Source organism: Alphaproteobacteria bacterium, assembly GCA_024244705.1.
GTDB lineage: Bacteria > Pseudomonadota > Alphaproteobacteria > JAAEOK01 > JAAEOK01 > JAAEOK01.
The window spans coordinates 1-56,061 of sequence record JAAEOK010000032.1 but is presented as its reverse complement, the minus strand read 5'-3'; the positions used below and the strand labels follow the sequence as shown (position 1 = coordinate 56,061).

The following is a 56,061-nucleotide window of genomic DNA, read 5'->3' as shown; positions in this document are numbered from 1 at the left end:
GCTCCACGCCCATCGCACGATGCTCGGCCATATGCCGGGCAACGAATTCTTCCATGAATTCTACCCCCAGCCAGGCGACCTGTTCTGGACTCCGGCCGACTGGGCGTGGATTGGCGCGCTGATGGACCTGCTCATGCCGGCGTGGTTCCACGGCGTGCCTGTTTTGGTCTTCCGGGCACCGAAGTTCGACCCCGAGCAGGCTTTCGCAATGATGGAAGCCCATAGAGTTCATAATACCTTTCTCCCGCCGACCGCCCTCAAATTGATGCGCCAGATCGAGGACCCGAAGCGCCCATTTCCGGGCAGCCTTCGCACCTGCTTCACGGGTGGCGAACCGATGGGGGAGGAATTGCTGGCGTGGGGCCGAGACGCACTTGGCTGCACCATCAACGAGGGCTATGGCCAGACGGAGTGCAATCTGGTCGTCGCCAATTGTTCGTCGCTCTATCCGGTGCGGGCGGGCTCCATGGGCCGGCCGGCGCCCGGCCATCGGCTCGCCATCATCGACGCCGAGGGCAGCGTGCTGCCGCGCGGCGAAAAGGGGCAGATTGCGGTGCGCCGTCCCGACCCGGTCATGATGCTCGAATACTGGCGCAACCCAGACGCGACCCGCGACAAATATGTCGGCGACTGGCTGATAACCGGCGATACCGGGTGGCAGGACGAGGACGACTATTTCTGGTTCGTCTGCCGCGACGATGACGTCATAACCAGCGCCGGCTATCGCATCGGGCCCGGCGAGATCGAGGACTGCCTGATGCGGCACCCGGCGGTCAGTTTGGCGGCAGTCGTCGGCGTGCCTGACAAAATACGCACCGAGGTCGTCAAGGCGTTCATCGTGGTCAAGCCGGGCATCGTTGCCGACGATGCCTTGCGGACCGCGATCCAGGCCCATGTCAAATCCCGGCTCGCGGCCCACGAATATCCCCGCCTGATCGATTTTGTCGACAGCCTGCCGATGACGACAACCGGAAAGATCAAGCGCCGGGATTTGCGGCTGGCGCCGCCAACGGCGGTCGGCAAACCGCGGAATTCTCCCGATCTTCCATGACCCGCGTCCAGTTGCGCAACAAGCGGTCGCAGATCCGGGGGAATGAGGCTGCCATCACATTGAAAATCAGGCGACCGGTAAAGCCGGATTTTGCCTGGATGCCAAAAGTCATGCTGATTCGCGTTCCCCGCTTCGTGGGCGAAAGGGTCCACTCTCCGGTCATTCGAGCGATAGGATAAGGATAGTCCGCGGCTTCGGTATGGACGCGGAAGGCGAAACCCTGGCCTTCCTCCCAGCGGGAACAGGTTTCCCGCCAACTCCGACCTGCGGTGTCGGTACATTGCCGGACCATGCCTTCGCCCTGCCCGGCTATGATTTCGGCCTTGCTGAGATTGTCCGCCACATCGGCGTAGCATTTCTGATCGCGCATGACCTGCCAAACGCGCGCCGCAGATGCCGTCGTTTCTATGCTGGCTGTGACGGTCATCCAGCCATCCTTTCGGGCGCTCACCCGAACGTCGCTCCGACCCTGATAAACCAAGGCAATGCCCGCCAGTTGCCCGAGAGCAAAGAGCAAGACGCAAAGCGCCACCACCGAAACGATCTCGAATCCGATCGGCGAGAAGGTGTCGGGGAATACCAGGAGCAGCGCGACACTATCCACGACCCACAGCAGATCGGCGAGGCAGACCAGCCGCGCCCGACCCATTGCGAGAGTCTCCTCCCGAGCGGTCACAAGGACAAAGATAGCGAAGATGAGAAGTCCGATCCCGAGCGCCAACAAGAGACCTGACGGAGAAATTCCCAGTACCGAAAACGTGTTTTCGAACAACAGCGTCGCGGCGGCTTGCGGAAAGAGAAGACATAGCAGACCGGACGAAGCCGAAGACAGCGCGTTCGCCACCAGGACGCGGCGCAACAGGGTATCGTTGGCTTGGTGAAGTTTCATCGCTCGATCCTTTGGACAAATGAACATGATGGCAGTCATAGGATGAGCACCGGGACGGCTGCAATTACCTGCCAGGTAAGTGTTCCGAACTACGCCGTCGCCACAAATTCTACGGGATGCCATATCCGGAGCGGTGGCGGGGCCCAAACATTCGACATTGAGAGGTCCAATTTCGGCCCTTGGGACCTTGAACGGGAAGCGAGAGAAACCATATACGAAACAGATGGTTGAAGCGCCTATGGTAGGGTTTTGACCGTGGTGATGAAAGGCTCTTCGGCCTTCGAATCACCCTCACACCATGTCGCTTTGAAGGAGGATATGGAGATGTTTCGAAATTTGATTCCCACTCCCCAACATACCCCAACAGGCAACCTTGCCCGCCGCGACTCAGGCGATCCCTTTGCTGCCTTTAGGCGCGAAATGGACCGTGTCTTCGACGAATTCTGGGGGACGGCCAGATTGCCGACCGATAGTGGCCGCAGCGGCTTGAATATAACCGCGACCAAAATCGACATCAGCGAAGACGACAAGCAAGTCGAAATCACCGCCGAGTTGCCGGGGCTCGAGGAGAAGGACGTCAACGTCACCTTGCATGATGGCGTTTTGACGATCGAGGGCGAGCGCAAGAATGAGACCGAGGACAAGAATGAGGCCAAACGCTATCACCTTATCGAACGGTCCTATGGCGCCTTCCGTCGGGTCATCCCGGTCGGCGACGGCATCGATGACGACAAAGTCAAGGCGATATTCAAGAACGGCGTGCTGACGATTTCGCTGCCCAAGACGGAGGCCCGTCAGGAGAAATCCAAGCAAATCGAAATCAAGACCGCATAAGGCTGGCGGGTTCCCAAAAAGACAGGGCCATCCACCTAGGGATGGCCCTCGTTTTTTTGCCGATTGGGAAGATTTATGTCGCCTTCTTGAGAACTCCGACGACGAAAAGTAGCACGACCGCGCCGATCACCGCGATGACGAGTTCGGCGACGAGGCCTGCGCCCTGGAAACCGAGCACTCCCACCACGTAGCCGCCGATAAACGCACCCAGAACGCCAACAATGAGGTTGCCGATGAGGCCGAATCCGCGCCCTTTCATGAGTTGCCCGGCAATCCATCCGGCCAATAGCCCAATAATTAGGAATAGAATAAGATTCATCACGTCCCCCTGGCGATTAGGTATTCCGCGAAACGATATAGCATAGGCTTGGGCGCACCGTAGCGCTAGGATGGCGTGTCGAAACCAGTCGTCGAGGAGCGGCGTTCGCAGTGATGTCCAAGGTGATCGATTACTATTTCTCGCTGATTTCGCCCTTTGCCTATCTGGGCGGTCAGGAGTTGGCCAGCATCGCCGCCCGTCATCAGGCATCGGTCAACGTCTACCCCATCCAATTAGCCAAAATATTCCCAGCATCGGGTGGTCTGCCGCTGCCCAAACGAGCCAAGCAACGTCGGGACTACCGCTTGCTCGAATTGGCGAGATGGCGAGATTTTCGCGGTATTCCGCTCAATATGAGCCCCAAATTCTTTCCCGCCGCCGAGGAGAGTGCTGCCCGTCTCGTTATCGCTGCCCGTGACAATGGTCAGGACACCCTCGCGCTCAGTAATGCCATCCTGCGCGCAGTCTGGGCCGAAGACCGCGACATCGCGGAGAACGACACTTTGGCCACGATCGCGAAGGAGACCGGTTTGGACGACCAATCGCTCCTGGGCGCGGCGGGCCATCCGGCGATCCCCGGCATTTACGATGCCGATACCGACAATGCGATCGAGGCCGGGGTCTTCGGATCGCCGACCTATATCGTCGACGGTGAGCTGTTCTGGGGTCAGGACCGGTTGGGTTTTGTGGAACGCAAGCTGGAAGGCTAGCCGCCGACGTGTGTATTGATCCATTTGAAGCGAGCATGGCGAGCGCGACCGACACGTGGTCGGTAACCAAGCACTGCGAATTCCGTGCGGCCATGCCCCGTGTGCCCATTACCAGGACCACTAGGAAGTCCACTTTGCGCGCGGCGAGGAAGACTTTTGGCTAGACCAATGTTCCGACGACGACGCGGCAGGCGCCGTCTGATTATTGGGCTGGTTGTCCTGGTCTGTATCGCGGCGCCCGTTACGGCGGCGCTGCTTATCCTCCACAATCTCGACCTCACCCGCTACAAGGACGAGATCGCCGGTTTCATGAAGGAAACAACCGGCCGCGAGTTTCAAATCGCGGGACACATCGATGCGTCGTTGAGCCTCAGCCCGGAGATTTCCGCCCGCGATATTACTTTCGGCAACGCGTCGTGGGGGACGGCTCCGGTCATGGTGAAGGTTGATCACCTGACTGCCGCGTTCAGCCTTTGGCCATTGATTTTCGGGACATTCCAAGTCGAACGCCTGACCCTATCCGGCGGCCAAATCAGATTGGAAACAGACGCTGAGGGGCGCGGAAATTGGGACATCAAGAATGCGGACGATGTGATCGACGAGGGCGATGAGTATATCGAACTCAGATATCAAAGCTTCGCCGCCGCCCGCATCGAAAATATGAATGTCGAGTTCCGTGACGGGGAGACCGGCGCCATAGCGTCGGGAGACGTTGAAACTTTGGAACTCTCCGCGTCGGCTCCGAATCAAGACCTTACGTTACAATTCGACGGCAAAGTCGAGGGCCAACAATGGCGCCTGGAAGCAAAGACCGGTTCTCTGAGGGAGCTGTCCCAAAGTCAGAAGGTTCGGTTCAAGGCAAATGCCGAGATCGGCAGCGCCGCGCTATCGGTTGACGGACAAGCCGAAGACCTCATCGGATTTGCCGGCGTCGACTTCAAGCTTGCCGCTTCAGGGCCGGGCATGGCCGACCTCTTCGAATTGACTGATATCGCAATGCCTGATACCGGCCCCTTCAACGCCACCGCGACCCTGATGGGCAGCAGTGGCAAGGGCTACGATGTCGACTTTGAGGTTAAGTTAACGGAAAGCGCGGCTTCGTTAACTGCCCAAGGTCGGGTTTCCGAAATTCTGACATTCCAGGATTTCGATTTGAATGTCGCCGCGGCAGCGCCGGAGTTTTCCCGCCTTGGCCCGATCCTGGGCATCAACATGTTGGAGGCCGGACCGCTCAAATTATCGACGAAGCTTGGCGGATCCAAGACCGAGCTCAATGCCAAGGCCGTTTCGGCGACTCTCGGTCAAAGTGACGCCAGCGGCTCGGTTTCATGGCGGTACGGGACCGTGCCCAGGATATCGGTCGATCTGACGTCCGCGGTCGTCGACGTCACCCCGTTCCTGCCCGAGATAGACCGCGATGTCGAGGCGCCGTCGCAAGACACGACAAAGAGCGGTCGGATTTTCTCAGATCGAGATTTACCCTTCGATGTTCTCGGCAAGGTCGACGCCGACATCAGCCTCAATGTAAACCGCCTCGTCATCCGAGACGCAAGGATAGATTTGGCTCACACCAGGATCGACCTGAACAAGGGTTCACTAAGGGTCGATCCCCTCGAAATCGACTACCTGAAATCCACGGCGACCGCGAGAATTGGGATTACGCTCGGCGAGACTCCCGAAACGAGGATCGAGCTGTTGCTGCAGGACTTCGACCTCGGACAGCTCCTCTCCGAAACCAAGGTCACCGATCTCGTGAAGGGGGAAGTCGACGTTGGTGCCGACGTCACGGGGCGAGGCCGATCGGTACAGGACATGGTCGGCGGTCTCGACGGTCATGTTGGGCTGGTCATGGGAGAGGGCGAAATCGCGAGTAAATACATTGATCTCATTGCCGTCGATCTGACCAAATTTCTTATGCCATGGCGTAAGGGCGTGGACGATGCAAAGATCAAATGCGCCTTGGCCCAGTTCGAAATCACGAAAGGCCTGGCAAAGACAACCTCCTTGCTGTTCGACACGCGCGACATGACGATGACTGGAAAAGGTTCGATAAATTTGCAGACCGAGAAGATCGACTTCTTTCTGTCGCCGCGACCCAAGGACCCAAGCCTGTTCAGCTTGGCGACCGATCTTCGGGTCGGCGGGACGCTGTCGGACCCGACGGTCGCGCCAGACGCATTGTCGGTCGTCGGTGAAGTCGCGGAGGCTGTCGTCGGCGTGCTGTTGCTTGGGCCCGCGGGCTTCTTGGTCCCGTTCGCGAGCCTCGGCGCCGGTCACCACCATCCCTGCGTCAACGATCTGCAAAAGACCTTCGGCGACAAGATCGCCAGTGAAATCAAGCAACAACCGAACTGATCTCGAAGGATCATTGCTCTCCTGCGGCAGCCACGATTCCTATAAACTGCGGCAGCTGACTTAGGGGGACCGGTACCCGTTCAATCCAAGGGAAGGAACCATGGACGCACGAAAGGTCACAAGCGCGGCGGACGCGCGCAAAATTGTCGAAGAGAAAGGCCTCACCCACGTCAAGGTCGGGATCTTTGACATGGACGGGATCATGCGGGGCAAGTTCATGGCGCGTGAGAAATTCGTCTCGGCGCTGGACAAGGGATTCGGGTTCTGCGACGTCGTCCTGGGTTGGGATTCTTACGATCAACTCTATGACAACGTCGACTACACCGGCTGGCATACCGGCTTTCCCGATGCCCCAGTGCGCATCCTCCCGGACAGCTGCCGTGAATTGCCGCTGGAAGAAGATTCGCTTCTCTTCGTGGGCGAATTTGCCGATGGCGCGGAGGCGATTTGCCCGCGCGGAGTTCTTCGTCGCGTCATCGCGAAGGCCGAGAACATGGGGTACCGTGTCAAAGCGGGCTTGGAGTATGAATTCTTTGTCTTCGATGAAACCGCCAAGTCGATCCGCGACAAGAGGTATCGCGACCTCTCACCCATGGCGCCTGGGTTCTTCGGCTATTCGGTCCTGCGTAACTCCGCATATTCAGATTTCTACCAGGGCCTGCTCAAGCTTGGCGAAAAGATGGATTTCCCGATCGAGGGTCTCCACGAAGAAACCGGCCCCGGCGTCATGGAAGCGGCGCTCCAGGTCACCGATGCCATCGAGGCGGCGGATCGGGCCGCCTTGTTCAAGACATTTGCCAAGATCTACGCACAGAAGCACGATCGCATCGCGACTTTCATGGCCAAATGGTCTCCCGATTGGCCCGGACAAAGTGGCCATATCCATATCTCTCTGACCGACAAGAAGGGCAAGTCGGCATTCCATGATTCTGCGGCGCCCGATGGCATGTCGCGAACCATGCGCCAATTCGTCGCCGGACAGCAGGATTTGATGCCGGAATTTCTGGCCATGGTCGCGCCAACGGTAAATTCCTATCGCCGCCTCATTCCCGGATTCTGGGCGCCGACAGATTCGACCTGGGGGATCGACAATAGAACCGGGGCACTTCGTGTCATTCCCGGCAGCACCAAGTCGCAACGGGTCGAGTACCGCGTCGCTGCGGCGGATGCCAACCCCTACCTGGCCCTCGCCGCCGCGATCGCTTCCGGCCTTTACGGCATAGAAAACGGTTTGGAGCCGCCGCAACCGATTCGCGGCAATGCCTATGATCAAAAATTCCCGCAACGATGGCGGTTGCCGGCGACGCTCTGGGACGCGGCGCAGCGCTTCAAGAAGTCGAAAGCGGCACGGGCGCTTTTCGACGACGCGTTCGTCGACCATTTCGCGGCTTCGCGGGAATGGGAGGAACGGGAATTCCGCAAACACATCAGCGACTGGGAAATGGAACGCTACTTTGAAGTCATTTAATCGAACGATTCGATAGAGAATGCGATCATGTCCGACACTCTGAAATGCGTCAGTCCGGTCGACGGAAATGTTTACGTCGAGCTGCCGCTTGCAACGCCCGCCGAAATCGACCACGCGGTTGCCGCCGCCAAAACCGCGCAACGCGAATGGCGTCATGTACCGGTTACGGATCGGGCAGAGATCTGCCGCCGGTTTGTCGCCGCCTTTACCTCTGAGAGCGACCGCATCGCGGAGGAACTGGCTTGGCAAATGGGGCGGCCGATTACACAGGGACCGGGAGAGGTGAGCGGAGTCGCGGAACGCGCCTCTTATATGGCGACGATCGCCGCTGGTGCGCTCACCGATATTGAAGTCGAGCCGAAACAGGGATTCTCGCGTTTCATTCGCCGGGAGCCGCTCGGCGTGGTGCTTACGATAGCGCCGTGGAACTATCCCTATCTCACCGCCGTCAATTCGATCGCGCCAGCCATTCTTTCCGGCAATTCCTTGATTCTCAAACCGTCCGCACAAACGCCCCTAACAGCCGAGCGATTTGCCGACGCCTTTGCCGCCGCGGGCCTGCCCGACGGTGTCTTTCAACACCTCTATCTCAGCCATTCGGCGACCGAACTTGTGATCGAACACCCCGACATCGATTTCGTCAATTTTACCGGCTCGGTGCCGGCCGGCCGTTCGATTCAGAGCACCGCGGCCCAACGCTTCCTAGGCGTCGGCCTCGAGCTCGGCGGCAAGGATCCGGCCTATGTCAGGGCCGATGCCGACATCGACAACGCCGTCACGAACTTGGTCGACGGTGCGTTCTTCAACAGTGGCCAATCTTGCTGTGGTATCGAGCGAATCTACGTTCATGAAGATGTCTACGATCGCTTCATCGACGGATTCGTCACCGAAGCGTCGGCATACCGACTCGGCGACCCTACCGACAGGGATACCAACCTGGGGCCCGTGGTCAAACCAAGTGCGGCGGATTTTGTTCGCGAACAGGCCGCTGAGGCCATGCGAAAAGGCGCGCGAGCACTCATAGATTCAGCTTCGTTCCCTAAGGATAGGCCCGGCTCGACATATCTAGCGCCCCAGGTCTTGGTCGATGTCGACCATTCGATGAAGGTCATGACCGAAGAAAGCTTCGGACCGATTGTCGGCATCATGCACGTACGATCCGATGACGCCGCCGTCGAGCTGATGAACGACAGCGAATTCGGCTTGACCGCGTCGGTTTGGACGGCCGATCCGGACGCCGCCATAGCAATCGGCGATCGCATTGAAACCGGCACGTTCTTCATGAACCGATGCGACTATCTCGATCCCGCCCTGGCGTGGACCGGGGTCAAGGATTCTGGGCGCGGCTGCACGCTTTCGAGGGTTGGGTTCGAGCACCTGACTCGGCCCAAATCCTATCACCTCAAAACGACGATCTAAGAGAGTGCCATCATGAGCGACAATGGCGCGGCGTTGCGCGGCAATTGGAACTACCCAACCACGATGTGGTTCGGATCGGGGCGTATTTCGGAACTTCCGGCCGCCTGCCGCGCGACCGGCATGACCCGTGCGCTTCTGGTCACCGACCCCGGTCTCGCGCGACTTCCCATGATCGCGGACGCGGTGGCGAATAACGATGCCGCCGGTCTGCCCACGGCCGTTTTCTCCGATCTCCGCCCGAACCCGATTGGACGAAATGTCTCCGACGGCGCCGCGACGTTCAGATCCGGCGAACATGATGGCGTTATCGCCTTCGGCGGTGGCAGCGCTCTCGATACCGGCAAGACAATCGCCCTGATGGCCCGGCAGACACGACCGATCTGGGACTTCGAAGACATCGGCGATTACTGGACGCGTGCAAACGCGGACGCCATTGTCCCGGTCGTGGCCGTTCCAACGACCGCCGGCACCGGCTCGGAAGTAGGCCGAGCTACGGTAATCGTGGACGAAGACAACCATCGAAAGGTGATTGTTTTCCATCCTCTGATGCTGCCCAAAATCGTGATCGCAGACCCGGAGCTTACGATCGGCCTACCACCGCATATCACCGCGGCCACCGGCATGGATGCGCTTGCGCACAACCTCGAGGCGCTTTGCGCACCCGGCTTTCACCCGATGGCGGACGGGATTGCCGTCGAAGGCACGCGTTTGGTCAAGGACTGGCTGGATTTGGCCGTCGAGGACGGCGGGAACCTGACCGCGAGGGCCAATATGATGGCGGCGGCGAGCATGGGCGCCACGGCATTCCAAAAGGGCCTCGGCCCGATACACGCGCTAAGCCACCCGGTCGGCGCCCTCTACGATACCCACCACGGCCTGACCAATGCGGTTTTCATGCCCTATGTCCTGTCCGCCAACCGACCGGCGATCGAAGAGCGCATGGTTCGCCTCGCCGGGTATCTTGGATTGCCGAATACTTCGTTCGACGCCGTGCTGGAATGGATCCTCGATCTCCGCGCTAAGATTGGAATTCCCCACACGCTTCGCGACCTCGGGGTTGGAGACGACCGGGTCGATGAAATATCGGCGATGGCCGAACGCGACCCGTCGGCGGCCAGCAATCCGACGCCGGTTACGGCGACAGAGTTAAAAACCATGTTGGTCGATGCACTTGACGGGAATCTGCCCTGAAGAAGCGGGTATCATTGTTTCATCGTGGAATTGCCGGTGGTTTCATTCATTCAATTGGAACCGAGCCAAGCACCGGTTGTTGTTATTTTCTGTGCCACCACGAATGGCGATTGAAATGACGGCACCGGAGCCGGAAATATAGGATATACGAGACTGGCGCCTTAGAGTTTCCAACGGAATCCTCTAATGTCTACATTCAGTTCTGATCACTTTGAAAACCACGAACAGGTCGTATTCTGCTGCGATCATGAGAGTGGTCTGCGTGCAATAATCGCGATCCACAATACGAACCGGGGCCCTTCCCTCGGCGGCTGCCGAATGTGGCCCTACGAAAGCGAAGAGCATGCGATCGCAGATGTGCTTCGGCTTTCCCGTGGAATGACCTACAAATCGGCGATCGCCAATCTTCCCCTCGGAGGCGGCAAGTCGGTCATCATCGGCGATCCGCAGAAGCACAAGTCGCGCCAGCTGTTTGAAGCCATGGGACGTTTCGTCGACAGTCTCGGCGGTCGCTATATTGTCGCTGAGGACGTCGGGATCAGCGTCGAGGATATCGACATCATTCGCTCCCAGACCCGTTACGCCGCCGGCCACAGCGGCGGCTCCGGCAATCCAAGCCCGTCCACCGCCTATGGAGTTTTTCTCGGCATCCGCGCGGCCCTCGCCTTCAGACATCATCGCAGCAGTTTCAAGGGACTCAAGGTCGCGGTACAAGGGTTGGGAAGCGTCGGTTACGCGCTTTGCGAATATCTCGCCGCTGAAGGCGCCGAACTTTTTGTCACCGATATCAAGGAGGAATCGATCGCGCGCGCAGTGCAAGAGCTCGGCGCCACCGCCGTCGCGCCGGAAGATATCTATGGTCTCGACGTCGATATCTATGCACCCTGCGCCCTGGGAGCGGTGATCAATGACGATACCCTCCACAATATCAAAGCTAAAATCATCGCCGGAGCGGCGAACAATCAACTTGCCGCGGATCGGCATGGACAAGCACTGGCGGATCTCGGCATCCTTTATGCTCCCGACTATGTGTTGAACGCCGGCGGCGTCATATCGGTGGCGAGCGAGGGACCGAGGGTCGACAAATCCGATGTGCCAGACCTCATCGAAGGGATCTACGATACGCTCATGGAGATCTTTGCGCGTGCCGAGGCCGAGGGGCGGCCAACAAATGTAATCGCCGACCGCCTCGCCGAGGAGCGTTTCGCGAAAGTCTGAGATGCCGGTTCTTCGGCATCGCCCGCGCCAAAAAAAATCGCTTGCGCTCCAAATTCGAAACGATCATATTGAAAATGCTAATGAGAACTATTCTCAATATGAATTGCAGCTAACGGAAGGCTTTTGGCAACGATGTCGATCTCTAAAACCTGCTTGATTCTGAAATTTCCCCGTCATAAAGCGGCTCTTTTTTCAATGGTTGTCGCATTGACGGGCTTCGGCCCTATTCAAAGCGCCCATGCCGCCGAAGAGGTCAACGTCTATTCATATCGCCAGGAAGTCTTGCTGCGTCCGCTCCTCGAGGCCTTCACAGAGGAAACCGGAATCGAGGTGAATTTGGTCAGCGGGAAAGCCGACGCGCTCCTCGAACGCCTCAAGAATGAGGGTCAAAATAGCCCGGCTGACATATTGCTAACCGTAGATGCCGGCCGATTACATCGCGCCGAACAAGCCGGCCTGCTGCAACCGGTTACGACCCCACAATTGCGATCAACGGTGCCGCCCCAGTACCAACATCCGGACGGCTATTGGTATGGCTTGTCGGTCCGCGCGCGGCCGATCTTCTACGCCAGGGACCGCGTCAGTCCGGAAGAATTGTCGACCTACGAAGCGTTGACCGACGAAAAGTGGAAGGAACGCATTTGCGTCCGCTCCTCGAATAACATCTACAACCAATCCCTCCTGGCCAGCTTGATCGCACACGATGGCGCCGAAGCGACCGAGGCGTGGACGAAGGGATTCGTCGCAAATCTTGCTCGAAAACCGCAAGGCGGCGATCGTGACCAGCTGCATGCGGTTGCCGCTGGACAGTGTGACCTGGCTCTGGCGAACACATACTATCTCGGTCAGCTGATGCAATCCGGCAAAGCAAACGATCGAGCGGCGGCGGATAAAGTCGCGGTGTTTTGGCCCAATCAGGACGACCGCGGTGTCCACGTGAATATCAGCGGGGCGGGCGTAACCAAGAGCGCCGAGAACAGGGACAACGCAATCCGTTTCCTGGAGTTCCTGGTTAGTGACCGGGCACAGAAGATCTACACGGAGAGCATCAACGAGTATCCCGTCAAAGACGATGTACCGTGGTCCGAGCTGGTAGCATCTTGGGGCCAATTCAAGGCCGATCACCTTAATCTGTCGACCCTTGGTGAAAACAACGCCGAGGCGGTGAGGATTGCCGACCGAGCCGGTTGGCGATAACGGGTCGGCCGTACCTAGTGACCGAGGCGGCCGGTCTCTCCAAAATCGTACTTGCGGCCCGGCTCTGTCCGGGCCGCTTTTTGCAGCGCGCGGCCGGTCGTCTTATAAGAGACCCAAGTCCCGCAACTCGGCCATGAGTGCGGCTGGCATATCATCGTCGGCGGCCGAAGCCACTGGCCGGTCAATCGGCGCGTCGCTGGATTCGAGGTAGCGCCACCCTTGCTGAGGCCGTCGCGCTTGAAGCACCGTCGGGACGTGGGTCGGGTCAAGCTCGATCGCACAAAATCCGCGGCCCTCGTTGTCGGTACGCCGCTCGATGCCGAGGATACGTTGGCGCACACGTACATAGCCTCGGATGATGAGATAGACAGAGCCGCCATCGAGGAGTTCGGCGGCGCGACGCGGCGTGTTGCGCGTGAAAATGTGAAGCCGGCCGTCCTCGCTGGTTTGCATTCGGCTCTTTTGAAATCGGCGCAAGTGCTCCACATCGTCTATGCCGACTGCCATTCTGAGCAAATGGATTGTCATTTCCCCGATACCATCGCTGCCATGACGCTTCGTTATCCAGCATCCTGCGCCGTTCATCGGCCGAGACTGCTGGCGACATAGGCCGCCTTGCCTTTAAGCGCAAGCGAAACGCGCGAAACCGGATCTCGGCCAAGAAAATCAGAAATGAACCAGCCCGTCTCAACCAACTTGGCCAAATCCACCCCAGTAACGATCCCGAGGCCGTCCAACATGTAGAGAACGTCCTCGGTCGCGACGTTGCCCGACGCTCCCTCGGCGTAAGGGCACCCGCCTAGCCCAGCAATCGAACTATCGACAACGGCGATGCCCACTTCCAGCGAGGCAAGCAGGTTGGCCAAGGCTTGGCCGTAGGTATCATGATAATGCACGGCCAATTGATCGAGGGGTACGCTTTCGGCGACGGCCCCAATCATCGCGCGGGCTTTCCCCGGCGTGCCCACACCGATTGTGTCACCGAGCGACACCTCGTAACAGCCCATGTCGAACAGGGCCGCGGCGACACGCGCCACGGCTGCGGGCGCGATCGATCCCTCATAGGGACAACCGAGCACACAGGAAACATATCCCCGCACCCGAATATTGCGCTCCGCCGCTGCCGCGGCCACCGGCCGAAAACGGTCGAGGCTTTCCGCAATCGAACAGTTGATATTCTTCTGCGAGAAGGATTCAGACGCGGCACCGAAAATCGCAATTTCGCCGGCGCCGGCGGCGACCGCATCGTCGAAACCGCGCATATTCGGCGTCAGCACCGGATATGAAACGCCAGGACGACGGTCGATCAGTCCCATAACATCCTTCGTATCCGCCATTTGCGGGACCCATTTGGGAGATACGAAGCTACCCACTTCGATCGTCGTCAATCCCGCATCTGCCAGCCGAGCTATAAGCTCGACTTTGATCGCGGTAGGAACCGTTTGGGATTCGTTTTGAAGTCCGTCACGCGGACCGACCTCGACAATTTTCACCTGCACCGGAAGCGACATTGGACTACCTCAAACCGGCTATTGTCTGGCGACGATCACTGAAACGCCGAACCGCGAAATAGGTGGCACCCCCTATAAATGGCAACAGCCTGCCGTGTCTAGGACGGCTCGCCGACGGCAAAAACGATCAATTCTGCACCTTCCGGGACCTGTTCGCCGACTCCGAATTTTATCGCATCCACAGTGCCGTCGGCGGGCGCCGAAATCGTATGTTCCATCTTCATCGCCTCCAGAATAACGAGCGGCGTTCCGCGCTTAACCTGTTGTCCGGTCCGCGCGAGAACATCGATAATCTTGCCGGGCATCGGCGCAGTCAGCCCCCCGCCTGCTATTTGCTCATCGGCGATATCCGCCATCGGATCGACAAGAACCAACTGATGGCGGACGTCTTGCGTAATGACAGTGAGCGTCCGGTCTTGACGGAAGACCTTGGCGCGAACGCGGAGCCCGTCCAAATCCGCATACAGCGCACCCGACGTCTCCATTCTTCCATCGACTTGCACCCGTCCGGACGGCAGGTCCATCGCAAAGCCCGAAGGGCGATAATGAACCATCACCGAAACCTCGCGGTCACCATCCTGAAATGCGAGCACTTGGTGATTGTCGTCGTTCAAACGCCAACCATCTGTCCGGTGCCAGGGGGAGTACGGGTCGCTCGATCGTGCCGCCGCGGTCATTGCGGCTTCGGCACGTTCCAAGAGTAGGAAAAGCGACGCAAGGGCCAATATTCCATCGGGTGCTGGTTCGGTCGGACGAATAAGAGTGTCGATATTGGCCGCGATAAAACCGGTATCAAAATCGCCGGCGACGAAATTTGGGTGCGCCGCCACAGCGGAGACCAATTCGATATTGGTGGACAACCCGACCACCACTGTTTGGTCCAAGCCCCGACGCAAGGTTCGAAGCGCCGAATTCCGATCTCGATCGTAAGCGATGATCTTCGCGATCATCGCGTCATAGTGGATCGAAATTTCGTCGCCCTGGCGAAAGCCCCGATCGACCCGTAGCCCTTCTGATTCCAGCGGAAAATCCGCATGCGCGAGGCGACCGGTCTGAGGCAAAAAATCGCGCTTGGGATCTTCGGCGTAGATTCGCGCCTCCACCGCATGGCCAACGATCTCTAAGTCGTCCTGGCGGCACGGCAGCGCCTCGCCAAATGCCACCCGCAACTGCCATTCGACCAGGTCATGACCGGTTATCATCTCGGTAACGGGATGCTCGACCTGCAGCCGGGTATTCATTTCCATGAAAAAGAATGCACCGCTCTGATCGACAATGAACTCGACCGTGCCCGCGCCGACATAGCCGATGGCCTGGGCCGCGGCGATCGCCGCTGCGCCCATTTCGCCCCTTCGCGCCTCGTCCATACCCGGCGCCGGGGCCTCTTCAATCACCTTCTGATGACGGCGTTGCACGGAACAATCGCGTTCGAATAGGTGCACCGCGTCGCCGTGCCCGTCGGCGAACACCTGAAACTCGATGTGGCGGGGTCGGGTGATGTATTTCTCGATCAGGATCCGATCGTCACCAAAGGCGTTCATCGATTCGCGCCGCGCGCTCTCCAAGGCCGCTGCGAGGTCGACCTCGCGTTCAACGATTCGCATGCCGCGCCCGCCGCCCCCGGCGGATGCCTTGATCAGAACGGGATAACCTGCCTTCCGGGCCTCGGCCTCCAGTAGGCGCACGTCCTGATTGTCGCCGTGATACCCCGGCACCAGGGGAACTCCGGCTTCGGACATTATGGCCTTTGCCGCGCTCTTCGATCCCATCGCCCGGATCGCCTGTACGGGCGGACCGATAAACACAATTTCCGCCTGCCCGCATGCCTCGGCGAAATCCGCGTTCTCGCTAAGGAAGCCGTACCCCGGATGAATCGCCTGGGCGCCGGTTTGTTGGGCCGCGTCGATAATCGCTGAGGCGTTCAAATAGCTTTCGCGGGCCGGCGCCGGTCCGATCAACACGGCCTCGTCGGCCATCTCGACATGCATCGCATCGCGATCCACGGTCGAAAACACGGCCACGGTGCGAATTCCCAGTCGACGCGCCGTCTTGACGACACGGCAGGCGATCTCGCCACGATTAGCGATCAATATTTTGTCGAACATGGCCTTCACTCCCGCTCCCGCAAGTCCCGCTTTCCCTGTCGGCGCGAATGACTGATTATCTCGTTGAAGCCGAACAAGAGGAGCAGAATTCCAAACACGACCTGAATCGCCACGACGACTCTCACCGCATCATTTGCCGGGACGATGTCGCCGTACCCCACGGTACTCAGACTAATGATCGAAAAGTACAAGCTGTCTGTAAACGTCATTGACTGCAAGGTGTCGTGAATCAGAAACATGTGCCTGACCGTGAAGGTATCGATGATCTGATAGATGCAGGCAAAAACGATTACGTTGAGCGAATAGAAGGTAAGAAACGCAAAGGCCGGCGCCGCCAATTGTCGGATACGGGTGATCAGGTCCTGGAACAAGGCGCCGGTATCGACGAGAAATGCCGTGACACCGGGACTCGCGGCGTAGACCAAGACCGACGTGACCGTCATCGCGACGACGAAGACGATATCCGATGCCTCGCGCCCGAGTCCCAGCCCCGGCACCAGGAACGTCGAAATCGCTATCGCTCCACTCGGTATCAACCACCGCACACTGTGGCCAAGCTTGCGTTCGTCGGGGAGTGCCCCCTCGATGATGATTCTCCGGATAGCGTCCTTCTGTCGCAACGCCCCAACGAGAAACGCGACCAACGGTAGCGCAAAGAAAATCGGATAGAGGCGATAGTCGACAAGCGGAAAGTTATTCTTGACGATAAAAATATAGACGCATGCATACACCGCAAGCGAGTTGGCCAAAGCGACGCCAAGAACCTGGCTGTGGGGAAACAGCGCATAGAAGAAGCCAACGCCGAGCGCGGCCACGCCGACAACCGCCAGATTGAACAGCGAGAACCCCTCGGCGCTGGCCACCGAGACCAGCAGAATAAGGACCAGCGTGAACACCGCCGGCCCGGCCCATTGCCGCGCTCGGCTGCTCATTGCTGTCCCCAAATCCGATAGGGAGAAGGGCCATAGATGCTTGTCAAGGGTCTCGCCGCCATGACGGTTTTCGTTTTTCGAGGAATGCCGCGATCCCTTCCTTGCCCTCGTCCGATGCCCTGACATCGGCGATCCGCCGCGCAGTCAAATTCGTCATCGCGTCGTCGATGGGCCCGGACTGAACGCTGGCAATAATGTCCTTCGAGACCGCTTGCGCGTGCGGGCCACCGGTGAGTATGACCTCAGCAGTCTTAACTCCCGCGTCTTCCAGGTCCTCTGGGGCAACGACCATGTGAACCAGCCCGAGACGTGCCGCCTCGGCGGCGTCGAAGCGCTCGGCGGTAAGGAAATATCGCCGCGCCGCGCGAGCGCCGATGGCGCGGACGACGTAGGGACTGATCACCGCCGGAATGAGGCCGAGCCGCACCTCCGAAAGACCAAAGACGGCCTGCGTGGAGGCGATCGCGATATCGCAGCAAGCGACGACGCCAACGCCGCCGCCGAGCGCGGCGCCTTGCACCAACGCGATGACTGGTTTCGGCACGTCGTTCAGCGTTCGCATCAAACCAGCCAATGCAACGGCGTCGGCCTCGTTTTCGGCTCGACCATAGCCCGACATGCGCTTCATCCAATTGAGATCGGCGCCGGCGCAAAAGCTCTTGCCCATCGCCGCGATCACGACCATGCGGACGGCCGCGTCCGCACCAACTCTCTCCAATTCCCCGGTGAGGCCGGCGATTAGTGCGTCGTCAAATGCGTTATGCACATCGGGACGATTGAGGCAAATCCTCGCAATACCCCGATCGTCCAATTTGGAGAGGTACCCCAATTCTTTCATGGCTACATCCTGAAGACGCCGAATTTCGGTTCCTGGACCGGTGCGTTGTACGCCGCCGAGAGGCCGAGGGCGAGGACCATCCGCGTGTCGGCCGGATCGATGATGCCGTCATCCCAAATTCGCGCGCTCGCATAATATGGGTGCCCCTGGTGCTCGTACTGATCCAGAATTGGCTGTTTGAACACGGCTTCGTCCTCGGCTGACCAGGTGTCTCCGCGAGCTTCGAGGTTGTCCCGCTTGACCGTGGCCAAGACACTCGCCGCCTGCTCTCCGCCCATGACCGATATGCGGGCGTTCGGCCACATCCAAAGAAATCGTGGCGAATAGGCGCGACCGCACATGCCATAGTTTCCGGCGCCGAAACTTCCGCCGATGATGATTGTGAATTTCGGCACCCGGGCAGTCGCGACCGCTGTGACCATCTTGGCCCCGTCCTTCGCGATACCGCCCGATTCGTACTTCTTGCCGACCATGAATCCGGAGATACTCTGCAGGAAGATCAGCGGAATGTCCCGCTGGCTGCACAACTCGATAAAGTGCGCGGCCTTCAGCGCCGATTCCGAGAACAGGATACCGTTGTTGGCAATAATGCCAACGGGATAGCCCCAGATATGGGCGAACCCGCAAACAAGCGTGGTACCATAGGTTTGCTTGAACTCGTCAAGCTCGCTGCCGTCGACGACGCGTGCGATCACTTCCCGAACATCGTAGGGTTGGCGGACATCATCGGGGACGACGCCGTAAATCTCCTTCGGATCGTAAAGCGGCGGACGCGGTTCGCGTAGTTTGAGCGGTACATCTTTTCGTTTGTTCAGGTTCCCGACAATTCCCCGCGCAATCGACAAGGCGTGGGTGTCGTTGAGGGCATAGTGATCGGTGACACCGGACGCCCGCGAATGGACATCCGCGCCGCCAAGTTCCTCGGCGGTGACGATTTCTCCGGTCGCCGCCTTGACCAACGGCGGGCCGCCGAGAAAAATCGTTCCCTGCTGGCGCACGATGATCGATTCATCACTCATCGCCGGAACATAGGCGCCGCCGGCGGTGCAGGAGCCCATGACCACCGCGACCTGGGGTACGCGCATCGCAGACATGTTGGCTTGGTTGTAAAAAATGCGGCCGAAATGAGTGCGATCCGGAAAAACATCATCCTGATTGGGAAGGTTCGCCCCACCGGAATCGACAAGGTAGATGCAGGGTAGTCGGTTCTCCTGCGCGACCTCCTGGGCGCGGAGATGCTTTTTCACAGTCATCGGATAGTAGGTGCCGCCCTTCACAGTGGCATCATTGCAGACGACGACACACTCGCATCCCGCGATGCGGCCAATACCAGTAATCACACCAGCAGCCGGCACCTCGTCGTCGTACATGCCATGGGCGGCAAGTTGGGAGAATTCGAGAAACGGTGATCCGACATCGAGCAACGTCCGCACCCGATCCCGCGGTAACAGCTTACCGCGCGACAAGTGTTTCTCACGCGCTCTTTCGCCACCGCCCGTCTTTATTCTGGCAACTTGATGACCGAGATCCGTGACCAGCCGACCCATCGCCTCGGTATTGTGCTGGTAAATGTCGGACCGCGTGTCCAGTGTCGAAACGATTCGCGTCATATCCGGCCTTCCCTCACCGCCCCCATCTGCGGCAGCTTATTACAGAGCAATCAATTTTCATTGAACTACAATCACATAGAGGTGAAAATCTATTTACAATATATGTTAATGTGAACATTTAGCGAATACGCCTTTCATCCAGTTTATCCGAATTGGCACCGATTCATTACCGATCCGATCCGCACCTTTCGCATCAAGCCGCGACGCGGCGGCGATAGGCCGCCAGCCAAAAAATCGAAACAAGCACCAGCACGACCGCAGGCAGCGCCAACAATCCGACCGCCGTCCAACTTATCTGATGCAGCAGACTCCCGGACAGGAACGTCGCAGTCCCCGTCACGGCGAATATCATAAGGTCGTTCACACCCTGCGCTTTGGCGCGTTCCGCGTTCGTGTAGGTTTCGGTCAGCAATGTGGTCGAGCCGACAAACAGAAAGTTCCAACCGACACCGAGCAGGAACATCGAGACCCAAAAATGGGTCAGGGTGAGGCCACTGATCGCCAATAGAATGCAAACCACGATCAACATCGCGCCGACCTGCATGACCCTTAGGGTTCCAAGGCGATGAATAAGCGATCCGGTGAAAAACGACGGCAAATACATGCCCAACACGTGCCATTGAATGACGAACGCAACGTCTTCGAAGCCCAGTCCGTGCCCCATCATGGCCAACGGCGACACCGACATCATCAACACCATGACGCTGTAGGAGACGATGCCACCAAGCAGGGCAACGCGATAAGCCGGTTGACGAGCGATCGCGACGAAAGGTCGACCGCCATGCAAATCCTCGCGCGGCGGCGGCGGTATATCGATGAACGCCACGATCAGCATGATCAGTATGGAAAACACGGCGACCGAGACGAAGGTCCCGGCGAACACCACGGGAGCCAAAAGGTCCCGCGACCACATGGCCACGTTCGGTGCGATAAAAGCGGCAAGAATTCCGCCGGCCAGTACAAAAGAGATCGCGCGGCTGCGATAGTCGTCATCGGCGACGTCGGCCGCCGCGAACCGATAGTACCAATTGCACCCAATACCAGCGCCGACAAACGGCGTGCTCAGGCAGAAAAGAACGAAGCTCTGTTGATAGACTGCGTTGACGGCCAGCGCCGCACCAATGACGATCAGTGCTGCGCCGAGAAGGAAACCTGCGCGGCGGCCATACCGCTGCATGAAGAACGACACCGGCAGCGTCGCACCGGCGGTACCCATCCATTGCAGCATGATCGGCAAGGTGGCGAAGCTCTTGTCCTCGGCAAGCATGCTGCCGGTCAGCGCCGAGATTGTCACCATCGTCATCGATACGCTGGTCGCCAGGGACCAGCAGACCACCAACAGGGGAATATTACGCTTGAAAGCGCTTGGGGCGGCCCGCAGGCTACGCACGCTATGCCCTCTATTCCGCCGCCAATGCGCGGCTGATGACCAGTCGCTGTACGTCGCTGGTGCCCTCATAGATCTGGCACACGCGAACATCCCGGTAGATGCGTTCGACCGGAAAGTCGTCCAGGTAGCCGTAGCCGCCATGGATCTGGATCGCGTCGGAACAGACGGTTTCCGCCATCTCCGAGGCAAACAGCTTGGCCATCGATGCCTCTTGCAAACAGGGCCGGCCGGCATCGCGAAGGGCGGCCGCGTGCAACAACAGTTGCCGAGCCGCCTCGATTCGGGTCGCCATGTCGGCGAGACGGAACCCAACGGCCTGGTGCTCGATGATCGGCTTTCCGAAGCTCTCCCGCTCGGTCGCGTAAACCCGCGCCGCCTCGAAAGCCGCCCTCGCCATCCCGACCGACTGAGCCGCGATCCCGATACGCCCACCTTCGAGGTTGCTGAGCGCGATGCGGTAGCCTTGGCCCTCATCGCCAAGCAAGAGATCAGGCGTTAATTTACAATCGTCGAACACGATCTGACAGGTATCGGACGCGCGCTGTCCGAGCTTGCTTTCGACCCTGGCGACTTCGTAGCCGGGCGTATCGGTCGGGACAACAAAAGCGCTGATTCCCTTGCGTCCAGCCTCCGGATCCGTAACGGCAAACACGATCGCAATATTGGCATTCCGGCCCGAAGTAATGAACTGCTTGGTGCCGGAAAGCTCGTACTGATTGCCGACCCTTTTTGCACGAGTACGAATCGCCCCGGCGTCGGAGCCGGCATGGGGCTCCGTCAGACAGAAAGCACCGAGCATTTCGCCTCGCGCCAATGGCCGGAGGAAGCGCTCTTTCTGATCGAGAGTGCCGAATCCATTGATCGCCATCGCGACAACGGAATTCTGCACCGACATGATTGTCGAGCAGGCCCCGTCGCCGGCCGCCACTTCCTCCAACGCCAAGGCATACGAAACGTGGTCGGCGCCAACACCGTCCCAGTCCTCGGGGACCAACATGCCAAGGAGCCCAAGCTCTCCCATTTCGGTAATCGCCTGACGGGGAAAGGCCGATTCACGGTCCCAATCAGCCGCGTTGGGCAAGAGCTTGTCAGTCGCAAAGCTCCGCGCCATGTCGCGGATCATTATTTGTTCTTCATTTAGAATCATTGGGTTAAGCCGCCTCTCCTGATTTTCCGGCCGGCGCGGTGAACCGCTGCTTGAAGGTAAAAGCATGAACGGTCGGACCTAGGGTTTGCAATGATCCCAGCTTTTTTTTGGCTTCCCCGAGGTTCGGAATATGCCCCGCCGGCACCCACCACAACACCATGTGGCGGTCACCGAAGCGTTCGAACCATTCCTTGCGGCGCGCCATGACGGCGGCGTGACCCGACTTGTAGACATAATCGAAAAGGGCATCGACTGAGGTCCAAACCGACATGTTGATCAACAGCCTCGGGTCGTCGAAGGCCTGTATTGTCGTTGCGTTGCCGCTGTCGTCCTGGAGGCGCCAAACGAACCCTGGTGCTTGATCGGCCAGCGCGTTGATTTTATTCAACTTGGCGACAAATTCGGCCATCACCGGATCGTCCATTGGCGCCATCGCGCGAGCGATATTGAACTGGGCAAGGTGAAAATCCGTCATCTCTCCTACCACTCCAATTCGCGCCCATCATACCTAAAGAAGCGCCCATTCATATGCGGCGTCAGGCTAGCGATCACGGCACGCATCTCGGTCACGCTCTCGTGCACCTCCAAGTCGCCTCCCGCCCCGCCCATGTCGGTCCGCACCCATCCCGGGTGGATCATCACGGTCGTGATGCCGTGCGGCGCCAATTCAACGGATACAGTCCGCATCAACGAATTAAGGGCGGCCTTGCTTGCCCGATATGCCGCCATTCCACCGGAATCGTTCATTGCCATGCTTGCCATATCACTGCTGATCGCAACGATATTGCGGGTCGTGCTCTTTGCCACGTTCGGCCACAGCGCTCCGACAATATTGAAAGGCGCGTAGGCGTTAATTGACACCACACTATCCCACATCTCCTCGTCGACAGTACCCAATCCGCCATCGCCGGCATGCAGGACGCCGGCGTTGTTGATCAGGACATCGATGGCGCGATCGGCCATCGCCGCCTGCAAGGCGGCGACCGCATCGGCGCGCGCGACGTCGAGGTCGAATATCTCGATATTCCCTCGGATAGCACGCAGAGCGGCTTCGCCGGCGTCATCACGACAAGTCGCGATGACATTCCATCCCGCACCGGCATATTGGCGCGCGAACTCCAGGCCCAAGCCACGTCCCGCGCCGGTGATCAAGACGGTGGACATCGCCATATCTTATTGGCGCCAGCTTGCCCTAGCTCACGCGCTCAACGGCGATCGCGGTCGCCTCACCGCCACCGATACAGAGCGAGGCCACGCCGCGCTTGAGGTCGTACTTTTGAAGAGCGTTGAGGAGCGACACCACGATCCGGGCGCCCGACGCTCCGATCGGATGACCAAGGGCACAGGCACCGCCGTGGATATTGACCTTGGCGTGGTCGAGGTCGAGATCCCGCATCGCGGCCATTGTCACCACCGCAAAGGCCTCATTGATCTCGAATAAATCGATGTCATCGGCCGACCAATCGACCCTTTCGAGCAGTTGACGCATGGCGAAGATCGGCGCCGTGGTGAACCATGCCGGCTCGTTGGCGTAGGTCGCGTGGCCCTTGATCACCGCAAGCGGGTTGATCCCACGCTTGTCGGCTTCGGACATGCGCATCAAGATCAATGCTGCCGCGCCATCGGATATCGAGCTCGAATTGGCCGGCGTAACCGTCCCGTTCTCGCGAAATGCCGGCTTAAGGCGCGGAATCTTATTGAGGTCGGCCGCGAGCGGCTGTTCGTCGGTTTCGACGATTTCGTCGCCCTTGCGTGATTTGACCGTTACCGGCACCACCTCAGCGGCAAATGTCCCATCTACAATCGCCTCTTTCGCCCGCGTCAGCGAGGTGATGGCGAATTCGTCCTGAGACTCGCGGGTAAACTGATAATGTTGCGCCGTATCTTCCGCGAATGTGCCCATGAGACGCCCTTTATCGTAGGCGTCCTCGAGCCCATCGAGGAACATATGGTCGGCGATCTTGCCATGGCCGAGCCGGTAACCTCCGCGCGCGCGATCAAGAATGTACGGCGCGTTGGTCATGCTCTCCATCCCGCCGGCAACCATGATCTCATTGCTTCCCGCCGCGATCAGATCGTGGGCCAGCATCGTCGCCTTCATTGCCGAGCCGCACATCTTGTTGACTGTCGTGCATCCGGCCTGCCACGGAATACCCGCACCGTGCGCCGCTTGGCGCGCGGGCGCCTGCCCCTGCCCGGCAGGCAGGACGCAGCCCATAAGGACCTCTTCGACATCCTCCGGTTTGGCCCCGGAGCCGACCAAGGCGCCGCGGACGGCAACGGCGCCGAGCTCCGGCGCGGACACGTCCTTCAACGAACCTTGCAACCCGCCCATTGGCGTCCGCGCTGCACCAGTAATTACGATCGGATCGGCGTCACTCATTGTCGTCGCTCCTTCATCCCGACAGGAATACGAAGATACCTATTTCTCATAGGGGGTCCCGTCCTTGTGGGCGAAAACTCCTCGGCCGCCGGTATGGCGATACTGCAGGTCGATGCCCGGATATTCGCAGGCATCCTTGGCGGCGCGCGTTCCGATTTCGATATAGATCGCCATCGACTCCGATTTGTTGATGAGATGATGGGCGTCCGGGTGGCCGGCTGGAAAGCCTGCCGCCATGCCGGCGGTCAGCTTGGTTTCACCGGCGTCGGTGGCCAAGATGAGCTCGCCCTCCAAAATGTAGACAAACTCATCCTCGTTGCTATGCCAGTGCCGCTGCGACGAGCCCGCGCCCGGCGGCAAATGAACCAGATTGACACCGAACTGGGTCAGGCCGAACGGGTCGCCAAGCACACGTTTTAGCCGCTCCCCTACGATCGCATCGAAGGGTGCAGGATATCCGGTTCCGCGCCGTCCCTCGAGAGCGAGCGTGTCGACCGCGACAATGGTCGGCCCCTGGGCAGCACCAGCGCCTGACATTACGCCGTCTCCTCAAACAATTCGCGGCCGATCAACATGCGGCGGACCTCGCTGGTCCCGGCGCCGATTTCGTAAAGCTTCGCATCGCGCAATAGTCGGCCGGTCGGATAATCGTTGATATAGCCATTTCCGCCCAGGCTCTGGATGGCCTCGAGCGCCATCCAGGTCGCCTTTTCCGCCGCGAACAGGATCGCCCCGGCGGCATCCTTTCGGGTTGTCTCGCCACGGTCGCAGGCTCTCGCGACGGCATAGACGTAAGCCTTCGCCGCATTCATCGTCGTGTACATATCGGCGATCTTTCCTTGCATAAGCTGAAAGGTGCCGATGGGCCGGCCGAATTGCTGGCGTTCGTGGAGATACGGGACCACCACATCCATGCAGGCTTGCATGATGCCGAGCGGTCCCGCGGCAAGGACGGTGCGCTCATAATCGAGACCGCTCATCAGAACGTGAACGCCCTTATTGACCTCGCCGAGCACGTTTTCCTCCGGCACCTCGCAATCCTCGAAAACCAGCTCACCGGTGTTCGATCCGCGCATGCCGAGTTTGTCGAGTTTCTGCGCCGTGGAAAATCCTTTGAACCCCTTTTCGACCAAGAACGCGGTTATTCCCCGGGGGCCCGCATCCGGGTCGGTCTTGGCATAAATGACCATCGTATCCGCATCCGGGCCGTTCGTGATCCACATCTTGCTGCCGTTCAGGACCCATCGGTCGCCGATCTTGTCCGCGCGGGTGCGCATCCCGACGACATCGGAACCCGCGCCGGGTTCGCTCATCGCCAGCGCACCAACGTGCTCGCCCGATACCAGCTTCGGAAGATAGCGCTGTTTCTGTTCGGCATCTCCGTTTCGGCGGATCTGATTGACGCAAAGGTTGGAGTGTGCGCCGTAACTGAGACCCACCGAGGCCGAGCCGCGGCTGACCTCTTCCATCGCCACGCAATGCTCCAGATAGCCCATACCGGCACCGCCATACTCTTCCTCCACGGTGATCCCGAGAATTCCGAGATCGCCCATTTTGCGCCAGAGATGCATCGGGAACTCGTTGCTCGAGTCGATCTCCCCGGCGAGCGGTGCGATCTCGTCGGCGGTAAAGCTCATCACCGTGTCGCGAAGCATGTCCGCGATTTCGCCGAGATCAAAGTTCAGGGATGGCAACTGGTTGGGAATCATTGAATCGTCCTTTAGCCGGCGCGCGAAAACAGCGTAATGCGACACTACCGAATTTGCGAAGAATATCAGGCGACGCGCTGGTCCGACATACCGGCCATGCGCATGATCGTGACCAGGGCGGCTCCGCACTGCGTCTCATTCCCGTCGCCGAGCGCAAAAACATCGGAACGGACAACGCTCAACCGGGAGCCCGGTTTGATCACCTGGCCGCGAGCGATCATGCTCGTGCCCCGGGCCGGCGCCAACAGGCTCAGTTTGTACTCCACGGTCAATGGACTCGAGTCGGCGTCAAATAATGTAAATGCCGCATAGCCCGCCGCATTGTCGGCAAGCGTTCCAGTCACTCCACCGTGGAAAAAACCGTGCTGCTGCCCCAACTGATCGCGGAATTCCAGTCGGATTTCAACGAATCCAGGCTCTACCCGAGTCATCTCGGCTCCCAAAAAGCCCATGAAGCCCTGGCGGCCAAAACTGTCGCGGACCCGTTCCGCAAAGTCCGGGTTACGCGTTTGAAATGTAGTGGTTTTGCTCATGCCATCGCGTCCAAGAGCGTCGCGGCCCAGTTTCCGAATGAAGCCAGCCGACCCAATTTACTTGACGTTTACGTAAACGTCAAGTAAATTGGGTAAGAATTGGCCCTAAGTCGCGCCGCCCTTGGTCACGAGGCGCGCCATACATTGCGCCTCCACGGCGTCGAGTTCGGTCAAGATCACATCGATATCCTCGCGCTGCCGCATCAACACTGCGCGTCGCTCGGCAATCTTTTCCAGGAAGTGGCGAAGCTGACCGACCTCCCCCGGCTCGGAATCGTACAAATCGATGATCTCGGCGATCTCTTTCAGCGAGAACCCGAGGCGCTTGCCGCGCAGAATAAGCTTCAATCGGACGCGGTCACGCGCCTTGTAAACCCGGGCCTGGCCCCGCCGTTCGGGGGCCAACAAACCCTCGTCCTCGTAGAATCGAATCGTCCGAGTCGTAATATCGAACTCTTTGGCCAGATCGGTGATGGAGAAGGTCTCTGTCATGGCGTCTTGATCTTGCGTCGACGGACGGCACTGTATTTGCCCTTTACGTAAACGTAAACGATAACTTTGATTGTGTTGGGCGGCCGAGCAAACACCTCCGGACCCACGGTACGCACGGCGACCACCGCGATCGTCGCGATCTAGAGAAGGATCAGCGCGGCCAGTCCAAGAAAGGCCAGAAACCCCACGACATCGGTAACCGTCGTTACGAATACACCGGACGCAATCGCCGGATCGATGCCGACCCGCCCCAAAGCAAGGGGAACCATGGTTCCGGCGACCCCGGCAACGATCAAATTGATGATCATGGCAAGCGCGATCACCAGTCCCAGCGCGACGCTGTCGAACCAGAGCCCGGCGACGACAGCGATCAGCACGGCGAACAAAACGCCATTGATCATGCCGACCACAAACTCCTTGCCGATGAAGCCGAGTTGATTGAGCGGGGTCAGCTCCCGCATCGCCAGCGCCCGCACGGCGACCGTCAGAGTCTGGGTCCCGGCATTGCCCCCCATCGACGCGACGATCGGCATGAGCACCGCCAGCGCAACGATCTGCTCGATGGTGCCTTCGAAAAAGGCAATGACGACGGACGCCAAGATGGCCGTGAGCAAGTTGACGAAGAGCCAAGAAAACCGTGCCCGCGTGGTGTCGAGAACGGCACGGTACAGATCGATCCCCGTCACACCGCCCAAACGCAGGATATCTTCTTCCGCTTCCTCATCGATAACGTCGACAATGTCGTCGATCGTAATCGTTCCCACGAGGCGACCGGTCGTGTCGACGACCGGTGCCGAGATCAAGTCCAACTGCCGAAACAGGTAGGCAACCTCTTCCTGATCGAGTTCCGCCGGAATGGGTCGCAAATATTCGGTTTCCATGATCTCACTGACAATCACCGACCGTTTCGTCCGCAGGACCCTGTTCAGCGGCAATGTGCCGACCGGCTGCTCGTCCTTGTCGACCAGGAAGATATCGTAGAAATCATTCGGCAGGTCGTCGGTCTCGCGCATGTAATCGATGGTCTCGCCGACCGTCCAATAAGACGGAATCGCCACGACCTCCCGCTGCATCATGCGGCCGGCGCTGTCCTCCGGATAGCGCAGGTTGTCCTCGACGTAAGCCCGTTCCTCGGCGGGAATGGCATCGAGGACTTCGCGCTGTTCGTGTTCGTCGAGATCTTCGATCAGGTCGACGGCGTCGTCCGAATCGAGCGCGGTCAGGGCCTTGGCGAACTCTTCCTTGCCCAACGCCTCGATGGCTTGTTCACGAGTGTCTTCATCGAGTTCGGTCAGAAATTCCGGATCGAGGACATCGCCGGCAATTTCGATCAGCCTGCGGCGACTCTCGGTATCGAGTTCCTGAACGAGGTCGCCCGTCTGACTGTAGTGCAGTGGCGCAACGAGTTCCCGCAAGCGGCCGCCATCGTTCGCCTCGATCGCGGCCGACACCTCGTCGATGAATTCCTGTGTCAGGTCGTAGTCGACGTCCGGCCCGTCGTCGGCGTCCTGAATTTCGGCCGCTTCCTCGGTCACGAGGCATCCCTGTCGTTGTCGGCCCTGGTCCGGCTCTGCGCGTCGACTACGGTCATCGCGCCCATGTTGACAATTCCACGCACGGTCACCGACGGCGTCAAGATGTGCGCGGTCATGTCCGTTCCCAATAGAATTGGTCCAACCGATAGAGCGTCACCGATCGTCTTGAGCATGTTCAAGGCGATATTGGCCGCGTCCAGGTCGGGCATGACCAAGAGATTGGCCTGACCCTTCAATTGCGAATCGGGGAAAATGCGGTTGCGAATCTCTTCGTTCAAGGCCGCGTCCGCGTGCATTTCACCGTCGGCCTCAAGATCGGGCGCCCGCTCGGTGAGGATCTGCGCGGCCTCGCGGACTTTGCGAGCCGATTGCGTATCGCGGCTGCCAAAATTCGAGTGCGATACGAGGGCGATTTTTGGCACGATACCGAAACGCTCCATATGCCGAGCCGATAATATCGCCATTTCGGCGAGTTCCTCCGCCGACGGATCGGGGGTGACATAGGTGTCGCAAATGAAATAGGTGCCCTGCGGCAAGATGATCAGCGACAGGGCCGATAAATCGCGAATTCCCGGAGCTTTCCCGATGACATCAAGGACGTCGTCGAGGTGGTCCCGGTAACGTCCAATGGTGCCGCACAAGAACCCATCGGCCTCACCGCGCCTGACCATAAGGGCCGCGATTACCGTTGTATCGGTGCGCACCACGGTGCGCGCGAAATCGGGAGAAACGCCCTTGCGTGACATGATGCCGTGATAGAGCTGCGAATAATCGGCATACCTCGGATCGTCCTCGGGGTCGCAGAGACCGACGTCGCGATCGAGACGAAAACGCAACCCCAATTTCTTGATACGGCTTTTGACCACCGACCGTCGTCCGATCAGGATCGGCTTGGCTAGTCCCTCGTCGATCAGGACCTGCACCGCGTGAAGCACGCGGTCCTCCTCGCCCTCGGCGAAGGCGATCCGCTTGGGATCGGTCTTGGCGAGCTCGAAAACCGGTTTCATGACAAGCCCGGAGCGGAATACGAACTGGTTGAGGCGCTCTTCGTAGGCGTCGAAATCCTCGATCGGGCGGGTCGCGACGCCGGTTTCCATGGCCGCTTTCGCGACCGCCGGGGCGATATTGACGATGAGCCGGGGATCGAAAGGCCGCGGGATCAGGTAATCGGGACCGAACATCAAGCTCTGACCACCATAGGCGCGGGCGGCGACATCCGATGGCTCGGCGAGAGCGAGATCGGCCAAGGCGCGAACGCAGGCGAGTTTCATTTCTTCATTGATCGTCGTTGCACCGACATCCAGCGCACCGCGAAAGATGTAGGGAAAGCAAAGCACGTTGTTGACCTGGTTCGGATAGTCCGACCGTCCGGTGGCCATGATCGCGTCCTTGCGAACCTTGGCAACCTCCTCCGGGAGAATTTCCGGCACCGGATTGGCCAGCGCGAGGATGATAGGCCTTTTGGCCATGCGCTTGGCCTGGTCCGGTTTCAGGACGTTCGGGGCGGAAAGTCCGAGGAATATATCGGCGCCATCGATGATGTCGTCGAGCGTGCGGGCATCGGTTTTCTGGGCGTATTGAGATTTACGCGGGTCCATCAGAACTTTGCGGCCCTTGTAGACCACGCCTTCGACGTCGCTTACCCATATGTTTTCAAGCTTCACGCCTTGGAGCCGCAGGAGATCGAGGCAGGCAAGCGCCGCGGCACCGGCTCCCGAGACGACCAATTTGATCGATTCGATGGGCTTCTTGACCAGGCGAAGCGCATTCAAGATCGCCGCATTGACGATGATCGCCGTACCATGCTGATCATCGTGAAACACCGGAATTCCACAGCGTTCCTTGAGTCGTCCCTCGACCTCGAAACATTCCGGCGCCTTGATATCCTCGAGGTTAATTCCACCAAAGGTCGGTTCGAGGCTGGCGATTATGTCAACGAGCTTGTCGGGGTCGCGTTCATCGACCTCGATATCGAAGACATCGATGCCGGCGAATTTCTTGAATAGGACCGCCTTTCCCTCCATCACCGGCTTGGCCGCTAGGGCTCCAATTGCGCCAAGGCCGAGCACCGCCGTGCCATTCGAAATCACTGCGACCAGATTGCCGCGTGCCGTTAACGTCGCCGCTTCACTTGGATCCTCCGCAATAGCATCGCAGGCCGCGGCGACGCCAGGCGAGTATGCAAGTGCCAAATCGCGCTGATTGGCCAGCGGCTTGGTCGCCTGGATTGCAAGCTTTCCAGCGGGTGCAGCCCGATGGTATTGCAAAGCACTTTCGCGGAGTTCGTCGGCCATGGGTGCCCCCTGTGGGTTCATTTGAATCCGCAGGATACGCGGGCCCATTGCGGGAGACAACAAAGGCCCGCCGCGTCCGCGACGGGCCGTGAACCAATGGTGCGGTCGAGAAGACTCGAACTTCCACGGGGTATTACCCCACAGCGACCTCAACGCTGCGCGTCTACCAATTCCGCCACGACCGCTGAATTCCCGGGGGGAGATAGCAAATCAGTGCAATGTTATCAAGGGTTCACGGCGTATGGCCGAAACGCTAGGGTTGCGGCATGGCCGACATCGAATGGCAGACTAGCGACGGCTTGGTCGACTACGAGGCCGCCATCGCGGCAATGGAGCGGCGCGTCGCAGGAATCCGGGCGCACCAGGAATCGGAGTTGATCTGGCTTGTCGAACACCCCCCGCTCTATACCGCGGGCACAAGCGCACGAGATACCGACCTCTTGGATCCCGATCGTTTTCCGGTCTATCGCACCGGACGCGGTGGGCAGTACACCTATCACGGCCCCGGGCAACGGGTCGTCTATGTGATGCTCGACCTGACCCGCCGCGACAATGACGTTCGCTGTTTCGTCTACGACCTTGAAGAATGGATCATTCGAACGCTGGACAAGTTTAACCTGCGGGGAGAGCGGCGAGAGGGCCGTGTCGGCATCTGGATTTCACGTGGCGGCGGGCGCGAGGATAAGATCGCGGCGATCGGCGTTCGTATCCGTCGATGGGTCACCTTCCACGGTATTGCGATCAATGTTGAGCCCGATCTCAGTCATTTCGGAGGTATCGTCCCGTGCGGGATCGATACCGAGAGGTATGGCGTCACCTCGCTCATCGACCTCGGACTTCCGGTGACCATGGCGGATCTGGATGTGGCATTGATTTCGACCTACCACTCGGTCTTTGGTGAAATTGGGCCGGACGAAATTCAACCAACCCGGCGAGCGGTATCGGCGCCCGGTCGCTAGTGGCTTCATATTTCATGGAAATCTTCTTCGACCGGCGCCTTTGCCGACTCGACGCCAACCGAATCGACTCGAGCAAATCGCGGACCCTGGTGACAGGCCCTAGTCATGTCATCAACCTGCGGTACCGGGCCGGAAAACAGAGCTTCGACCGTCCCGTCGGGCAGATTTCGAACCCAGCCGAAGAGCCCCCTCGACCGCGCCTGCTCCACCGTCCAGCCGCGAAACCATACTCCTTGGACACGTCCGCGGATAAGAACACGGACGGACTTCGCCGGCACTGCATTCATTCGAACTCGACGATCGCTTGATCGACAGCCAGGCTTTCTCCCGGCGTGGCATGGAGTTCCTTGACCACGCCATCGCGCTCGGCGCGCAGCACGTTCTCCATCTTCATCGCCTCGACGATGGCCAGCTCCTCGCCGGCTTTGACATCCTGACCCACTTCCACGGCGACGGATATGAGCAGGCCAGGCATCGGCGATAGTAGATAGTTCGATAGGTCTGCCGCTTCTTTCACAGGCATGAATTGGGAAAGCTCGGCGACACGCGGGGTGACGACCCGGGCCTCTAGCGACGCGCCGTTCCCCGTCAGTCGGTGGCCAAGCCCGACCTTGTCGACTTGGAAGCAAACTTCGTGCGAATTCAGGAGCCCCCGAAAGAGCCGCAGGCCAGGTCGCCAGATTCCATCGACAGCATATTGTGTTCCGGCAATTTCGACATTGATAGCGTCGCCATTTCGATGTGTTCGGACCGGAAATTGCCGACCCAAAGCAATGACGACCCAATCTTCCGCGACTCGAACTTCCCGGCCATCGAGCTGCCCGCCCAGGTGGGTCGCGCGTTCGGTCTCCATGCGATGCAACGCGGCCAATACGGCGATGAAACGCTGCAGATCCTCCTCGCTCAATTCGACCGCGGCAAACCCATCGGGAAATTCGTCTGCGATGAAGTTGGTCGACAAGTCGCCCTGGACGAATCGCGGGTGGGCCATGAGTGCGCTCAAGAACGGAATATTGTGCGACACGCCACGGATATAAAACGCATCCAAGGCACCCCGCATCCGTTCGATAGCCTGCTCACGATCCACCCCGTGGGTAATGACCTTGGCGATCATCGGATCGTAGTACATGCTGATCTCACCACCTTCAAAGACCCCGGTGTCGACCCGTACGCCGTCCTCGCCGGCTGGCTCCCGATAATGAGTTAGGCGCCCAATGGAAGGCAGGAAATTTCGCAGCGGATCTTCAGCGTATACGCGGGTCTCGACGGCCCATCCCGAATAGGTCACCTCATTCTGCTGCAACTCCAGCTTTTCGCCCGCGGCGACCCGTATCATTTGCTCGACGAGATCGAGTCCGGTGATGAATTCGGTTACAGGATGCTCCACCTGCAGCCGCGTATTCATTTCCAAAAAGTAGAAGTTGCGATCGCGATCGACGATAAATTCCACCGTGCCGGCGGACTGATAGTCGACGGCGCGCGCCAGAGCGACGGCCTGCGCACCCATAGCTTCGCGGGTCGCCGAGTCCAAGAATGGCGACGGCGCCTCCTCGATGACTTTTTGATGGCGTCTTTGAATGGAACACTCACGCTCACCGAGATAAATGACGTTGCCGTGGGTGTCGGCGAGTATCTGAATCTCAATATGACGCGGTTCTTCGATGAATTTTTCGACGAATATGCGGTCGTCCGCAAAGCTTGACTTAGCCTCGCTCTGGGCCGAACGAAAGCCGTCGCGGGCCTGGTCGTCTGTGTATGCGACTCGCATGCCTTTACCCCCGCCCCCAGCGGAAGCCTTGATCATTACCGGATACCCGATGTCGCGTGCGACTTCGATTGCGGCATCCGCGTCTTCGATCAAACCGGCGTGACCCGGGACCGTATTGATGTTCGCGTCCAGGGCTAGCTTCTTCGATTCGATCTTGTCGCCCATCGCGGCGATCGCACCGACATTGGGACCGATGAAGACAATTCCGGCACCCTCGAGAGCTCTGGCAAATTCTTGGTTTTCAGATAGAAAACCGTATCCCGGATGGATCGCTTCTGCGCCCGTATCCCGTGCGGCTTGGACGATACGATCGATAACGAGATAGCTTTCGGCTGACGGAGCCGGCCCGATCAATACGGCTTCATCGGCCATCTGCACGTGCAACGCGTCGCGATCGGCCTCCGAGTAAACGGCCACGGTCGCAATTCCCAGCCGCCGCGCCGTAACCATGACCCGGCACGCGATTTCACCGCGGTTGGCGATCAAGATTTTTGAAAACATGCAACCGATCCCCTTCCGCCACTGGATGCCGTTGTCCCAAAAGTTTGCCTTCCCCGCCCACTCGTTTATCAGACCGGTTTTGGGCCGTCCACTGCCTAACCTTAACAACCCGCCAGGGGCGGCGTTGACGACCTAAGACGAACGGCGGATTCTTGAGTCCGCAATCAGCGTGTACCGCGTGATCCGAGCGATAGGGTCACATCGTGTCCAGGCTATTCCGAGCCGCCGAAAAGGTTCATCGCATAGGCACAATGGACGGCAAGCGGTGCCCCCCACGCAACAATCACGAATAGTGCCCATGACAACGTACCATCAAGGACCAGATTGATCAGGACCGCAAACACGGCAATGACTCCATATATGAGGAGATGCACCCGGAAACCTCGGATTCTCCGGTTTGCCATGCTCTTGATCGATCCTTTCTAGAGCGGAAGGTTGCTATGCTTTTTCCACGGATTTTCGAGCTGCTTGTCCCGCAGCATCGCCAATGCATTGGCAACCCGTCGCCGCGTATTGCGCGGCATTATGACGTCGTCAATGAAGCCGCGAGAACCGGCCACGAAGGGATTGGCGAATTTGCGCCGATATTCCTCGGTCCGTTCCGCGATCTTGGAGTCTTCTCCGATATCGGCACGAAAAATGATTTCGACCGCGCCTTTCGGGCCCATCACCGCGATCTCCGCACTCGGCCATGCATAGTTAACGTCGCCTCGCAAATGCTTGGAACTCATGACGTCATAAGCACCGCCATAGGCCTTGCGGGTAATCACGGTGACCTTGGGAACGGTCGCCTCGGCGTAGGCGAAGAGGAGTTTGGCGCCATGCTTGATGATCCCGCCGAACTCTTGCGCGGTCCCGGGCAGAAATCCCGGCACATCGACGAAGGTCAAGATGGGAATATTGAAACAATCGCAAAACCTGACGAACCGCGCTCCTTTGATCGCAGAGGCTATGTCAAGACATCCCGCTAGGACCATCGGCTGATTGGCCACGACACCAACCGTCGAGCCTTCAATGCGGCCGAATCCGGTAACGATGTTCTTGGCATAGTTCGGCTGGGTTTCGAAGAAGTCGTCCTCATCGACGACCTTTTCGATCAACTCCTTCATGTCGTATGGCTTGTTCGGGTCGGGAGGAATAAGGGTATCGAGCGAGATTTCCGCGCGATCAATCGGGTCATCGCACATCCGTTCGGGCGGGGCTTCGCGATTCGATGCGGGAAGGAAGTCCATGAATCGGCGCAGCTCCAATAACGCCTCGATGTCGTTTTCCAAGGCCAGATCGGCGACACCCGATTTGGAGGTATGGGTTATCGCACCGCCAAGTTCTTCATGCGTCACATTTTCGTGGGTCACGGTTTTTACGACGTCGGGCCCGGTCACGAACATGTAGGACGAATCCTTGACCATGAAGATGAAGTCCGTCATCGCCGGCGAGTATACGGCCCCGCCCGCGCATGGCCCCATGATCAGCGAAATCTGCGGCACGACGCCTGAGGCGAGCACGTTCCGCTGAAATACCTCCGCATAACCGGCCAGGGATGCAACCCCCTCTTGAATACGGGCACCGCCCGAATCGTTGATGCCGATAACCGGGGCCCCCACCTTCATCGCCTGGTCCATGATCTTGCAAATCTTCTCGGCGTGGGTCTCCGAAAGCGACCCGCCGAAGACGGTAAAATCCTGGCTGAATACGAACACCATGCGCCCGTTTATGGTGCCCCAACCGGTAACCACACCGTCACCGGGCACCGTCTGATCCGCCATGCCGAAATCGGTACAGCGGTGCGTCACGAACATGTCGTATTCCTCGAAGCTATCAAAATCCAAGAGCAGTTCGATGCGCTCCCGCGCGGTCAACCTGCCCTTGCCATGCTGAGCGGCGATGCGTTTCTCGCCACCACCGGCACGGGCGCCCTTCCTCATTACTTCCAACTGATGGATGATTTCCTGCATATCTCTCCCCCGGCTAGCGGTTGCTACCGTCGATTATAAGCCCACACCGCCGCACCTTGTTAGAGCGAAAGGCGCGTAGCGGCAAATTCCGTTAGCCGCTGGTACAGAGCTCGAGAAATCGCGCGGCGGTGCCAAGGTCGGCCCGAATGCTCGCCCGGCGCTCCGCGGCCTCGTCGTCAACGCCCCATTTCTCGATCTGAAAATTTTCGTCGAGTTGCGCGGCTTCCCAGGCGGTTTCCGCATCAATTCTGCGGTCACGCAGCGCCAGCGCGATGACAACGGAGCCGCAGGCTTTGGTGGCCGCGTTCAACCCGGCAACGATGAACGGATCGGTCGTGGCTATGGCTTTGCGCAACGCGGCCAGCGATTGCTCGGGTTGCGGCACAGGGGTCACGCCGGTGGTCGGCAGGAAACGGACACCATGGTTCTGGCCGATCCAATCCAACAAGGGCTGCCACTGATGGTGCTGCCGATCGACCAGGTCCGCCGGGCTATCGGCGCGATAGCAGGTCAGGTCGGTATGGCCATAATCGATAATATCGTCGATCGCCGAATCCAGTCGGGGTGATACGTCATCGATCGCGATGCCCGCCAACCGCATCAGCGGCATGAGATAGAAGTCGATTTCCTCGTCTTGACAGCGCCATTCGTCGGCGATCGCTTCGGCGAGGGCGCGACTGGGAACAACAAATCGGTTTCGAGCCGGGCTTTGGATCGTTCGGCCGTCGAGTGCGACGGCGAACACACCGTCGTCTTCGGCCACGGTGGCGGTCTTGTAGAAACGCCTCAACCGTTCGCACCCCTATCGTTGAAAAGCCGGCCCACGGCCGGAACGATTTCGTCGAAACGATAGGCAATTTGGTCGGCGCCGCATCGATGCAGCCCGGCTACCGCGTGATAGCCCCAGTCGACACCGATGGCGCCGGCACCCGCGGCCTTGGCCATCTCCATATCGAAGGAGGTGTCACCGACCATGATGGTGTCGCTTGGTGAAACGCCCGCCTCTGCCATTGCCCGGTTGAGCATATCGGGATGCGGCTTTCCGGGACCGAAATCGCTGGTCTGGAGGGTGGCGAAATGATGACCTAACCCATGCCGGTCGAGCACGTCGTCAAGCCCACGTCGTCCTTTGCCTGTTGCGATCCCCAGCAAGAAGCCTGCCAAATTCAATTCTTCAAGACACTCGACCGCACCCGGATAAAGCGATTCTCCGTCGCCGCCCCCCGCAATCAGGTCGGAAAAGACTCGCTTGTAGCCGGCGGTCAACTCGTCCCAATGTTGCTCGGTCAGGCCGGGGAATACATTTGCTACCGCCTGACGCAGCGGCAATCCGATGACATTGCGCACGGATTCCCGATTTGGCGACGCGACGCCGACGCCTTGCGCGGCGCCGGTCATCGCCTGTTGGATCATGGCGAGACTGTCGACAAGCGTGCCGTCGAGATCGAACACCACCAATTTGAGCTCTGTCGCGGTCAAGTCTCGAACCCCAAAGCCTGCCAACTCGTAACCATGTGCGCCGGCAGCGGCGCGGTTATTTTCAGACGCCCGCCCGCCGGGTGCGGTATTTCGATCGCACGCGCATGCAAATGCAGCTTCGGTCCGATATCGTCGCGTTCGGGCACCGCACGGGAACCGCCATATTTTCGGTCGCCGACAATCGGGGTTCCGCATTGCAGGGCGTGAACCCTAAGTTGGTGTGTACGGCCAGTAATTGGCATCATCTCCAGCCACGCAAATCCATCTGCCGTATCCACCACCCGGTATCGCGTTTGTGCGTGCCGCCCGTGCTCCACGACCGCCATGAGTTCGCGGCCCGCACCGCCCCCTTTCGCGAGGGCCGATTCGACAATGCCCGTCTGAGGCTCCGGAACACCGACCACCAACGCCCAATAAGACTTGCGCGCGGACTTGTCGCGAAACGCCTCCGCCAAGCCGGCGGCGGCGTTTGCGGATCGCGCCAGCAAAAGGACGCCGCTCGTATCCTTGTCCAATCGGTGGACCAATCGAGGGCGCACGTCCTTATCGTACTTCAAGCCATTCAGAAGCGCATCGAGATGGCGAAGGGTCGCGGTCCCTCCCTGAACCGCGAGACCGGAGGGCTTGTTGAGTGCGATGACATGATCGTCGCGGTGCAAGACCAGGCCTTGAACGAAGGCCTTGTCGATGTCGGAAAGATGGCGTCGATCATCGGCTGGCGACGATCCGGGCGCCGCGGCGGCGCGTGGCGGAATACGAACCGCATCCTCGGCAGTGAGCCGATGGCCGGATTTGACCCGCCGGCCGTTGACCCGAACCTGGCCGGTCCGCAGCAGACGCTCCAATTCCCCGTGCTTCAGGTTCGGGAAATGGCGCCGAAACCAGCGATCGAGCCGCAAATCCGTCTCATCCGATGCGACCCGAATTGTTCGAACGCCCGTCACCCGACCAGCCACCGGACGATACGCATCGCGCCGACGAATGCGATGACCCCAAAGACGACCGATACCGCGATGTACAATCCCGCCTGCGCCATGTCGTGGCGCCCGGCCAGCGCCACCACGTCCATGGAAAACGTCGAGAATGTCGTAAACGCGCCCAACACGCCGACGACCAGGAAGGCACGAAGCTCCGGCGTGAGCGAAATAACCAGCGCGGAAAGTTCAACCAGCGCACCGAGAACAAAAGAGCCCAAGATGTTGACCGCAATCGTCCCGAGCGGGAAATGAGTCGTGGTCATCATGCCTACGCCGATCATGACCGCGTATCGGGCAAGCGCGCCCACCGCCCCGCCGGCCGCGACGGCAAGTACCATTTTCATGGCTCCACCTTTCCCTCCGCCATCATGCCCGATTACTGCTGCTCGACGAGTTGTTGACGCAATTTCTCCCAATATGTCAGGCGCTTGCGGATTTCACGTTCGAATCCTCGGTCCGCGGGTGCGTAGTAACTTTGGCGCGGCAGATCATCGGGGAAGTAGTTCTGACCGGAAAACCCCTCGGCCGTGTCGTGATCGTAACGATAGCCGGCACCGTAGCCGATATCCTTCATCAGCCGTGTCGGCGCATTGAGGATATGTTTGGGCGGCATCAGCGAACCCGTCTCCGTGGCCGCGTTCCTTGCCTCGCCGAATGCGCGATAGGCCGCATTGGATTTCGGCGCGGTTCCGAGATAGATGACAAGCTGGGCCAGTGCCAGGTCGCCCTCGGGTGAGCCCAACCTTTCATAGGCTTGCCAAGCCGCGATAGCCTGATTGAGGGCATTCGGGTCGGCCAAACCGATATCTTCGATGGCGAACCGGGTCAGCCGCCGTGCGATGTAGCGCGGATCCTCCCCGCCAACCAACATCCGCGCCAGCCAATACAGCGCCGCATCAGTGTCGGAGCCGCGCAAAGACTTATGCAATGCGCTAATCAGATTGTAGTGGCCCTCCTGGCTCTTGTCGTAGAGCGGTGCGCGCTGCTGGACGACCTGTACGAGATCGTTGACCTCCAAGGGCTCATCGGAACCAAGGGCGAAAAGCTCCTCGGCCAGGTTGAGCAGGTACCGGCCATCGCCGTCGGCCATCGCACGAAGCGCCGCGCGCGCGTCTGGAGAAAGCGGCAGCACTCGGCATTCGGCATTTTCGGCACGCGCCAGCAAGAGTTCCAGCGCCGCATCATCGAGCCGGTTCAAGATCAGAACCTGGCACCGGGACAACAATGCGCCGTTCAGCTCAAATGACGGGTTCTCGGTCGTCGCGCCGACCAACGTTACCGTGCCGTCCTCGACATAGGGGAGAAACCCATCTTGCTGAGCGCGGTTGAATCGATGGACCTCGTCAATGAACAGGAGCGTGCCTCGACCCTCCTCGCGCCGACGGCGGGCCGCATCGAAAATCTTTCGCAGATCCGCCACGCCGGAGAAAACCGCCGACAACGAGACGAACTCGAGCGCTGTTGCGTCGGCCAGAAGACGGGCGATTGTCGTTTTCCCGGTTCCGGGCGGCCCCCATAGAATGATCGACGAGAGACGCCCCGATTCGAGTATGCGGCCAATCGGGCCGGCGGTGCCGATTAGGTGGGCTTGCCCGACGACATCGCCCATCTCCGTCGGCCTGACCCGGTCCGCCAACGGCCGCGGAGCTTGCGATTCGAAGAGTGTGTTCACCCCTGCACCACAACGGAAATGACTTGTCCCCCCCGTTTGATCGAGATCTTCCAGGTCCGTTGCGGCTTCGAGATCAGTCGTCTCAGCCCGCGAACGTCATCGACGGACCGGCCGGCCACGCTGACAACGAAATCACCCCGACGGAAACCGAGCCGCGCAGCCTGAGTCCGGCCTTTCACGTCGAGAATAATGACGCCTTCGGCGAAGGCGTCCTCGAAACCGACTTCTTCCGCGAGCGCCGGCGAAAAGTTGGCCACCGTGGCACCGTCGAGGGGATGGCGACCCTCGAGAATCGCCGTATCGCGGGCCGGGATTTCCGGCGGCGCGATCAATACCGCAGACAATTGGTCGCGGCCAACGCCGAAAATGCCGGTGAATTTCACGGTATCGCCAATATTGGCGGTGGCAATCCGGTATTCCAGCGACTCGTTGTCGGCCACCTCGCGGCCGTCGACGGTCTGAATGATATCGCCAACCTCGATTCCGGCCATGGCCGCCGGTCCGGCGGGATGCAGCTTGTTGACCATGACGCCGACTGGCCGGTGGAGGCCCATCGAGGATGCGATCTCCGCGGTAACCTCCTGCCCCCACGCGCCGAGCCACGGGCGGGCGACTTTGCCACCGCTGAGGATGTCTCGAACCACGGCGACGACCATGTCCGACGGGATGGCGAAGCCAATGCCGATCGAACCCCCACCGCGCGTGAAGATGGCCGAATTGATCCCGATGAGGCGGCCGTCGACGGTGACCAATGCGCCGCCCGAATTGCCTGGATTGATGGCCGCGTCGGTTTGAATGAAGGATTGAAAATCGGTTATTCCGACGTTGGTCCGTGCCAGCGCCGAAATAATGCCGCTGGTCACCGTCTGCCCCACGCCAAAGGGATTTCCCACCGCAATGACCAGGTCGCCGACCTCAACATCGTCCGAATCCGAAGGATCGAGAAAGGGCATTGCTTCGCCGGCGGTATCGATAGCCAGCACCGCGAGGTCGGTCCTTTCGTCGGAGCCGACGAGTCTGGCATCGAATTCCCTGCGATCGGACAGGACGGCGGTGATCTCATCGGCGCCATCGACGACATGGTGATTGGTGACAATGATACCGTCCGCACGGATCAGGACGCCGGATCCGAGAGCGCGTTCTATCCGTTGGCGCGGAACGCCAAAGAATGGGGACTCATCGCCGAAGAAACGTCGGAAGAAAGGATCATTGAAGAACGGCGAGACATGTCTCTGCCTGACGCTTTTGCGCGCGAAGATATTGACGACGGCGGGAGCAACTTGCTTCACGACCGGCGCGAAAGAGAGGGTGATCTGCGATCGAGATTTCGGCACCGCGCGGCTGTCGGCAAACGATCCGGGACCGATTCCGCAGGCCAAAACGATGACCATGGCCGACAGCAGCGCTTTCCGCATTTCCCCGATCCCAACCATCATCCGAATGCCAAGATAAAGGCCGTCGCAAATGCAAAGGGCAGCCCATTTTGGCTGCCCTCCGATTCTGGTGCCAACCACAGCTATGTTCAAGCCTCTGCGGCGGTCTCCGCTTCTTCGTCGACGATAACCGGCCCCGAGTCCTGACCCTTTGCGTCGGGATCCCGATCGACCAGTTCGATCACCGCCATCGGCGCCGAGTCGCCGTACCGGAAGCCGGACCGCAAAACACGCGTATATCCGCCTTGCCGGTCCTTATATCGATCGGCCAATGCATCGAACAGCTTTTGGGTAATGGCTCGGTCACCGCCCAATTCCGAAAGCGCTTGCCGACGGGCATGAAGGTCGCCTCGTTTGCCCAAGGTCACCAATCGATCCACAACGCCCCGCAGGTCCTTGGCTTTGTGCAGAGTGGTCGTGATCTGTTCGTGCTTGATCAGTGCCGCCGCCATATTCGAAAACATGGCCTTACGGTGGCTGGGGCTGCGGCTGAATTTCCGGCCGCTCTTACGGTGACGCATAACTGCCTCTCTTCACACTAGCCGATTCTTCTGGGCGTCTATTGGTACGGATCTTCGAGCCGTTTGGCGAGTTCCTCGATATTTTCCGGCGGCCAATTGGGAATCTCCATGCCAAGGCTCAGGTCCATGCCCTCGAGAACCTCTTTGATCTCGTTGAGCGACTTGCGTCCAAAATTGGGAGTCCTCAGCATTTCGGCCTCGGTCTTCTGAACGAGATCGCCAATGTAAATGATATTGTCGTTCTTCAAACAATTCGCCGAGCGTACCGACAGTTCGAGTTCGTCGACCTTTCGCAGCAGGTTCTTGTTGAACGGCAGGTCGGCTTCTTCTCTGTGCTCCTCGGCGGCCTTCGGCTCTTCGAAATTGATGAACAACTGTAGCTGATCCTGAAGAATGCGCGCCGCCAGCGCGACCGCATCTTCGGGTGTCACCGCGCCATTGGTTTCGACACTCAGAATCAGCTTGTCGTAGTCGGTCACTTGCCCGACACGAGCATTTTCGACCCGGTAAGTGACCTTCTTGACCGGGCTGTAGATGGCGTCAACCGGAATCAATCCGATCGGCGCATCCTCGGCCCTGTTCTGCGCCGCAGGGACGTAACCCTTGCCCGACTCGACCGTCATTTCCATGTCGAGCTTGGCGCCGTCGTCCAATGTGCAAATGATAAGATCGGGATCCATGATCTCGATGTCGTGGCCGGTTTCAATCATTCCGGCGGTGACCTCGCCAGGACCGACCGACCGCAATGTCATGCGCTTCGGGCCCTCGCCATGCATGCGTAGACCGATCGATTTGATGTTGAGAACGATATCGGTGACATCCTCGCGCACGCCGGGAATCGAGGAGAATTCATGGAGCACGGCCTCGATCTGCACGGAGGTGACCGCCGCGCCCTGTAACGAAGACAACAGGACCCGACGGACCGCATTGCCGAGCGTCAGCCCGAAGCCACGCTCCAACGGCTCTGCGGTAATCGTCGCAACCCGCTCCGGATCATCACCCGCCTCTACTTTGAGGCCCTTGGGTTTGATCATGTCTGTCCAATTTTTCTGTAACACGCGCTGACCTCATGTCGTTATCACGGCAATTGCCGCGATCGTTTGCTCAATTTTGCTTGGCGGCGAACTATTGCGCCGCAAATTCGTCCTCGATAGCGCCTACACGCGGCGGCGTTTGGGTGGACGGCACCCGTTGTGCGGAATCGGCGTCACGTCGCGAATGGCCGTAATCGTAAATCCCACTGCTTGCAGTGCCCGTAAGGCGGATTCACGTCCCGCGCCCGGTCCCTTGACTTCGACCTCAAGCGTCTTCACGCCATGCTCCTGTGCCTTGCGTCCGGCATCCTCTGCCGCCATCTGCGCCGCATAGGGGGTCGATTTTCGCGAACCCTTGAAGCCCTGGCCGCCGGCCGAAGACCATGCAATAGCATTTCCCTGCACGTCGGTAATCGTGATCTTCGTGTTATTGAAGGTCGCGTTCACGTGGGCGATGCCGGAAGTAATGTTTTTTCGCTCGCGGCGCCGAACGCGCCCGGTTGCAGCAGGTTTCGCCATATTTTGTCCTTCGAAGTAGTGGCGCTACGCCTTCTTCTTACCAGCGATAGGCCGCGCTTTGCCCTTGCGCGTCCGCGCATTTGTGTGTGTCCGTTGCCCGCGTACCGGCAACCCTTTCCGGTGCCGCAAGCCGCGATAGCAGCCGAGGTCCATCAGTCGCTTGATATTCATCGCGACCTCGCGCCGGAGGTCGCCTTCGACACGAAAATCGCGGTCGATAAGCTCGCGAATACGGATGACCTCATCCTCGCTTAATTCGTTGACCCTGCGCTCGATTGGAATGCCGACGGAGTCGCATATTTGCTTGGCCTTTGTCCGGCCAATCCCGCGAATATAGGTCAACCCGATCTCGACCCGCTTCTGAGTCGGAATGTTCACGCCAGCAATACGCGCCACGCCAGTAACTCCTTGTATTTCCGGGGAGTGCTAAGTCGGCAACCGTCCATTCGGACACGACAATACGCCCCTGAGGGGCCACCCAAGGTGGCCGGATTATAGGCCGCGCCAGTGCGAAGTCAACCGCTCAAGCGGCCTGCATGACCCCATCGATTTGGCGCGCCACTTCATCGATATCGGCCATCCCGTCGACGACCTTGAGAATGCCCTTTTCCGCATAATAGGGCAGTATGGGAGCGGTAAGCTCGTGATAAGCCTCGAGCCGCGCCCTGACGGTTTCTTCGTTGTCGTCGTCACGACGCGTAAACTCGGTCCCGCCGCATTTGTCGCAGATACCGTCTTTCTGTGGCCGCTTAAAATCGTCGTGATAGCCGGCCCCACAGGCCGCGCAGGTATAGCGCCCGGTTATGCGGCGTACCAGTGCCCCGTCGTCGACCCGGAGCTCGATAACATAGCTGAGGGCAAGACTCTTCTCCGCCAGCATCGTGTCGAGCGCCTCCGCCTGCGCCGTCGTGCGCGGAAACCCGTCGAGGATGAATCCATTGGCGCAGTCGGGCTGATCGATTCGATCGGCGATCATGGCAATAATGATATCGTCCGAGACCAATTGCCCGGCGTCCATTACCGCCTTCGCTTTGCGCCCGATATCGCTGCCCGATGCGACCGCCGCGCGCAGCATGTCGCCGGTCGAGAGCTGAACGAGGTCGTACTTGTCCTCCAGGCGTTTGGCTTGGGTGCCCTTGCCGGCGCCCGGTGGGCCCAACAGGATCAGGTTCATCCGCGCCGGCCTCTCAACTTGGCCTTTTTGATCAGCCCGTCATACTGGTGGGACAGCAAATGGGCGTGAACCTGTCCGACCGTGTCCATCGTGACCGTAACGACGATCAGCAGACTGGTACCGCCGAAGTAGAAGGGGACCGCGAATCGGGAAATCAAAATCTCCGGCAGCAGGCACACGAGGGTCAGATAGGCCGCACCGACAAAAGTCAGGCGTGTAAGCACGTAATCCAAATATTCGGCCGTATTCTTACCCGGGCGAATACCGGGAACGAATCCGCCGTATTTCTTCAAATTGTCGGCCGTTTCTTCGGGATTGAAGACGATCGCCGTATAGAAGAAACAGAAAAAGATGATCAGGGCAGAGAACACGACGAGAAACAGCGGCGAACCGCGACCGACCAGCGCGGTCAGTTCGGACAGCCAACCAGGTCCGGTACCACCACTGAAACTGGCGACGGTCAACGGCATCAGCAACAATGAGCTAGCGAAAATTGGCGGAATAACACCGGCAGTATTGAGCTTCAGGGGCAGGAACGATGAATCGCCGCCAACCATCCGGTTGCCCTGTTGCCGCTTCGGATACTGGATGACGATCCGTCGCTGGGCGCGCTCCATGAAGACGATGAAGGCAATCACGAGAACCGACATCGCGATCAGGAAAATGATGAATAACGGCGACAGGGCGCCGGTGCGCCCAAGCTCCAGCGTGCTCGCAATCGCCGCCGGCAAATTAGCCACGATGCCGGAGAAAATGATCAACGATATGCCGTTGCCCACGCCCCGTGCGGTGATCTGTTCGCCCAGCCACATCAGGAATATCGTTCCACCGGCCAAGGTCATGGCCGTCGTCAGACGAAAGAACATGCCCGGATCGATGACCGCGGAGCCCTGCGAACCGGTCAGTCCCTCTAGCCCGGAGGCCAGCCCGTAGCCTTGGATGAAGGCGAGAAAGACAGTGCCATATCGGGTGTACTGATTGATCTTCTTGCGGCCCGTCTCGCCCTCTTTCTTGAGCTGCTCCAGGTGCGGCGAAACAGCCGTCATCAGCTGCATGATGATGGCGGCGGAGATATACGGCATGATATTGAGCGCAAATATAGTCATCCGCCCCAGCGCTCCGCCGGCGAACATGTCGAACATGCCAAGAATCCCGCCGGCGTTCTGCTGGAAAATATCTTCGAGAATTCCAGGATCTATGCCAGGCACGGGGATATAGGTGCCCAAGCGATAGATAATCAGCGCGCCCAACGTAAACCAAATACGTTTCTTGAGCTCGGTCGCCTTCGCGATCGCGCCAAAGTTGATGTTTGCCGCAAGTTGTTCGGCAGCTGAGGCCATCGGGGCTTCCGTTCTCGCCGTTAGGCGTCCACAGCATCCTTGGTCGACGAAACAGCGGATTTCTCTTCGGCCCCGGTTGTCGAGACCGCCAACAGAACCACCTTCCCACCTGCCGCCTCCACGGCCGCAATCGCGGTCTTGGATGCGCTATGCACTTCAATCGTTACTTTGGCCTTCAACTCGCCTTTTGCAAGAAGCTTAATGCCGTCCCGCGGCTTCGTGATCAAACCGGCCGATTGCAGGGCGGCAATATCGATGGTCTTTCCAGCATCGAGCTTCTTCGCGTCGATCGCTTGCTGAAGACGGCCAAGATTGACGACCTCCAGAGTGCGCCTGAAGATGTTGTTGAATCCGCGTTTCGGCAATCGGCGATAGAGGGGCATCTGACCGCCTTCAAAGCCCACAAGGCTAACACCGGAACGGGATTTTTGACCCTTCTGGCCCTTTCCGGCCGTCTTCCCGGTGCCGGACGCCATACCGCGCCCGACCCGCTTTCGCGATCGCCGAGCACCAGGATTGTCGGAAATTTGGTTTAGTCGCATCACATAGATCCTTGCGTTACCGGAGCCGCCGCGGCGTCTAGTCTTCGACCCGAACGAGATGGCTCACTTTGGCGATCATGCCGCGTACGGCCGGCGTGTCCTCGAGCTCCCGGGTACGGCCGATCTTGTTGAGGCCGAGTCCGATAAGGGTCTCACGCTGTTCTCGATATCGTCCGATCGCGCTGCCGGTTTGCGTTACCCTGACGGTCTTTTTCTCGGTTGCCATGGCAACTATTCCTTATCGCTTGCATACTCGCGGCGGCCGACGATATCGCCAACCCGTTTGCCGCGTCGGGCGGCAACTTGGCGCGGCGAATTTACCCGCTGCAACGCGTCAAAGGTCGCTTTGACCATATTGTAGGGGTTTGATGTGCCGATGGACTTCGCAACCACGTCGTGAACGCCAAGGCTCTCAAAAACAGCGCGCATCGGCCCCCCAGCTATAATGCCGGTGCCGGGTGGCGCAGCTCTCAATGTTACGTGTCCCGCTCCAAATCGGCCGTTGATGTCATGGTGAAGCGTACGCCCTTCCCGCAGCGGCACGCGGACCATGTTCCCCTTCGCCTGCTCGGTAGCCTTGCGGATGGCCTCGGGAACTTCGCGGGCCTTGCCATGGCCGTAGCCGACATGACCCTTGCCGTCGCCAACGACGACCAATGCCGCAAATCCAAATCGACGGCCGCCTTTGACCACCTTTGCCACGCGGTTGATGGCGACCAGCTTTTCGATTATGTCGCTGTCTTCGCGTGAATCCGAGCCGCGCGGTGTGTGACGAGCTGCCATCGAACGTTCCTTTAGAACTGCAATCCGCCCTCGCGGGCGGATTCGGCCAATGCTTGAATGCGGCCATGGTAAATGTAGCCGCCTCGATCGAAATACACTTCCTTGATACCGGCTTGGGTCGCGCGCTCAGCGATCACTCGCCCGACCGCCTTGGCGGCCTCGATGTCGGCGCCGGTCTTCAGTGCTTTGCGCACGTCCGCTTCTAAACTCGATGCCGACGCCAATGTCCGCCCTGCGCGGTCATCGATTATCTGGGCATAGATATGCTTGCTTGAACGAAACACGGAGAGCCTGACGCGGTCGCCGGCAACCCGCCTCATTTTGGCTCGATTACGCACTTTTCGGCGCGAGAACAGGTCAATTGACTTAGCCATTGTCTTACTTCTTCTTGCCTTCCTTGCGGAGTATGTACTCGTTTGCGTAGCGCACGCCTTTGCCCTTGTAAGGCTCGGGCTTTCGGTAGGCGCGAATCTCGGCGGCGACTTGCCCGACCCGTTGCTTGTTGGCACCCGACACCGAAATAAGGGTCGGCCGTTCACACTTGATCGTGATGCCGTCGGGGATGGTGTACCGGACGTCGTGGCTATAACCGAGTTGAAGGTTCAAAGCATCGCCTTCGACCGACGCGCGATAGCCGACGCCATGTATTTCCAAGTTCACGGTGAAGCCTTCCGAGACGCCAGTGACAATGTTGTCGACCAGGCTTCGCATGGTGCCCCACATTTGCCGCGCCCGTTTCGATTCGCCAACCGGCCGCACACGAATCTCGTTGTCCTCGATTTTGACTTCGACATTGTCGCTTAGAGGAAGCTCAAGGACTCCGAGCTTGCCCTTAGCGGTCATGGTCTGACCCACAACTTGGACGTCGACCCCATCCGGAATCGGTACCGGGTTTTTTCCAATTCGAGACATGCCGCCCCCTAGAAGACCTTACACAGGACTTCGCCGCCGACATTCTGATCCCGGGCCTCCGCATCCGATAGGACGCCTCGCGGCGTAGACAGGATGGAGATTCCGAGACCGCCATATTGTCGCGGCAGGTCCCTGATTTTCGAATAGACGCGGCGGCCCGGCTTCGAAACCCGTGAGATTTCACGTATCACCGGTTCACCGTCGAGATACTTGAGCTCGATGTTCAACTTATCCACGCCAGGCCGGTCGTTCGCATAGCTGTAGCCGCGGATATAGCCTTCTCGCTTCAGGACCTCGAGCACATTGGCGCGGAGTCTTGACGCGGGGCTTATGACGGTAATCTTGTGCGCGCGCTGTCCGTTACGAATGCGCGTCAGCAAATCACCGAGAGGATCGCTCATCGACATCTTGTCTGTCCCCCCTACCAGCTCGACTTGACCATGCCCGGAATTTGTCCGGTCGATGCAAGATCACGCAGTGCGATACGCGACATCTTGAACTTGCGGTAAAAAGAGCGCGGCCGTCCGGTCACCTCGCAGCGATTTCGAACCCGGTTGGGTGCCGAGTTTCGCGCGATCTTGGCGAGTTTCAGGCGTGCTGCAAACCGCTCTTCCGCCGGCACGTTGTCATCCCGCGCGATCGCCTTGAGAGCGTTGCGCCGGTCAGCGTATTTCATCACTAAACGCTTGCGCCGCTTGTTTTTTTCGATGGCACTCTTTTTCGCCATTGTAGCTATCTCCGCCTTCAGCGTTAGTTGGCAAACGGCATGTCGAAACCGCGCAGGAGCGCCTTCGCTTCCGCGTCGGTCTTCGCCGTTGTCACAATAACAATGTCCATTCCCCGAATATCATCGATCTTGTCGTAATCGATTTCCGGAAAAACAATCTGTTCCCGCAGGCCCAAGGCGAAGTTGCCCTGGCCATCGAAATTCTTGCCGCGGATCCCGCGAAAATCTCGAACGCGCGGCAGGGCGATCGTAACCAGCCGGTCGAGAAACTCGTACATGCGGGTCCGTCGCAGGGTGACTTTCGCACCAACCGGCATTCCCTCACGAAGCTTAAACGTCGCCACGGATCTCCTGGCTCGAATGATGATCGGTTTCTGCCCCGTGATTTGCATCAGTTCGGCCGCGGCGATGTCGATCTTCTTCGAATCCTGGACCGCCTCACCGACACCCATATTGACCACGATCTTGTCGAGGCGCGGCACTTCCATAGGGTTCTCGTACTTGAACTCCTCGCGAAGCGCCGGTTTGACGACTGAATTGTAATGTTCCTGCAATCTTGCCATTGCTCGTACGCCTATCGATCAATCACTTCGCCGGACCGCCGGGCAAAGCGCACCTTCCGTCCATCTTCGAGAAACTTGTAGCCGACGCGGGTCGGCTTTTTATCCTTCGGGTCGAGATGGGAGACATTGGATATATGGATCGACGCTTCCCGCTCGATGATTCCACCGGCATTCTGGGCAGTCGCACTCTGATGCCGCTTGATCATGTTGACGCCCTGCACGACGACGCGATTCTCGCCGCGACGCACCTCGAGAATCTCGCCTGATTTGCCTTCATCGCGACCGGTCAGAACGACGACCTGATCGCCTTTTTTGATCTTGAATTTTTCGGCCATCACAAGACCTCCGGCGCCAAGGAAATGATCTTCATGTACCCTTTCTGTCTCAGCTCACGGGTCACCGGGCCGAAAATGCGAGTACCAATCGGCTCGCCCTGCGCAGTGATCAGCACCGCAGCATTTCGATCGAACCGAATCGACGTACCATCGTCACGATGGATTTCCTTTGCCGTCCGCACGATGACCGCACGATGAATGTTGCCCTTTTTGACCCGACCACGCGGGATCGCCTCCTTGACGGAGACAACAATGACGTCGCCAACTCCCGCGGTCTTGCGCTTTGACCCGCCCAAGACCTTGATGCATTGGACTTTTCGGGCGCCGGAATTGTCGGCCACGCTGAGCCGTGTCTGCATCTGGATCATTGCTTACATTCCTACTGCGCGGCCACTTCGCCGACGTATCCCAATACTTGCCAAGTCTTGCGCTTCGAGATCGGGCGACATTCCTCGATGTGAACGACATCGCCGATCTTGTACTTGTTGTCGGCATCATGCGCCGCGAATCGATTCGAACGCGTAATGAATTTCTTGTACATCGGGTGCATGACCCGACGTTCAACTTTGACGATCACAGTCTTATCGCCTTTGTCACTGACGACCGTGCCGCGAAGGACTCGCTTCGGCATGGCTTATCCCTCCTGACCGACGGCGCGATGCCGCTCATTGATGACCGTCTTGATGCGCCCGATATCGCGTCGCACCTGGCGCACTCGCGCGGTGTTCTCGAGCTGGCCGCTGGCCCGCTGAAAGCGTAAATTGAAGGCTTCCTTCTTGAGGCCAAGAAGCTGGCTTTTCAATTCGTCGTCCGACTTGGACCTGAAATCTTCGATCTTCATTCGTTTAGTCCTCACCCAACCGGCTGACGAACTTGGTCTTTAGTGGCAATTTCGCAGCGGCCAGTTCCATCGCCCGCTTGGCGACATCTCGCGATACGCCGTCGACCTCGAACATGATCCGACCGGGATGCACGCGACAGGCCCAGAATTCCGGTGTCCCCTTGCCGCTTCCCATGCGTACTTCCGCCGGCTTGGAACTGATTGGAATATCCGGAAAAATCCGTATCCAGACACGTCCCGCGCGGCGCATGTGCCGTGTAATCGCGCGGCGCGCAGCTTCGATCTGCCGGGCTGTTACACGATTGGGCGCGATCGCCTTGAGACCGTACGCACCGAAATTCAGTGTCGTGCCACCCTTGGCCGCACCGTGAATCCGGCCTTTGTGCTGCTTGCGATATTTGGTCCGTTTCGGGGCTTGCATGACCCAAATCCTCTTTCGTCTTCTAGCGCGCCGGCTGTTGCTCGGCGGCGCGCTTATCCTGCGCCATCGGGTCCTGAGCCAAAATCTCACCCTTGAAGATCCAAACCTTGACCCCACAGGTCCCATAGGTCGTCTTGGCGGTCGCCTCACCGTAGTCGATGTCCGCGCGCAAGGTGTGAAGCGGCACGCGGCCCTCGCGGTACCACTCCATGCGCGCGATTTCCGCGCCACCCAGACGCCCGCCGCAATTGATCCTGATGCCTTCGGCCCCAAGACGCATGGCGGACTGCACGGCCCGTTTCATTGCACGCCGGAATGCGACGCGCCGTTCCAACTGTTGTGCCACGTTCTCCGCGACCAGCCGGGCTTCTATTTCCGGCTTGCGAATCTCAACGATATTGAGATGGACGTCGCTCTTGGTCATCCGCGAAAGATCGGCACGTAATTTCTCGATGTCCTGGCCCTTCTTGCCAATGACCACGCCGGGTCGCGCCGTATGAATGGTAATTCGGGCCTTTTTCGCCGGGCGCTCGATGACGATGCGGCTCACACCCGCTTGACTCAGCCGTTCGCGCAAGTATTCGCGAATCCGCAGATCGTCGTGCAGCAAGTCACCATAGTCATCTTCGGCGTACCACCGCGAATCCCAGGTACGATTGATGCCGAGGCGCAGTCCGATTGGATTGACCTTCTGGCCCATTAGGCTGTCTCCTCACGTTCCCGAACAACCACGGTAAGATTGCTGAACGGCTTTTGAATCTGTCCGACCCGGCCACGGGCCCTGGGCCGAAATCGTTTCATTACAAAGCTCTTGCCGACAAAGGCTTCCGCAACAAAGAGGCGGTCGACGTCGAGCTGATGGTTGTTTTCGGCATTGGCAATCGCCGATTCGAGCACCTTTTTGACGTCACGCGCGATACGGCGCTTCGAAAATGTCAAGGTCGCCAAAGCGGTGTCTGCCCGCTTTCCGCGAATCATCTGAGCCACGAGGTTGAGCTTCTGCGGGCTGGTGCGAATCGTACGCAAATAGGCCCGCGCCTCATTGTCTTTCAACCTGCGGTCGACCTTCGGCTTACCCATCACTAACCTCGCTTCGCCTTCTTGTCGGCGGCATGGCCGTAGAAGGTACGTGTCGGCGCAAACTCGCCAAATTTGTGCCCGACCATGTTCTCGGTCACCAGCACGGGTATGAACTTGTGGCCGTTATGAACACCGAACGTCAAACCAACAAATTGCGGCAGGATCGTCGATCTCCGCGACCATGTTCTAATCACGTCGTTGCGCCCCGAAGCGCGTGATGTCTCTGCCTTTTTGAGCAGATATCCATCAACGAATGGGCCCTTCCAAACTGAACGCGCCAAAGGACTACTCCTTCTCTACGACTTCTTGTGGCGACGGCGGATAATCAGCCGATCCGACGGTTTCTTGCGGCGGGTCCGCTTGCCCTTGGTGGGCTTGCCCCATGGTGTTACTGGATGGCGTCCACCCGACGTTCGCCCCTCGCCACCGCCGTGCGGGTGGTCGACCGGGTTCATCGCAACGCCGCGCACCGATGGCCGCTTGCCCAGCCAGCGCTTGCGCCCTGCCTTGCCGAGGTTCGTGTTCTGCTGGTCCGAATTCGAGACCGCGCCGACGGTGGCCATGCATTCCGCTCGCACCATGCGCATTTCCCCGGACCCCAACCGCAGCTGCGCATACCCGGAATCACGGCCAATCAACTGGCAATAGGTTCCCGCGGCGCGCGCGATTTGGCCACCCTTGCCGGCCTTCATTTCGACGTTATGGATAATCGTCCCGATCGGCATGTTCTTCATCGGCATGGCGTTACCGGGCTTGATGTCGACGCGATCGCCGGACACCACTGTATCGCCCGGCTGCAACCGCTGGGGCGCCAGGATGTAGGCTTGCTGGCCGTCTTCGTAGGTGACCAATGCGATAAACGCCGAGCGGTTCGGATCGTATTCGAGGCGCTCGACCTTGGCCGGAACATCGAACTTCCGACGTTTGAAGTCGACGATCCGGTAGCGTCGCTTGTGGCCACCGCCGACCCGACGCGCGGTTATACGGCCGGCGTTGTTACGGCCGCCTTTCTTGCTGAGACCTTCGGTCAATTCCTTGACCGGCTGGCCTTTCCACAATCGGGAACGATCGACCAAGACAAGCTGTCGTCGCCCAGGCGTCACCGGCTTATGGGTCTTCAATGCCATTGTCCTAGACCCCTGTCGTTACGTCGATCGAATGCCCGTCCTCGAGGGTAACGATCGCTTTCTTCAGGTCGGGCCGACGGCCCAATTCGCCCCGAAACCGTTTCACCTTGCCGCGCTGACGCAAGGTGTTGACTGCCTTCACCTTGACGGAGAATAGGCCTTCGACAGCCAGTTTGATTTCTGGCTTGGTCGCATCCAGGGGCACGCGAAATGTCACCTGATTGTGTTCGCCGCCGAGGGTCGATTTTTCGGTGATCAACGGGCTGCGAATGATGTCGTACATCCGTTCGCGGCTTACCGAGGGTTTTGCCATAATCTTCCGGCTCATTTGAGTCGCGCCTCCAAGTGGCTGACCGCGTCCCGGGTCAAGACCAAGACATCCCGGCGGAGAATGTCGTAGACATTCGCACCCTGCTGCGGCAGGACGTCGATGCCAACGATGTTCGAGGCCGCACGCACGAAGTTCTCATTGAGCTCGGGGCCATCGATAACGAGCGCCGAGCGAATGCCGAGCTTTCGCAAGGCTCCCGCCAACAACTTTGTCTTGGCCTCATTGAGACTGGCGCTGTCAATCACGACCAGCTTGCCTTCGGCGCTTTTCGCCGACAGCGCCGTCTTCAACGCCAGGCGCCGAACTTTCTTGGGCAGCTTGGTGCCATGGTCGCGCGGCGTCGGACCGAAGACCACACCGCCGCCCCGGAACTGACTGATCTTGGTGTTACCCGCACGCGCACGTCCGGTTCCCTTTTGACGCCATGGTTTACGATTGGCACCCCTTACCTCGCCGCGTCCCTTGGTGCTGTGGGTCCCTGCACGCGTACGGGCGAGCTGCCAGTTCACCATCCGGGCGAGTATGTCCTTGCGGGCCGGCAACGCAAAAACGGCGTCGTCGAGATCAATCTCTCCGGCTTCCTTGTTTTCGAGCGTCACGACGTTGCATTTCATGACCTAGGCGTCCTTCTCTTCGACGTCTTCGGAAGCGGACCCGTCACCGGCTTGGGCATCCTCCGCCGGCTCGGAAGCGGTCTCAGATTGTGCGTCACTTGCGGAGTTCGCTGTCTCGACCGCCGCGGCACCGGCATCGCGCAATCCGGCGGGGAACGGCACACCCTCCGGCATGTCCTTCTTCACTGCGTCCCGCAACAGGACGTAGCCCCCGGTGGCTCCCGGTACGGCGCCCCGGATCAAGACAAGGCCGCGCTCGTCGTCCGTCGAAACCACTTCCAGGTTCTGTGTAGTCACGCGGCTATTGCCCATTTGTCCCGCCATCTTCTTGCCTTTGAAGACCTTGCCGGGATCCTGGCATTGGCCGGTAGACCCATGGGACCGGTGGGAGACGGAAACGCCATGTGATGCGCGCAGGCCCCGAAAATTGTGCCGCTTCATGGCGCCAGCAAAGCCCTTGCCGATCGAAGTGCCGGTCGCGTCGACATATTGGCCGATCGCGAAATGGCTGGCCGCCAGCTCGGCGCCTACATTCAGGACCGCATCTTCGCTAACGCGAAATTCAACGACTTTGCCCTTGGGCTCCACCTTCGCCTTTGCGAAATGCCCGCGCACGGCGCGCGTGACATTCTTGGCCTTGGCCTTGCCAAAGCCGAGTTGCACCGCCGAATATCCGTCACGCTCCGTCGTCCGGGTGGCGACCACCTGGCAACCGGAAACTTCGAGAACGGTAACCGGTACGTGCCGGCCCTCATCCGTGAAGACTCGGGTCATGCCGACTTTTCGTGCGATAATTCCCGTACGCATGACTCGGCCCTACAGCTTGATTTCCACGTCGACGCCCGAGGCAAGATCGAGCTTCATGAGCGCGTCCACCGTTTGGGGCGTCGGATCAATGATGTCCAAGAGTCGGCGATGGGTGCGAATTTCGAACTGCTCGCGCGATTTCTTGTCGATATGCGGCGAGCGCAATACCGTGTAACGCTCGATCTTGGTCGGCAGCGGGATCGGCCCCCGAACTTCGGCGCCGGTGCGCTTCGCCGTATGGACGATCTCATTCGTCGACAAATCGAGCACACGGTGATCGAACGCCTTCAATCGGATTCGTATGTTTTGTTGTTCCATGGCCGTAATCCACAAAAACTCCGGCGCCCATTACCGGGCGCCGAATTTTTCTGCCTTTCTATTCGATGATATCGGCGACGACGCCGGCGCCGACGGTTCGGCCGCCCTCTCGGATGGCGAAACGCAGGCCCTTGTCCATGGCGATCGGCGCGATCAGCTCGACCGCCATCGAGATGTTGTCCCCCGGCATCACCATCT

General features: G+C 59.3%; 67 protein-coding genes and 1 tRNA gene (1 of these 68 only partly in view). 10 read left to right on the top strand and 58 right to left on the bottom strand.

The features are described 5' to 3' along the window. Positions 1–1,051 carry the 3' portion of an AMP-binding protein gene (locus GY791_02930; GenBank protein ID MCP4327377.1) on the top strand. It extends 602 nt beyond the left edge of the window, so 1,051 of the gene's 1,653 nt are visible here — the last part of the coding sequence; its start codon lies beyond the left edge, outside the window; its stop codon occupies positions 1,049–1,051. Here GY791_02930 and GY791_02925 read toward each other — a convergent pair. Further along, entirely contained in the window at positions 978–1,940 is a 963-nt protein-coding gene (locus GY791_02925; GenBank protein MCP4327376.1) for an SRPBCC family protein, read from the bottom strand. The two genes, GY791_02930 and GY791_02925, sit on opposite strands and share 74 nt — an antisense overlap. 420 nt (positions 1,941–2,360) lie before the next feature. Between GY791_02925 and GY791_02920 the strand changes: the two genes are divergently transcribed. Next, entirely contained in the window at positions 2,361–2,774 is a 414-nt protein-coding gene (locus GY791_02920; protein ID MCP4327375.1) for an Hsp20/alpha crystallin family protein, read from the top strand. Positions 2,775–2,847: 73 nt separating this feature from the next. On the opposite strand, the gene GY791_02915 is transcribed toward GY791_02920, so the two are convergent. Next, positions 2,848–3,096: a GlsB/YeaQ/YmgE family stress response membrane protein gene (locus GY791_02915; protein MCP4327374.1), complete on the bottom strand. Its 249-nt coding sequence runs from the start codon at positions 3,094–3,096 to the stop codon at positions 2,848–2,850. Between the two features lie 110 nt (positions 3,097–3,206). Here GY791_02915 and GY791_02910 point away from each other — a divergent pair, with 110 nt between their 5' ends. The 7 genes from GY791_02910 (at position 3,207) to GY791_02880 (ending at position 12,651) form a co-directional block, all read left to right on the top strand. Continuing rightward, complete coding sequence (locus tag GY791_02910) at positions 3,207–3,803, top strand: 2-hydroxychromene-2-carboxylate isomerase (protein ID MCP4327373.1); 597 nt, start codon at positions 3,207–3,209, stop codon at positions 3,801–3,803. Between the two features lie 168 nt (positions 3,804–3,971). Continuing rightward, positions 3,972–6,158: an AsmA family protein gene (locus GY791_02905; GenBank protein MCP4327372.1), complete on the top strand. Its 2,187-nt coding sequence runs from the start codon at positions 3,972–3,974 to the stop codon at positions 6,156–6,158. Positions 6,159–6,258: 100 nt separating this feature from the next. After that, positions 6,259–7,626, top strand: coding sequence for a glutamine synthetase (locus tag GY791_02900; protein MCP4327371.1), 1,368 nt, complete (start codon positions 6,259–6,261; stop codon positions 7,624–7,626). A 27-nt stretch (positions 7,627–7,653) separates the two neighbouring features. After that, positions 7,654–9,045 (top strand): aldehyde dehydrogenase family protein, encoded by a 1,392-nt coding sequence (locus GY791_02895; protein MCP4327370.1) that lies wholly within the window; start codon positions 7,654–7,656, stop codon positions 9,043–9,045. A gap of 12 nt (positions 9,046–9,057) precedes the next feature. Continuing rightward, positions 9,058–10,236 carry an iron-containing alcohol dehydrogenase gene (locus tag GY791_02890; protein MCP4327369.1) on the top strand — a complete coding sequence of 393 codons (1,179 nt, stop codon included), beginning with the start codon at positions 9,058–9,060 and terminating at the stop codon, positions 10,234–10,236. A 186-nt stretch (positions 10,237–10,422) separates the two neighbouring features. Then, a complete protein-coding gene (locus GY791_02885) occupies positions 10,423–11,454 on the top strand; it encodes a Glu/Leu/Phe/Val dehydrogenase (protein ID MCP4327368.1) in 1,032 nt (343 codons plus the stop codon). 195 nt (positions 11,455–11,649) lie between these two features. Continuing rightward, the gene (locus tag GY791_02880) at positions 11,650–12,651 is read left to right on the top strand and encodes a Fe(3+) ABC transporter substrate-binding protein (protein ID MCP4327367.1); all 1,002 of its coding nucleotides are present in this window, start codon (positions 11,650–11,652) and stop codon (positions 12,649–12,651) included. A gap of 102 nt (positions 12,652–12,753) precedes the next feature. Here the strand turns inward: GY791_02880 and GY791_02875 are convergent, their stop codons facing one another. The 18 genes from GY791_02875 to GY791_02790 form a co-directional block, all read right to left on the bottom strand. After that, on the bottom strand, positions 12,754–13,179 hold the full coding sequence (locus GY791_02875) for a DUF1489 domain-containing protein (GenBank protein ID MCP4327366.1): 426 nt from the start codon (positions 13,177–13,179) through the stop codon (positions 12,754–12,756). Between the two features lie 53 nt (positions 13,180–13,232). Further along, a complete protein-coding gene (locus GY791_02870) occupies positions 13,233–14,162 on the bottom strand; it encodes a hydroxymethylglutaryl-CoA lyase (protein MCP4327365.1) in 930 nt (309 codons plus the stop codon). A gap of 98 nt (positions 14,163–14,260) precedes the next feature. Further along, complete coding sequence (locus tag GY791_02865; protein ID MCP4327364.1) at positions 14,261–16,267, bottom strand: acetyl/propionyl/methylcrotonyl-CoA carboxylase subunit alpha; 2,007 nt, start codon at positions 16,265–16,267, stop codon at positions 14,261–14,263. Between the two features lie 5 nt (positions 16,268–16,272). Then, entirely contained in the window at positions 16,273–17,199 is a 927-nt protein-coding gene (locus GY791_02860; GenBank protein ID MCP4327363.1) for a hypothetical protein, read from the bottom strand. A gap of 43 nt (positions 17,200–17,242) precedes the next feature. After that, positions 17,243–18,037 (bottom strand): enoyl-CoA hydratase/isomerase family protein, encoded by a 795-nt coding sequence (locus tag GY791_02855; protein MCP4327362.1) that lies wholly within the window; start codon positions 18,035–18,037, stop codon positions 17,243–17,245. 2 nt (positions 18,038–18,039) lie between these two features. Further along, positions 18,040–19,647, bottom strand: coding sequence for a methylcrotonoyl-CoA carboxylase (locus GY791_02850; GenBank protein MCP4327361.1), 1,608 nt, complete (start codon positions 19,645–19,647; stop codon positions 18,040–18,042). Between the two features lie 193 nt (positions 19,648–19,840). Further along, the gene (locus GY791_02845) at positions 19,841–21,037 is read right to left on the bottom strand and encodes an MFS transporter (protein ID MCP4327360.1); all 1,197 of its coding nucleotides are present in this window, start codon (positions 21,035–21,037) and stop codon (positions 19,841–19,843) included. A gap of 10 nt (positions 21,038–21,047) precedes the next feature. Beyond that, on the bottom strand, positions 21,048–22,181 hold the full coding sequence (locus tag GY791_02840) for an acyl-CoA dehydrogenase (GenBank protein ID MCP4327359.1): 1,134 nt from the start codon (positions 22,179–22,181) through the stop codon (positions 21,048–21,050). A 7-nt stretch (positions 22,182–22,188) separates the two neighbouring features. Beyond that, on the bottom strand, positions 22,189–22,659 hold the full coding sequence (locus GY791_02835; GenBank protein ID MCP4327358.1) for a DUF3291 domain-containing protein: 471 nt from the start codon (positions 22,657–22,659) through the stop codon (positions 22,189–22,191). A gap of 5 nt (positions 22,660–22,664) precedes the next feature. Then, complete coding sequence (locus GY791_02830) at positions 22,665–23,348, bottom strand: SDR family oxidoreductase (protein MCP4327357.1); 684 nt, start codon at positions 23,346–23,348, stop codon at positions 22,665–22,667. Between the two features lie 28 nt (positions 23,349–23,376). Then, positions 23,377–24,567, bottom strand: a complete 1,191-nt coding sequence (locus GY791_02825) for an acetyl-CoA C-acyltransferase (GenBank protein MCP4327356.1) — start codon at positions 24,565–24,567, stop codon at positions 23,377–23,379. A gap of 39 nt (positions 24,568–24,606) precedes the next feature. Further along, on the bottom strand, positions 24,607–25,071 hold the full coding sequence (locus GY791_02820; protein MCP4327355.1) for a cupin domain-containing protein: 465 nt from the start codon (positions 25,069–25,071) through the stop codon (positions 24,607–24,609). Positions 25,072–25,103: 32 nt separating this feature from the next. Then, positions 25,104–26,276: an isovaleryl-CoA dehydrogenase gene (locus GY791_02815; GenBank protein MCP4327354.1), complete on the bottom strand. Its 1,173-nt coding sequence runs from the start codon at positions 26,274–26,276 to the stop codon at positions 25,104–25,106. A 65-nt stretch (positions 26,277–26,341) separates the two neighbouring features. Then, positions 26,342–26,809, bottom strand: coding sequence for a PaaI family thioesterase (locus GY791_02810; GenBank protein MCP4327353.1), 468 nt, complete (start codon positions 26,807–26,809; stop codon positions 26,342–26,344). 105 nt (positions 26,810–26,914) lie between these two features. Further along, positions 26,915–27,301, bottom strand: coding sequence for a MerR family DNA-binding transcriptional regulator (locus tag GY791_02805; protein ID MCP4327352.1), 387 nt, complete (start codon positions 27,299–27,301; stop codon positions 26,915–26,917). 140 nt (positions 27,302–27,441) lie between these two features. Next, entirely contained in the window at positions 27,442–28,836 is a 1,395-nt protein-coding gene (gene mgtE, locus GY791_02800) for a magnesium transporter (GenBank protein MCP4327351.1), read from the bottom strand. Continuing rightward, the gene (locus GY791_02795) at positions 28,833–31,130 is read right to left on the bottom strand and encodes an NADP-dependent malic enzyme (protein MCP4327350.1); all 2,298 of its coding nucleotides are present in this window, start codon (positions 31,128–31,130) and stop codon (positions 28,833–28,835) included. The genes mgtE and GY791_02795 overlap by 4 nt, the downstream gene beginning before the upstream one ends. A gap of 97 nt (positions 31,131–31,227) precedes the next feature. After that, positions 31,228–31,315: transfer RNA gene (locus tag GY791_02790), tRNA-Leu, on the bottom strand. An 81-nt stretch (positions 31,316–31,396) separates the two neighbouring features. Here GY791_02790 and lipB point away from each other — a divergent pair. Further along, entirely contained in the window at positions 31,397–32,089 is a 693-nt protein-coding gene (gene lipB / locus GY791_02785; protein ID MCP4327349.1) for a lipoyl(octanoyl) transferase LipB, read from the top strand. A gap of 5 nt (positions 32,090–32,094) precedes the next feature. On the opposite strand, the gene GY791_02780 is transcribed toward lipB, so the two are convergent. The 38 genes from GY791_02780 to tuf all read right to left on the bottom strand — a co-directional run. After that, entirely contained in the window at positions 32,095–32,376 is a 282-nt protein-coding gene (locus GY791_02780; protein ID MCP4327348.1) for an acylphosphatase, read from the bottom strand. Next, entirely contained in the window at positions 32,373–34,358 is a 1,986-nt protein-coding gene (locus GY791_02775) for an acetyl/propionyl/methylcrotonyl-CoA carboxylase subunit alpha (GenBank protein MCP4327347.1), read from the bottom strand. Before GY791_02775 ends, GY791_02780 begins: the two co-directional genes overlap by 4 nt. 212 nt (positions 34,359–34,570) lie before the next feature. Continuing rightward, positions 34,571–34,762: a 2TM domain-containing protein gene (locus tag GY791_02770; protein ID MCP4327346.1), complete on the bottom strand. Its 192-nt coding sequence runs from the start codon at positions 34,760–34,762 to the stop codon at positions 34,571–34,573. Positions 34,763–34,780: 18 nt separating this feature from the next. Next, positions 34,781–36,313 (bottom strand): acyl-CoA carboxylase subunit beta, encoded by a 1,533-nt coding sequence (locus tag GY791_02765; GenBank protein ID MCP4327345.1) that lies wholly within the window; start codon positions 36,311–36,313, stop codon positions 34,781–34,783. A gap of 91 nt (positions 36,314–36,404) precedes the next feature. After that, positions 36,405–37,103 (bottom strand): ATPase, encoded by a 699-nt coding sequence (locus GY791_02760; protein ID MCP4327344.1) that lies wholly within the window; start codon positions 37,101–37,103, stop codon positions 36,405–36,407. Beyond that, positions 37,100–37,792: an HAD-IA family hydrolase gene (locus GY791_02755; protein ID MCP4327343.1), complete on the bottom strand. Its 693-nt coding sequence runs from the start codon at positions 37,790–37,792 to the stop codon at positions 37,100–37,102. Before GY791_02755 ends, GY791_02760 begins: the two co-directional genes overlap by 4 nt. Further along, positions 37,789–38,736, bottom strand: a complete 948-nt coding sequence (locus tag GY791_02750; GenBank protein ID MCP4327342.1) for an RluA family pseudouridine synthase — start codon at positions 38,734–38,736, stop codon at positions 37,789–37,791. Before GY791_02750 ends, GY791_02755 begins: the two co-directional genes overlap by 4 nt. Further along, positions 38,733–39,113, bottom strand: coding sequence for a fluoride efflux transporter CrcB (gene crcB / locus GY791_02745; GenBank protein MCP4327341.1), 381 nt, complete (start codon positions 39,111–39,113; stop codon positions 38,733–38,735). The genes GY791_02750 and crcB overlap by 4 nt, the downstream gene beginning before the upstream one ends. Positions 39,114–39,145: 32 nt before the next feature. Then, entirely contained in the window at positions 39,146–40,378 is a 1,233-nt protein-coding gene (locus tag GY791_02740) for a replication-associated recombination protein A (GenBank protein ID MCP4327340.1), read from the bottom strand. Between the two features lie 59 nt (positions 40,379–40,437). Next, positions 40,438–41,865, bottom strand: coding sequence for a Do family serine endopeptidase (locus GY791_02735; protein MCP4327339.1), 1,428 nt, complete (start codon positions 41,863–41,865; stop codon positions 40,438–40,440). A 98-nt stretch (positions 41,866–41,963) separates the two neighbouring features. Beyond that, positions 41,964–42,395 carry a 50S ribosomal protein L17 gene (rplQ, locus tag GY791_02730; protein ID MCP4327338.1) on the bottom strand — a complete coding sequence of 144 codons (432 nt, stop codon included), beginning with the start codon at positions 42,393–42,395 and terminating at the stop codon, positions 41,964–41,966. A 38-nt stretch (positions 42,396–42,433) separates the two neighbouring features. Beyond that, positions 42,434–43,453: a DNA-directed RNA polymerase subunit alpha gene (locus GY791_02725; GenBank protein ID MCP4327337.1), complete on the bottom strand. Its 1,020-nt coding sequence runs from the start codon at positions 43,451–43,453 to the stop codon at positions 42,434–42,436. Positions 43,454–43,552: 99 nt separating this feature from the next. Continuing rightward, positions 43,553–43,948 (bottom strand): 30S ribosomal protein S11, encoded by a 396-nt coding sequence (rpsK, locus tag GY791_02720; GenBank protein MCP4327336.1) that lies wholly within the window; start codon positions 43,946–43,948, stop codon positions 43,553–43,555. 24 nt (positions 43,949–43,972) lie between these two features. Further along, complete coding sequence (rpsM, locus tag GY791_02715) at positions 43,973–44,344, bottom strand: 30S ribosomal protein S13 (GenBank protein ID MCP4327335.1); 372 nt, start codon at positions 44,342–44,344, stop codon at positions 43,973–43,975. A gap of 127 nt (positions 44,345–44,471) precedes the next feature. Further along, complete coding sequence (locus GY791_02710; protein ID MCP4327334.1) at positions 44,472–45,122, bottom strand: adenylate kinase; 651 nt, start codon at positions 45,120–45,122, stop codon at positions 44,472–44,474. Continuing rightward, positions 45,119–46,462: a preprotein translocase subunit SecY gene (gene secY, locus GY791_02705; GenBank protein ID MCP4327333.1), complete on the bottom strand. Its 1,344-nt coding sequence runs from the start codon at positions 46,460–46,462 to the stop codon at positions 45,119–45,121. The genes GY791_02710 and secY overlap by 4 nt, the downstream gene beginning before the upstream one ends. Before the next feature lie 20 nt (positions 46,463–46,482). Beyond that, on the bottom strand, positions 46,483–47,004 hold the full coding sequence (locus GY791_02700; protein ID MCP4327332.1) for a 50S ribosomal protein L15: 522 nt from the start codon (positions 47,002–47,004) through the stop codon (positions 46,483–46,485). A 37-nt stretch (positions 47,005–47,041) separates the two neighbouring features. Beyond that, a complete protein-coding gene (gene rpmD, locus GY791_02695) occupies positions 47,042–47,230 on the bottom strand; it encodes a 50S ribosomal protein L30 (GenBank protein MCP4327331.1) in 189 nt (62 codons plus the stop codon). 5 nt (positions 47,231–47,235) lie between these two features. Further along, entirely contained in the window at positions 47,236–47,787 is a 552-nt protein-coding gene (gene rpsE, locus GY791_02690; protein MCP4327330.1) for a 30S ribosomal protein S5, read from the bottom strand. 11 nt (positions 47,788–47,798) lie between these two features. Then, positions 47,799–48,161 carry a 50S ribosomal protein L18 gene (rplR, locus tag GY791_02685; GenBank protein MCP4327329.1) on the bottom strand — a complete coding sequence of 121 codons (363 nt, stop codon included), beginning with the start codon at positions 48,159–48,161 and terminating at the stop codon, positions 47,799–47,801. Positions 48,162–48,165: 4 nt separating this feature from the next. Continuing rightward, positions 48,166–48,699: a 50S ribosomal protein L6 gene (rplF, locus tag GY791_02680; protein MCP4327328.1), complete on the bottom strand. Its 534-nt coding sequence runs from the start codon at positions 48,697–48,699 to the stop codon at positions 48,166–48,168. Positions 48,700–48,707: 8 nt separating this feature from the next. Further along, positions 48,708–49,106 carry a 30S ribosomal protein S8 gene (gene rpsH, locus GY791_02675; protein ID MCP4327327.1) on the bottom strand — a complete coding sequence of 133 codons (399 nt, stop codon included), beginning with the start codon at positions 49,104–49,106 and terminating at the stop codon, positions 48,708–48,710. Between the two features lie 14 nt (positions 49,107–49,120). Beyond that, positions 49,121–49,426: a 30S ribosomal protein S14 gene (gene rpsN, locus GY791_02670; GenBank protein MCP4327326.1), complete on the bottom strand. Its 306-nt coding sequence runs from the start codon at positions 49,424–49,426 to the stop codon at positions 49,121–49,123. A 23-nt stretch (positions 49,427–49,449) separates the two neighbouring features. After that, on the bottom strand, positions 49,450–49,989 hold the full coding sequence (gene rplE / locus GY791_02665) for a 50S ribosomal protein L5 (GenBank protein ID MCP4327325.1): 540 nt from the start codon (positions 49,987–49,989) through the stop codon (positions 49,450–49,452). A gap of 11 nt (positions 49,990–50,000) precedes the next feature. Then, a complete protein-coding gene (gene rplX / locus GY791_02660) occupies positions 50,001–50,324 on the bottom strand; it encodes a 50S ribosomal protein L24 (GenBank protein MCP4327324.1) in 324 nt (107 codons plus the stop codon). Then, the gene (gene rplN, locus GY791_02655) at positions 50,324–50,692 is read right to left on the bottom strand and encodes a 50S ribosomal protein L14 (protein ID MCP4327323.1); all 369 of its coding nucleotides are present in this window, start codon (positions 50,690–50,692) and stop codon (positions 50,324–50,326) included. The genes rplX and rplN overlap by 1 nt, the downstream gene beginning before the upstream one ends. A gap of 11 nt (positions 50,693–50,703) precedes the next feature. Then, positions 50,704–50,955: a 30S ribosomal protein S17 gene (gene rpsQ / locus GY791_02650; GenBank protein MCP4327322.1), complete on the bottom strand. Its 252-nt coding sequence runs from the start codon at positions 50,953–50,955 to the stop codon at positions 50,704–50,706. A gap of 3 nt (positions 50,956–50,958) precedes the next feature. Next, positions 50,959–51,165 (bottom strand): 50S ribosomal protein L29, encoded by a 207-nt coding sequence (rpmC, locus tag GY791_02645; protein ID MCP4327321.1) that lies wholly within the window; start codon positions 51,163–51,165, stop codon positions 50,959–50,961. Between the two features lie 4 nt (positions 51,166–51,169). Continuing rightward, positions 51,170–51,586 carry a 50S ribosomal protein L16 gene (rplP, locus tag GY791_02640; GenBank protein ID MCP4327320.1) on the bottom strand — a complete coding sequence of 139 codons (417 nt, stop codon included), beginning with the start codon at positions 51,584–51,586 and terminating at the stop codon, positions 51,170–51,172. Positions 51,587–51,608: 22 nt separating this feature from the next. Then, a complete protein-coding gene (rpsC, locus tag GY791_02635; protein ID MCP4327319.1) occupies positions 51,609–52,286 on the bottom strand; it encodes a 30S ribosomal protein S3 in 678 nt (225 codons plus the stop codon). Beyond that, complete coding sequence (rplV, locus tag GY791_02630; GenBank protein ID MCP4327318.1) at positions 52,286–52,666, bottom strand: 50S ribosomal protein L22; 381 nt, start codon at positions 52,664–52,666, stop codon at positions 52,286–52,288. The genes rpsC and rplV overlap by 1 nt, the downstream gene beginning before the upstream one ends. 2 nt (positions 52,667–52,668) lie before the next feature. After that, positions 52,669–52,947: a 30S ribosomal protein S19 gene (gene rpsS, locus GY791_02625; GenBank protein ID MCP4327317.1), complete on the bottom strand. Its 279-nt coding sequence runs from the start codon at positions 52,945–52,947 to the stop codon at positions 52,669–52,671. A gap of 15 nt (positions 52,948–52,962) precedes the next feature. Then, the gene (gene rplB, locus GY791_02620; GenBank protein MCP4327316.1) at positions 52,963–53,793 is read right to left on the bottom strand and encodes a 50S ribosomal protein L2; all 831 of its coding nucleotides are present in this window, start codon (positions 53,791–53,793) and stop codon (positions 52,963–52,965) included. A 4-nt stretch (positions 53,794–53,797) separates the two neighbouring features. Continuing rightward, positions 53,798–54,106: a 50S ribosomal protein L23 gene (locus GY791_02615; GenBank protein MCP4327315.1), complete on the bottom strand. Its 309-nt coding sequence runs from the start codon at positions 54,104–54,106 to the stop codon at positions 53,798–53,800. An 11-nt stretch (positions 54,107–54,117) separates the two neighbouring features. Beyond that, positions 54,118–54,738: a 50S ribosomal protein L4 gene (rplD, locus tag GY791_02610; GenBank protein MCP4327314.1), complete on the bottom strand. Its 621-nt coding sequence runs from the start codon at positions 54,736–54,738 to the stop codon at positions 54,118–54,120. A 3-nt stretch (positions 54,739–54,741) separates the two neighbouring features. Further along, a complete protein-coding gene (gene rplC / locus GY791_02605; GenBank protein MCP4327313.1) occupies positions 54,742–55,545 on the bottom strand; it encodes a 50S ribosomal protein L3 in 804 nt (267 codons plus the stop codon). A gap of 9 nt (positions 55,546–55,554) precedes the next feature. Beyond that, positions 55,555–55,863 (bottom strand): 30S ribosomal protein S10, encoded by a 309-nt coding sequence (gene rpsJ / locus GY791_02600; GenBank protein ID MCP4327312.1) that lies wholly within the window; start codon positions 55,861–55,863, stop codon positions 55,555–55,557. A 58-nt stretch (positions 55,864–55,921) separates the two neighbouring features. Then, positions 55,922–56,061, bottom strand: a 140-nt coding sequence (gene tuf / locus GY791_02595) for an elongation factor Tu (protein MCP4327311.1), incomplete at its 5' end; no start/stop codon positions are given.

What these genes read in the sequence shown, in the direction of transcription:
- GY791_02925 (MCP4327376.1), bottom strand. Translation starts at nt 1,940, where the DNA reads ATGAAACTTCACCAAGCCAACGATACCCTGTTGCGCCGCGTCCTGGTG.
- GY791_02920 (MCP4327375.1), top strand. Translation starts at nt 2,361, where the DNA reads ATGGACCGTGTCTTCGACGAATTCTGGGGGACGGCCAGATTGCCGACC.
- GY791_02910 (MCP4327373.1), top strand. Translation starts at nt 3,207, where the DNA reads ATGTCCAAGGTGATCGATTACTATTTCTCGCTGATTTCGCCCTTTGCC.
- GY791_02905 (MCP4327372.1), top strand. Translation starts at nt 3,972, where the DNA reads ATGTTCCGACGACGACGCGGCAGGCGCCGTCTGATTATTGGGCTGGTT.
- GY791_02900 (MCP4327371.1), top strand. Translation starts at nt 6,259, where the DNA reads ATGGACGCACGAAAGGTCACAAGCGCGGCGGACGCGCGCAAAATTGTC.
- GY791_02895 (MCP4327370.1), top strand. Translation starts at nt 7,654, where the DNA reads ATGTCCGACACTCTGAAATGCGTCAGTCCGGTCGACGGAAATGTTTAC.
- GY791_02890 (MCP4327369.1), top strand. Translation starts at nt 9,058, where the DNA reads ATGAGCGACAATGGCGCGGCGTTGCGCGGCAATTGGAACTACCCAACC.
- GY791_02885 (MCP4327368.1), top strand. Translation starts at nt 10,423, where the DNA reads ATGTCTACATTCAGTTCTGATCACTTTGAAAACCACGAACAGGTCGTA.
- GY791_02880 (MCP4327367.1), top strand. Translation starts at nt 11,650, where the DNA reads ATGGTTGTCGCATTGACGGGCTTCGGCCCTATTCAAAGCGCCCATGCC.
- GY791_02875 (MCP4327366.1), bottom strand. Translation starts at nt 13,179, where the DNA reads ATGACAATCCATTTGCTCAGAATGGCAGTCGGCATAGACGATGTGGAG.
- GY791_02870 (MCP4327365.1), bottom strand. Translation starts at nt 14,162, where the DNA reads ATGTCGCTTCCGGTGCAGGTGAAAATTGTCGAGGTCGGTCCGCGTGAC.
- GY791_02865 (MCP4327364.1), bottom strand. Translation starts at nt 16,267, where the DNA reads ATGTTCGACAAAATATTGATCGCTAATCGTGGCGAGATCGCCTGCCGT.
- GY791_02860 (MCP4327363.1), bottom strand. Translation starts at nt 17,199, where the DNA reads ATGAGCAGCCGAGCGCGGCAATGGGCCGGGCCGGCGGTGTTCACGCTG.
- GY791_02855 (MCP4327362.1), bottom strand. Translation starts at nt 18,037, where the DNA reads ATGAAAGAATTGGGGTACCTCTCCAAATTGGACGATCGGGGTATTGCG.
- GY791_02850 (MCP4327361.1), bottom strand. Translation starts at nt 19,647, where the DNA reads ATGACGCGAATCGTTTCGACACTGGACACGCGGTCCGACATTTACCAG.
- GY791_02835 (MCP4327358.1), bottom strand. Translation starts at nt 22,659, where the DNA reads ATGACGGATTTTCACCTTGCCCAGTTCAATATCGCTCGCGCGATGGCG.
- GY791_02830 (MCP4327357.1), bottom strand. Translation starts at nt 23,348, where the DNA reads ATGTCCACCGTCTTGATCACCGGCGCGGGACGTGGCTTGGGCCTGGAG.
- GY791_02825 (MCP4327356.1), bottom strand. Translation starts at nt 24,567, where the DNA reads ATGAGTGACGCCGATCCGATCGTAATTACTGGTGCAGCGCGGACGCCA.
- GY791_02815 (MCP4327354.1), bottom strand. Translation starts at nt 26,276, where the DNA reads ATGATTCCCAACCAGTTGCCATCCCTGAACTTTGATCTCGGCGAAATC.
- GY791_02810 (MCP4327353.1), bottom strand. Translation starts at nt 26,809, where the DNA reads ATGAGCAAAACCACTACATTTCAAACGCGTAACCCGGACTTTGCGGAA.
- GY791_02805 (MCP4327352.1), bottom strand. Translation starts at nt 27,301, where the DNA reads ATGACAGAGACCTTCTCCATCACCGATCTGGCCAAAGAGTTCGATATT.
- GY791_02795 (MCP4327350.1), bottom strand. Translation starts at nt 31,130, where the DNA reads ATGGCCGACGAACTCCGCGAAAGTGCTTTGCAATACCATCGGGCTGCA.
- lipB (MCP4327349.1), top strand. Translation starts at nt 31,397, where the DNA reads ATGGCCGACATCGAATGGCAGACTAGCGACGGCTTGGTCGACTACGAG.
- GY791_02780 (MCP4327348.1), bottom strand. Translation starts at nt 32,376, where the DNA reads ATGAATGCAGTGCCGGCGAAGTCCGTCCGTGTTCTTATCCGCGGACGT.
- GY791_02775 (MCP4327347.1), bottom strand. Translation starts at nt 34,358, where the DNA reads ATGTTTTCAAAAATCTTGATCGCCAACCGCGGTGAAATCGCGTGCCGG.
- GY791_02770 (MCP4327346.1), bottom strand. Translation starts at nt 34,762, where the DNA reads ATGGCAAACCGGAGAATCCGAGGTTTCCGGGTGCATCTCCTCATATAT.
- GY791_02765 (MCP4327345.1), bottom strand. Translation starts at nt 36,313, where the DNA reads ATGCAGGAAATCATCCATCAGTTGGAAGTAATGAGGAAGGGCGCCCGT.
- crcB (MCP4327341.1), bottom strand. Translation starts at nt 39,113, where the DNA reads ATGAAAATGGTACTTGCCGTCGCGGCCGGCGGGGCGGTGGGCGCGCTT.
- GY791_02740 (MCP4327340.1), bottom strand. Translation starts at nt 40,378, where the DNA reads ATGGGCGATGTCGTCGGGCAAGCCCACCTAATCGGCACCGCCGGCCCG.
- rplQ (MCP4327338.1), bottom strand. Translation starts at nt 42,395, where the DNA reads ATGCGTCACCGTAAGAGCGGCCGGAAATTCAGCCGCAGCCCCAGCCAC.
- rpsK (MCP4327336.1), bottom strand. Translation starts at nt 43,948, where the DNA reads ATGGCGAAACCTGCTGCAACCGGGCGCGTTCGGCGCCGCGAGCGAAAA.
- GY791_02710 (MCP4327334.1), bottom strand. Translation starts at nt 45,122, where the DNA reads ATGAACCTGATCCTGTTGGGCCCACCGGGCGCCGGCAAGGGCACCCAA.
- secY (MCP4327333.1), bottom strand. Translation starts at nt 46,462, where the DNA reads ATGGCCTCAGCTGCCGAACAACTTGCGGCAAACATCAACTTTGGCGCG.
- GY791_02700 (MCP4327332.1), bottom strand. Translation starts at nt 47,004, where the DNA reads ATGCGACTAAACCAAATTTCCGACAATCCTGGTGCTCGGCGATCGCGA.
- rpmD (MCP4327331.1), bottom strand. Translation starts at nt 47,230, where the DNA reads ATGGCAACCGAGAAAAAGACCGTCAGGGTAACGCAAACCGGCAGCGCG.
- rpsE (MCP4327330.1), bottom strand. Translation starts at nt 47,787, where the DNA reads ATGGCAGCTCGTCACACACCGCGCGGCTCGGATTCACGCGAAGACAGC.
- rplR (MCP4327329.1), bottom strand. Translation starts at nt 48,161, where the DNA reads ATGGCTAAGTCAATTGACCTGTTCTCGCGCCGAAAAGTGCGTAATCGA.
- rplF (MCP4327328.1), bottom strand. Translation starts at nt 48,699, where the DNA reads ATGTCTCGAATTGGAAAAAACCCGGTACCGATTCCGGATGGGGTCGAC.
- rpsH (MCP4327327.1), bottom strand. Translation starts at nt 49,106, where the DNA reads ATGTCGATGAGCGATCCTCTCGGTGATTTGCTGACGCGCATTCGTAAC.
- rpsN (MCP4327326.1), bottom strand. Translation starts at nt 49,426, where the DNA reads ATGGCGAAAAAGAGTGCCATCGAAAAAAACAAGCGGCGCAAGCGTTTA.
- rplE (MCP4327325.1), bottom strand. Translation starts at nt 49,989, where the DNA reads ATGGCAAGATTGCAGGAACATTACAATTCAGTCGTCAAACCGGCGCTT.
- rplX (MCP4327324.1), bottom strand. Translation starts at nt 50,324, where the DNA reads ATGGCCGAAAAATTCAAGATCAAAAAAGGCGATCAGGTCGTCGTTCTG.
- rplN (MCP4327323.1), bottom strand. Translation starts at nt 50,692, where the DNA reads ATGATCCAGATGCAGACACGGCTCAGCGTGGCCGACAATTCCGGCGCC.
- rpsQ (MCP4327322.1), bottom strand. Translation starts at nt 50,955, where the DNA reads ATGCCGAAGCGAGTCCTTCGCGGCACGGTCGTCAGTGACAAAGGCGAT.
- rpmC (MCP4327321.1), bottom strand. Translation starts at nt 51,165, where the DNA reads ATGAAGATCGAAGATTTCAGGTCCAAGTCGGACGACGAATTGAAAAGC.
- rplP (MCP4327320.1), bottom strand. Translation starts at nt 51,586, where the DNA reads ATGCAAGCCCCGAAACGGACCAAATATCGCAAGCAGCACAAAGGCCGG.
- rpsC (MCP4327319.1), bottom strand. Translation starts at nt 52,286, where the DNA reads ATGGGCCAGAAGGTCAATCCAATCGGACTGCGCCTCGGCATCAATCGT.
- rplV (MCP4327318.1), bottom strand. Translation starts at nt 52,666, where the DNA reads ATGGGTAAGCCGAAGGTCGACCGCAGGTTGAAAGACAATGAGGCGCGG.
- rplB (MCP4327316.1), bottom strand. Translation starts at nt 53,793, where the DNA reads ATGGCATTGAAGACCCATAAGCCGGTGACGCCTGGGCGACGACAGCTT.
- GY791_02615 (MCP4327315.1), bottom strand. Translation starts at nt 54,106, where the DNA reads ATGGCAAAACCCTCGGTAAGCCGCGAACGGATGTACGACATCATTCGC.
- rplD (MCP4327314.1), bottom strand. Translation starts at nt 54,738, where the DNA reads ATGAAATGCAACGTCGTGACGCTCGAAAACAAGGAAGCCGGAGAGATT.
- rplC (MCP4327313.1), bottom strand. Translation starts at nt 55,545, where the DNA reads ATGCGTACGGGAATTATCGCACGAAAAGTCGGCATGACCCGAGTCTTC.
- rpsJ (MCP4327312.1), bottom strand. Translation starts at nt 55,863, where the DNA reads ATGGAACAACAAAACATACGAATCCGATTGAAGGCGTTCGATCACCGT.